41 protein-coding genes are annotated in these 44,494 nt (G+C 48.0%); 4 read left to right on the top strand and 37 right to left on the bottom strand.

Annotated elements, in window-relative coordinates; all coding sequences use genetic code 11:
• Window positions 1-460: 460 nt before the first annotated feature.
• From tuf to rpsL, 4 genes are all read right to left on the bottom strand, one after another.
• Entirely contained in the window at window positions 461-1,654 is a 1,194-nt protein-coding gene (tuf, locus tag ACLU9Q_RS18845; RefSeq protein WP_296907731.1) for an elongation factor Tu, read from the bottom strand.
• A gap of 104 nt (window positions 1,655-1,758) precedes the next feature.
• Entirely contained in the window at window positions 1,759-3,876 is a 2,118-nt protein-coding gene (gene fusA, locus ACLU9Q_RS18840; RefSeq protein WP_412625834.1) for an elongation factor G, read from the bottom strand.
• An 18-nt stretch (window positions 3,877-3,894) separates the two neighbouring features.
• Complete coding sequence (rpsG, locus tag ACLU9Q_RS18835) at window positions 3,895-4,365, bottom strand: 30S ribosomal protein S7 (protein WP_296835112.1); 471 nt, start codon at window positions 4,363-4,365, stop codon at window positions 3,895-3,897.
• Window positions 4,366-4,633: 268 nt separating this feature from the next.
• A complete protein-coding gene (gene rpsL / locus ACLU9Q_RS18830) occupies window positions 4,634-5,056 on the bottom strand; it encodes a 30S ribosomal protein S12 (protein WP_296835110.1) in 423 nt (140 codons plus the stop codon).
• 256 nt (window positions 5,057-5,312) lie between these two features.
• On the opposite strand from rpsL, the gene ACLU9Q_RS18825 reads away from it, so the two are divergent.
• Window positions 5,313-6,488 (top strand): VanZ family protein, encoded by a 1,176-nt coding sequence (locus ACLU9Q_RS18825; RefSeq protein ID WP_308593764.1) that lies wholly within the window; start codon window positions 5,313-5,315, stop codon window positions 6,486-6,488.
• A gap of 66 nt (window positions 6,489-6,554) precedes the next feature.
• Here ACLU9Q_RS18825 and ACLU9Q_RS18820 read toward each other — a convergent pair whose 3' ends face one another.
• The 20 genes from ACLU9Q_RS18820 to ACLU9Q_RS18725 all read right to left on the bottom strand — a co-directional run bounded on the left by ACLU9Q_RS18820 (window position 6,555) and on the right by ACLU9Q_RS18725 (window position 28,396).
• Entirely contained in the window at window positions 6,555-8,219 is a 1,665-nt protein-coding gene (locus ACLU9Q_RS18820; RefSeq protein WP_296835108.1) for a ribulokinase, read from the bottom strand.
• A gap of 79 nt (window positions 8,220-8,298) precedes the next feature.
• Window positions 8,299-8,724, bottom strand: coding sequence for an RbsD/FucU family protein (locus ACLU9Q_RS18815; RefSeq protein ID WP_296835106.1), 426 nt, complete (start codon window positions 8,722-8,724; stop codon window positions 8,299-8,301).
• 10 nt (window positions 8,725-8,734) lie between these two features.
• Complete coding sequence (locus ACLU9Q_RS18810; RefSeq protein ID WP_296835104.1) at window positions 8,735-9,910, bottom strand: iron-containing alcohol dehydrogenase; 1,176 nt, start codon at window positions 9,908-9,910, stop codon at window positions 8,735-8,737.
• 42 nt (window positions 9,911-9,952) lie between these two features.
• Window positions 9,953-10,891, bottom strand: coding sequence for a substrate-binding domain-containing protein (locus ACLU9Q_RS18805; RefSeq protein WP_296835102.1), 939 nt, complete (start codon window positions 10,889-10,891; stop codon window positions 9,953-9,955).
• A gap of 72 nt (window positions 10,892-10,963) precedes the next feature.
• On the bottom strand, window positions 10,964-11,920 hold the full coding sequence (locus ACLU9Q_RS18800; protein WP_296835101.1) for an ABC transporter permease: 957 nt from the start codon (window positions 11,918-11,920) through the stop codon (window positions 10,964-10,966).
• Entirely contained in the window at window positions 11,910-13,442 is a 1,533-nt protein-coding gene (locus ACLU9Q_RS18795; protein ID WP_296835099.1) for a sugar ABC transporter ATP-binding protein, read from the bottom strand. The genes ACLU9Q_RS18800 and ACLU9Q_RS18795 overlap by 11 nt, the downstream gene beginning before the upstream one ends.
• Window positions 13,443-13,456: 14 nt before the next feature.
• Window positions 13,457-14,482, bottom strand: a complete 1,026-nt coding sequence (locus ACLU9Q_RS18790) for a LacI family DNA-binding transcriptional regulator (RefSeq protein WP_296835096.1) — start codon at window positions 14,480-14,482, stop codon at window positions 13,457-13,459.
• A gap of 664 nt (window positions 14,483-15,146) precedes the next feature.
• Window positions 15,147-15,683, bottom strand: a complete 537-nt coding sequence (locus tag ACLU9Q_RS18785; RefSeq protein WP_296835094.1) for a bL17 family ribosomal protein — start codon at window positions 15,681-15,683, stop codon at window positions 15,147-15,149.
• Between the two features lie 109 nt (window positions 15,684-15,792).
• Window positions 15,793-16,752, bottom strand: coding sequence for a DNA-directed RNA polymerase subunit alpha (locus ACLU9Q_RS18780; RefSeq protein ID WP_296835092.1), 960 nt, complete (start codon window positions 16,750-16,752; stop codon window positions 15,793-15,795).
• A gap of 229 nt (window positions 16,753-16,981) precedes the next feature.
• On the bottom strand, window positions 16,982-17,575 hold the full coding sequence (gene rpsD, locus ACLU9Q_RS18775; RefSeq protein ID WP_296835090.1) for a 30S ribosomal protein S4: 594 nt from the start codon (window positions 17,573-17,575) through the stop codon (window positions 16,982-16,984).
• Window positions 17,576-17,592: 17 nt separating this feature from the next.
• A complete protein-coding gene (gene rpsK, locus ACLU9Q_RS18770; protein WP_296835088.1) occupies window positions 17,593-17,988 on the bottom strand; it encodes a 30S ribosomal protein S11 in 396 nt (131 codons plus the stop codon).
• Window positions 17,989-18,018: 30 nt separating this feature from the next.
• Complete coding sequence (rpsM, locus tag ACLU9Q_RS18765; RefSeq protein WP_296835086.1) at window positions 18,019-18,387, bottom strand: 30S ribosomal protein S13; 369 nt, start codon at window positions 18,385-18,387, stop codon at window positions 18,019-18,021.
• Window positions 18,388-18,809: 422 nt separating this feature from the next.
• The gene (rpmJ, locus tag ACLU9Q_RS18760; RefSeq protein ID WP_003497809.1) at window positions 18,810-18,923 is read right to left on the bottom strand and encodes a 50S ribosomal protein L36; all 114 of its coding nucleotides are present in this window, start codon (window positions 18,921-18,923) and stop codon (window positions 18,810-18,812) included.
• Between the two features lie 121 nt (window positions 18,924-19,044).
• Window positions 19,045-20,412: a sodium-dependent transporter gene (locus ACLU9Q_RS18755; RefSeq protein WP_296835084.1), complete on the bottom strand. Its 1,368-nt coding sequence runs from the start codon at window positions 20,410-20,412 to the stop codon at window positions 19,045-19,047.
• A 205-nt stretch (window positions 20,413-20,617) separates the two neighbouring features.
• Window positions 20,618-22,018, bottom strand: coding sequence for an ATP-binding protein (locus ACLU9Q_RS18750; RefSeq protein ID WP_296835081.1), 1,401 nt, complete (start codon window positions 22,016-22,018; stop codon window positions 20,618-20,620).
• 229 nt (window positions 22,019-22,247) lie between these two features.
• Window positions 22,248-23,843: a glycoside hydrolase family 32 protein gene (locus ACLU9Q_RS18745; protein WP_296835079.1), complete on the bottom strand. Its 1,596-nt coding sequence runs from the start codon at window positions 23,841-23,843 to the stop codon at window positions 22,248-22,250.
• Window positions 23,833-25,230, bottom strand: a complete 1,398-nt coding sequence (locus tag ACLU9Q_RS18740; protein WP_296835077.1) for a glycoside hydrolase family 32 protein — start codon at window positions 25,228-25,230, stop codon at window positions 23,833-23,835. The genes ACLU9Q_RS18745 and ACLU9Q_RS18740 overlap by 11 nt, the downstream gene beginning before the upstream one ends.
• Before the next feature lie 46 nt (window positions 25,231-25,276).
• Window positions 25,277-26,140 (bottom strand): carbohydrate ABC transporter permease, encoded by an 864-nt coding sequence (locus tag ACLU9Q_RS18735; protein WP_296835075.1) that lies wholly within the window; start codon window positions 26,138-26,140, stop codon window positions 25,277-25,279.
• A 23-nt stretch (window positions 26,141-26,163) separates the two neighbouring features.
• Window positions 26,164-27,051, bottom strand: coding sequence for a carbohydrate ABC transporter permease (locus ACLU9Q_RS18730; protein WP_296835073.1), 888 nt, complete (start codon window positions 27,049-27,051; stop codon window positions 26,164-26,166).
• A 61-nt stretch (window positions 27,052-27,112) separates the two neighbouring features.
• Entirely contained in the window at window positions 27,113-28,396 is a 1,284-nt protein-coding gene (locus ACLU9Q_RS18725) for an ABC transporter substrate-binding protein (protein WP_296835071.1), read from the bottom strand.
• A 128-nt stretch (window positions 28,397-28,524) separates the two neighbouring features.
• On the opposite strand from ACLU9Q_RS18725, the gene ACLU9Q_RS18720 reads away from it, so the two are divergent.
• Window positions 28,525-29,487 carry a LysR family transcriptional regulator gene (locus ACLU9Q_RS18720; RefSeq protein ID WP_296907726.1) on the top strand — a complete coding sequence of 321 codons (963 nt, stop codon included), beginning with the start codon at window positions 28,525-28,527 and terminating at the stop codon, window positions 29,485-29,487.
• 116 nt (window positions 29,488-29,603) lie between these two features.
• On the opposite strand, the gene yihA is transcribed toward ACLU9Q_RS18720, so the two are convergent.
• From yihA to ACLU9Q_RS18690, 6 genes are all read right to left on the bottom strand, one after another.
• Window positions 29,604-30,206 (bottom strand): ribosome biogenesis GTP-binding protein YihA/YsxC, encoded by a 603-nt coding sequence (gene yihA / locus ACLU9Q_RS18715; protein WP_296839380.1) that lies wholly within the window; start codon window positions 30,204-30,206, stop codon window positions 29,604-29,606.
• Between the two features lie 9 nt (window positions 30,207-30,215).
• On the bottom strand, window positions 30,216-32,564 hold the full coding sequence (gene lon / locus ACLU9Q_RS18710; protein ID WP_296839377.1) for an endopeptidase La: 2,349 nt from the start codon (window positions 32,562-32,564) through the stop codon (window positions 30,216-30,218).
• Window positions 32,565-32,599: 35 nt separating this feature from the next.
• A complete protein-coding gene (clpX, locus tag ACLU9Q_RS18705; RefSeq protein ID WP_296839375.1) occupies window positions 32,600-33,898 on the bottom strand; it encodes an ATP-dependent Clp protease ATP-binding subunit ClpX in 1,299 nt (432 codons plus the stop codon).
• A gap of 83 nt (window positions 33,899-33,981) precedes the next feature.
• Entirely contained in the window at window positions 33,982-34,566 is a 585-nt protein-coding gene (gene clpP, locus ACLU9Q_RS18700; RefSeq protein ID WP_296839372.1) for an ATP-dependent Clp endopeptidase proteolytic subunit ClpP, read from the bottom strand.
• Window positions 34,567-34,646: 80 nt separating this feature from the next.
• Window positions 34,647-35,933 (bottom strand): trigger factor, encoded by a 1,287-nt coding sequence (gene tig, locus ACLU9Q_RS18695; RefSeq protein WP_296839370.1) that lies wholly within the window; start codon window positions 35,931-35,933, stop codon window positions 34,647-34,649.
• Window positions 35,934-36,046: 113 nt separating this feature from the next.
• Complete coding sequence (locus ACLU9Q_RS18690) at window positions 36,047-36,595, bottom strand: DJ-1 family glyoxalase III (protein ID WP_296839366.1); 549 nt, start codon at window positions 36,593-36,595, stop codon at window positions 36,047-36,049.
• A gap of 117 nt (window positions 36,596-36,712) precedes the next feature.
• Here ACLU9Q_RS18690 and ACLU9Q_RS18685 point away from each other — a divergent pair, with 117 nt between their 5' ends.
• Complete coding sequence (locus ACLU9Q_RS18685) at window positions 36,713-37,162, top strand: CYTH domain-containing protein (RefSeq protein ID WP_296839363.1); 450 nt, start codon at window positions 36,713-36,715, stop codon at window positions 37,160-37,162.
• 196 nt (window positions 37,163-37,358) lie between these two features.
• Window positions 37,359-37,694 carry a helix-turn-helix domain-containing protein gene (locus tag ACLU9Q_RS18680; protein WP_296839361.1) on the top strand — a complete coding sequence of 112 codons (336 nt, stop codon included), beginning with the start codon at window positions 37,359-37,361 and terminating at the stop codon, window positions 37,692-37,694.
• On the opposite strand, the gene truA is transcribed toward ACLU9Q_RS18680, so the two are convergent.
• From truA to ACLU9Q_RS18645, 7 genes are all read right to left on the bottom strand, one after another.
• Entirely contained in the window at window positions 37,691-38,428 is a 738-nt protein-coding gene (gene truA / locus ACLU9Q_RS18675; RefSeq protein ID WP_296839359.1) for a tRNA pseudouridine(38-40) synthase TruA, read from the bottom strand. The two genes, ACLU9Q_RS18680 and truA, sit on opposite strands and share 4 nt — an antisense overlap.
• A gap of 3 nt (window positions 38,429-38,431) precedes the next feature.
• The gene (locus tag ACLU9Q_RS18670; protein WP_296839353.1) at window positions 38,432-39,238 is read right to left on the bottom strand and encodes an energy-coupling factor transporter transmembrane component T family protein; all 807 of its coding nucleotides are present in this window, start codon (window positions 39,236-39,238) and stop codon (window positions 38,432-38,434) included.
• Entirely contained in the window at window positions 39,235-40,092 is an 858-nt protein-coding gene (locus ACLU9Q_RS18665; RefSeq protein ID WP_296928319.1) for an energy-coupling factor transporter ATPase, read from the bottom strand. Before ACLU9Q_RS18665 ends, ACLU9Q_RS18670 begins: the two co-directional genes overlap by 4 nt.
• Entirely contained in the window at window positions 40,083-40,946 is an 864-nt protein-coding gene (locus ACLU9Q_RS18660) for an energy-coupling factor transporter ATPase (RefSeq protein WP_296839788.1), read from the bottom strand. Before ACLU9Q_RS18660 ends, ACLU9Q_RS18665 begins: the two co-directional genes overlap by 10 nt.
• Before the next feature lie 86 nt (window positions 40,947-41,032).
• Window positions 41,033-42,517, bottom strand: coding sequence for a 4-alpha-glucanotransferase (gene malQ / locus ACLU9Q_RS18655; protein ID WP_296839785.1), 1,485 nt, complete (start codon window positions 42,515-42,517; stop codon window positions 41,033-41,035).
• A gap of 94 nt (window positions 42,518-42,611) precedes the next feature.
• Window positions 42,612-43,277 carry a methionine ABC transporter permease gene (locus ACLU9Q_RS18650; RefSeq protein WP_006864139.1) on the bottom strand — a complete coding sequence of 222 codons (666 nt, stop codon included), beginning with the start codon at window positions 43,275-43,277 and terminating at the stop codon, window positions 42,612-42,614.
• Window positions 43,267-44,277 carry a methionine ABC transporter ATP-binding protein gene (locus tag ACLU9Q_RS18645; protein ID WP_040785220.1) on the bottom strand — a complete coding sequence of 337 codons (1,011 nt, stop codon included), beginning with the start codon at window positions 44,275-44,277 and terminating at the stop codon, window positions 43,267-43,269. The genes ACLU9Q_RS18650 and ACLU9Q_RS18645 overlap by 11 nt, the downstream gene beginning before the upstream one ends.
• Between the last annotated feature and the right edge of the window lie 217 nt (window positions 44,278-44,494).

Raw genomic sequence — 44,494 nt, 5'->3', positions numbered from 1 at the left:
TGACGAAAGGCAACAAGATCTATAAAATGTTATTTTAAAGGAGCATCAACAATTATGGAATAAGTGTGGTGCATATGGCACAAGGTAATTTATGTATTTAGGATTGACTTCATATAATTCTATTGCCAATTCTTCATCCTCCATATATAAAATGGGGCGGATTAACCGCCCCACTGTTAGGTTCGCACTTCGAGTGGCGAAACACTCACTTCTAACTGTCTCGCTTAGGGCTGAGATACGCCCACTCATAACTTTCTCAGTTGAAGGTCGAGATATACCTGCTGTTAAATCTTTAAAGACTTATCCTAAGAATAGTATACTCACAATTCAGTAAAATAGCAACTATTTTTTTTGTTTACTTCTTCTAATTTCATAGCATTTTTTTCATATGCTTTTTCTTATGCAAAACCCCGGAAAGCCTAAGCCATCCGGGGTAATTTTACAATATAAGTGTCCGAGATTACTCGATGATAGAAGCAACACGGCCTGATCCAACAGTACGTCCACCTTCGCGGATAGCGAATGTAAGACCCTGCTCCATAGCGATCGGGTGGATCAGCTCGATGGTCATTTCTACGTTGTCACCCGGCATGCACATTTCTGTGCCAGCCGGCAGCTCGATAACGCCGGTAACGTCAGTTGTACGGAAGTAGAACTGCGGTCTGTAGTTGTTGAAGAACGGAGTATGACGTCCACCTTCATCTTTTGTCAGAACGTATACCTGAGCGGTAAACTTTGTGTGGCACTTAACGCTGCCCGGTTTTGCAAGAACCTGACCACGAACGATCTCAGTTCTCTGAACACCACGAAGCAGTGCGCCAATGTTGTCACCTGCCTGAGCTTCGTCAAGCAGCTTACGGAACATTTCGATACCGGTAACAACAGTCTTCTTTGTAGCTTCCTTAACACCGATGATCTCAACTTCATCGTTCAGATGAAGAGTACCACGCTCTACACGGCCGGTAGCAACAGTACCACGACCTGTGATTGTGAATACGTCCTCAACCGGCATAAGGAACGGCTTATCTGTATCACGCTCCGGATTCGGAACCCATGTATCAACAGCATCCATCAGCTCCATGATCTTGTCGCCCCATTCGCTGGACGGATCTTCCAGAGCCTTCAGAGCGGAACCCTGGATGATCGGTGTGTCATCGCCCGGGAAGTCATACTCTGTGAGCAGCTCACGGATCTCCATGTCAACCAGCTCAAGAAGCTCTTCATCGTCAACCATATCGCACTTATTCATGAATACTACGATATACGGAACGCCTACCTGACGGGACAGAAGGATGTGCTCCTTTGTCTGAGCCATAACACCATCGGTAGCAGCAACTACAAGGATAGCACCGTCCATCTGAGCAGCACCGGTGATCATGTTCTTTACATAGTCAGCGTGACCCGGGCAGTCAACGTGTGCATAGTGTCTCTTCTCTGTCTCATACTCAACGTGAGCGGTAGAAATTGTGATACCACGCTCTCTCTCTTCCGGAGCCTTATCGATGTTCTCGAAATCTGTAGCTGTGTTACCAGCAACTCTCTCAGAAAGCACCTTTGTGATAGCTGCTGTAAGAGTTGTTTTACCATGGTCTACGTGACCGATGGTACCGATATTACAATGCGGTTTCGTTCTTTCAAATTTAGCTTTTGCCATTTTGAATGTCCTCCTTAAAAAAATCAGATTTTTCGTTTTTAATTTTTTAACAGGCTATCTATGATTATATTTCAAATCATAGACATTTTCAAGCCTTTTTTCATTTATTTACCTTTATTGCTCAGTACTTTTTCCTGTACAGACTTTGGAACCGGCTCATATCTCTCAAAGAACATGGAATAGTTGCCGCGTCCCTGTGTCTTGGAACGAAGGTCGGTGGAATAACCGAACATCTCAGCAAGCGGTACATAGCCGCGCACCATCTTGCCGCCTCCGATATCCTCCATACCCTCGATACGTCCACGACGGGAGTTGATATCACCGATAACGTCGCCCATGTATTCCTCCGGCATCGTTACCTCTACCTTCATGATCGGCTCAAGCAGGATCGCATCACCCTTCTTCATAGCGTCCTTGAATGCCATGGAACCGGCAATGTGGAATGCCATTTCAGAGGAGTCGACCTCATGGTAGGAACCGTCGTATACATTTGCGTGAACACCGAGTACCGGGAATCCGCCAAGGATACCTGCCTTTGCAGCTTCCTCTATACCTTCGCCAACTGCCGGGATATATTCCTTCGGAATAGCACCGCCGACAACCGTAGACTCGAATTTGAAGGTTTCTTCACCGTTCGGATCCATCGGGGTGAAGATAACTTTACAGTGACCATACTGTCCGCGTCCACCGGACTGCTTCGCATATTTGCTGTCCACGGTAACTTCTTTGGTGAAGGTTTCTTTGTAAGCAACCTGCGGTGCACCTACATTTGCCTCAACCTTGAACTCACGCAGCAGACGGTCTACGATGATCTCCAGATGGAGCTCGCCCATACCTGCGATGATGGTCTGTCCTGTTTCCTGATTTGTATGAGCACGGAAGGTCGGGTCCTCCTCTGCAAGCTTTGCAAGAGCTTCGCCCATTTTGCCCTGTCCTGCTTTTGTCTTCGGCTCGATAGCCAGCTCGATAACCGGTTCCGGGAATTCCATGGATTCCAGAATAACCGGATGCTGCTCGTCGCAGATGGTGTCGCCGGTACCTGTTACCTTAAATCCAACTGCTGCAGCGATATCACCGGAGTAAACCTTGTCAAGCTCGGCTCTCTTGTTTGCATGCATCTGAAGGATACGTCCTACACGCTCCTTCTTGCCCTTCGTGGAGTTCAGCACGTAAGAACCGGAGTTCATCGTACCGGAATACACACGGAAGAATGCCAGCTTACCAACAAACGGGTCTGCCATGATCTTGAATGCCAGAGCGGAGAACGGCTCTTCATCAGAAGAATGTCTCTCTACTTCATTTCCATCCAGATCAGTACCCTTAATAGCCGGGATATCGAGCGGTGACGGCATATATTCAATGATCGCATCCAGAAGCTTCTGAACGCCTTTGTTTCTGTATGCAGTACCACAGCAAACCGGGACTGCTGTACACTCGCAGGTAGCTTTTCTCAGAACTGCTTTCAGTTCGTCCACAGACGGCTCTTCCCCTTCCAGGTAAGCCATCATCAGATCGTCGTCCAGCTCACAGATCTTCTCGATAAGCTCTGTGCGGTACAGCTCTGCTTCTTCCTGCATATCCTCCGGAATATCAACAACAGAAATATCGTCGCCCTTTTCATCGTTGTAGATGTAGGCTTTCATTTCAAAGAGGTCGATGATTCCTTTGAAATCGTCTTCTTTACCAATCGGGAGCTGAATGCAGATCGCATTCTTACCCAGTCTGGTCTTGATCTGTTCTACGGCGCCGTAGAAGTTCGCACCAAGGATATCCATCTTGTTGATGAATGCCATTCTCGGTACGTTGTAGGTGTCAGCCTGACGCCATACGTTTTCTGACTGAGGCTCTACACCACCCTTTGCACAGAATACGCCGACAGCGCCATCCAGTACACGAAGGGAACGCTCAACCTCTACCGTGAAGTCAACGTGACCCGGCGTATCGATGATGTTGATACGATGCTCCAGAGCACCCGGCTTCGGCTTGCAGTTTTCCTGCAGCGTCCAGTGACAGGTTGTAGCGGCTGAAGTGATGGTAATACCTCTTTCCTGCTCCTGCTCCATCCAGTCCATGGTAGCAGTACCCTCGTGAGTATCACCAATCTTGTAGTTAACACCGGTATAGTAAAGGATACGCTCTGTCGTGGTAGTTTTACCAGCATCGATGTGCGCCATAATACCAATGTTTCTGGTTCTCTCTAACGGATATTCTCTTCCAGCCAAGGTAGTTTTTCCTCCTAATTAGAATCTGTAATGAGCGAAAGCCTTGTTAGCTTCTGCCATCTTATGCATATCTTCTTTTCTCTTCACAGATGCGCCAGTGTTGTTTGCTGCATCCAGAATCTCGTTTGCCAGTCTCTCTTCCATGGTCTTCTCGCCTCTCTTGCGGGAGAACATGGTCAGCCAGCGAAGAGCCAGCGCCTGGCGTCTGTCTGCTCTTACCTCGATCGGTACCTGGTAGGTAGCACCACCGATACGTCTCGCCTTTACTTCCAGAACAGGCATGATGTTGTTCATAGCTTCTTCAAATACTTCGATAGCCGGCTTGTCGGATTTTGCAGCCACTCTATCGAACGCACCGTATACAATCTTCTGTGCGATACCCTTCTTACCATCTAACATAATGTTATTGATAAGCTTCGTAACCACTTTGTTATTGTACAGCGGATCTGCCAATACGTCTCTTTTTTGAGTATGTCCTTTACGCGGCACGTTACTTCCCTCCTTAATATTGTTTTCTGAATCGGGACAGCAGATAAACAAGAAAAACACGCTGTCCTTTACAGAGGATACTTAATTCATCGGTACTCACATGTGTCGTTCTAATGTGTTTCGCGCCCATAGCTTCTATTTTCAACCTGCAACCACCTGGTAATAGAATCCCGGCACAAATACTAGTTCTGTTTGTGATTTCCTGTAAAAAGCCCGTTCAAAAACAAATGCCCGCTTTGCTTGCGTTTGTTTTTGTTCCCCGCTTTTTTTATTTCTTAGCGTCTTTCGGTCTCTTTGCTCCGTATTTGGAACGAGCCTGTCTTCTCTTTGCAACGCCTGCGGTATCAAGTGTACCACGTACGATGTGGTATCTGGTACCCGGAAGGTCCTTTACACGTCCGCCGCGGATCAGGACAACGCTATGCTCCTGCAGGTTGTGTCCTTCGCCCGGAATGTAGCTGGTAACCTCGATGTTGTTGGACAGACGTACTCTGGCGATCTTTCTAAGAGCTGAGTTCGGCTTCTTAGGAGTCGTTGTCTTAACCGCTGTGCAAACACCTCTCTTCTGCGGTGCAGATACATCGGTGCTCTTTTTCTTCAGAGAGTTGAAACCCTTCTGGAGAGCCGGTGCAGTAGACTTCTTTGTAGATGTCTCTCTGCCTTTTCTTACTAACTGGTTAAATGTTGGCATTCCTTTTACCTCCTGTATTATTCCCTGTGGGTTGTGGTTGCCGGTTATCCTGTCTCGAATAACGCTCAATTTTGCGCACCAAAAGACATACGTCCTTCCGCGCACGAAATTAGTATACATAGTTCTGTTTCCGATGTCAAGGAGATTTTTCTTATATTTATTTTTCTTCTTATATTTTTATTAAAATGATGGACATTCGAAAACAGGCGTGGTATTATGACAATCATTCAAGAAACAAATTACAGGAGGTACTTCAATGATAAGAACTTTACTGAAACCCTTTTCGTTTGTACCCGCCCTGCTTCTGATGTATATGATTTACAGTTTTTCAGCTCAGCCTGGCGAGGTATCCTCACAGCTCAGCTATAAGGTCAGTTATAAAATAGTAGAAACCGTGGATCAGACGCTGAACGCAGACATGGCGGACTGGGAGATTGATACCTGGGTTTACCGGATACACGGTCTGGTGCGGAAACTGGCGCATATGACAGAATATTTCGCACTGGCAGTCGCGGTATCGTTTCCTTTATATGTATACGGAGTACACGGCATCTGGCTGATGCTTCTGGCCGGGATCATCTGTGTGGGCTTTGCCTGCGGGGATGAATATCATCAGTCGTTCGTGGAGGGGCGCGGTCCTTCCGTGCGTGATGTTGCGATCGACAGCTTTGGCGTTTTCTGGGGAATCATACTGGTGAGAATCGTTGGGTGGACCGGCAGAAAGACCATCTTCCGCCCACGCAAAAAGAAAAAGCAGAAGGAGACGCGGAAACAAACACATTCCGAACAGACGTGGCAGGAACCGCAGCGACATGCATATTCCGGGCAGACGTGGCAGGAACCGCAGCGACATGCGTATTCCGATCAGGCATGGCAGGAACCTCCCATCCCGCCGGTGCGGCAGCAGACAACTGTTCCGCCATCATGGCAGCCCCGGCAGAGTTATACAGCCCCCATGCCGCCAGACGGACGTACGCAGGCAGCGCAGGGCTGGCAGCAGGTCCAGGGATATGCTGAACCAGCTCCGCAAAGCGGGCATACACAGAGAGCACAGAGCTGGCAGCAAACGCAGGAATATACCGCTTTCTCTCCGCAGGATATGCAGACGCAGGCAGCTCCGGACTGGCAGCCGTCTCAGTGCTCTGCGGAACCTGTTCTGCAGAATGAATATACGCAGCAGCAAGCGCAGGATTTGCAGTCTGATGTAGTGCGCAGACCTCATCCGCAGGCACACAGGCAGCAGGAACCGCCCGCACAGATATCCCCGTCAGAGGCTCCGTATACGCAGCGCCCGAATCCGTCTTTCGAACACGGGACCGGCCAGATCCCGGATTCCTCCCAGGAGCAGAATTCACCGGAAAACATTCCTTACCGACCATACACACAGTCATATCAATATAGCCAGGTCTCTGCTCAAAAAAAGACTCCTTAACGGCCATAATGCTTTTTCTGTCCTGCAAATTGCAGGACAGATATTTTTATAATTTATTTCATCTTTTTACCTATAATCCCCATCCATATCCGCCAGGGTCCGATACTTTTCATACTGTTGTCTATATATATTACATTTTTCAGCGTCCGGTGTAAACTCTCTGAAAGGCTTCGCCGCCATATATCTTAACGCTGTCTCTATATCCGGATACTGTCCGGCAGCAACTGCAGCATTAATTGCGGCCCCCAATGCACAAATCTGGTCTGTATCCGGAATCTTCACATTCTTTTCGAGCACACTTGCCATCATCTGCATTATATAAGAAGACTTTCTGGCAATTCCCCCCACTGCTATGATTTCCCTGATTTCTAATCCGGCTTTTTCAAAACCATCAACCAGTCTCCTGAGACCACATACTGCTCCAAAGACAAGTCCCCGATAAACATGAGGAGCATTTGCCCCCAGAGACAATTGTGAAATTGACCCCATCTGATAGTCATCCGTGTCGGGATATCTGCGTCCGTTAAACCAGTCAAGCGCTATCGGAAAGGGTTCTTCCGGAAGTTTTTCAGCCTCTTCCTGGAGCCATTCCAACAATTGATTTTCCATGTTCTCCGCAAGCTCATCACATAAACATTTCTTTTCTCCGGATAACTTTTTAGAAGCCTGTTTCAACGGCCAAAGCAATATTTTTTTATACCACGCAAAAATATCTCCAAATGCAGCCTGTCCTGTTTCTATTCCCGTATACCCTTCAATAATAGAATTTTCCGCCTGTCCGCATAATGATACCAGATTTTTACCAAAAAGATTTTCCGGTTTTTCTATAAGTAAATCCACTGCCGATGTTCCCAGTATGCAAACCATTGTTCCCCGTCTGATTCCTGCACCTATTGCTCCGGCATGTGCGTCAAAAGAACTCCCGGAAACTATCACCTGCCCCGATAGTCCCAGACGCTTTGCCCATTCATCATTAAGATTCCCGGTATTGGTTGTTGCCGGCAGCGGTGTTCTTCCATATCTCTCTGCCACCTCAGCAAGATACGTATCCGCCATTGCCAGACATTCAGAAGATGGAAGCCCATTCCACGCACTGTGCCATAATGCCTTATGCCCCGCTGCACAGGTACTGTGATACATTGTCTGCGGAGCACTTTTCCCGGTCAGCAAACCAACAATCCAATCGCAATGTTCTATCCAGGTATATGCTTTCTGCTTTATTTTCGGATTTCTGCGAATAGTATGCAATATTTTTGCCCAATACCACTCCGAACAGTATTGTCCCTGATATCTTGTATAGTTTTCTTTCGTGCCAGACATAAAAATATGATTCAGTTCCTCTGCTTCCCGCGCAGCCGAATGGTCTTTCCACAAATGAAACATCGCGTCTTCGCATTCTGCAAATTCCTTCAGCAATGCCAGCGGCGTTCCATGTATATCAACAGGAACCGGCGTAGAACCGGTTGTATCAATCCCAATACCGCAGATTTTGCTGACTATTTCTTTATCCAGCGACCCAAGCGCTTCTTTTATACATTCTTCCAGCGATTCCACGTAATCCAGTGGATGCTGTCTGAAAATATTTTTTTCCGGATGCTGATATAATCCCATCTTCCATCTCCGGTAAAAAGACACTCCCCGGCTAATTATCTTTCCATTTGTACAAACGACCGCTGCTCTTACCGAATCACTGCCAAAATCAACACCTATAACATACCTGTTATTATCCATATCCGTATTTCCTGTTCCTTTCATTGTATTGATTTTAAAAAACAGATGCCCAAACTGCACCGGGCATCTGTTTTCTTTTTTACAGTAAACCTTTTTTCAAGATAATATTGGCGGCTAATGATTTTTCACTTGTAGCTACCAGACAATACGCGTTTCGCACTCTTCCCATAAATTCTGGGTCTTTAAGCATATTAAAGCCGTTCCGGAATTTGTCCGCCTCCTCGCTTTCCAAAATTATTTTCTTATACGCATCCCATATATCCGGTCTTGGACCTGTCCAGTCACAAAGCGTTACTGGCTTTTCTGTTTTCGCATCAAGTGGAAAATATTCCAGCACCGCTTCCAGGATTTCCGGCACCCCATGTCCATCTAAACGGACTACGTTTTTCCCTACAGTATAAACCGGCATGTTTCCATCACATATTACAATTTCATCTGTATGCCCCATTTCCGCCAAAATTTTCAGCAATTCCGGACTAATTATCGGATTGATTTTCTTAAGCATGTTTTCCTCCTTAAAATGCCTCATTCAAAATATTAATGAAATCCTGTTTTTTTAACGGATAAAATCCTCCCAGAGTGCCATTTTCATCCGGATATGCTTTGTCAGCCATCACCAGAATATCTTTCCTGCTGTTTACTCCCACTTCTCTAAGCGTTGTCGGAAGACCTATCTCTTTAATAAACAGTTCCAGTCTTTTAATACCTTCCAAAACAGTCTCTTCCTCATCCCAAGGATTTACCGGTACATCCATAACCCTGTTTGCAAACCGTACAAAACGCGGGATGTTATGCTTATACACATACCTCATCCACTTCGGTGTAATCACCGCCAGTCCTGCGCCATGAGATGACTCAAATGCAATTGAACCGATATCGCGTTGGAGAAGATGGCTTGACCATGCCTGCTCCCGTCCCACACCGATACAACCATCCTGCGCAACCTTGCATCCCCACATCAGCTCCGCTCTTACATCATAATTATCCGGTTCTTTTATCACACGTTTCATATACTTCATCAACGCTTTCATAATTCCTTCAGCCATGCCGTCAGAAACCTCGACAAATGTCGTATCTGTAAAGTAGCGTTCCATAGCATGAGAAATCCCATCGAAAGCTCCTGCCAGCGTATGATACATCGGCGCTGTATAAGTAAGCTCCGGGTTCATAATCGAAAACACCGGTCTGGCAAGGTCTGTGTCACAAGACCTTTTTAATCCCAGCTTTTCATCTGTTATCACAGAGCCATTACTTGACTCGCTGCCAGCTCCGGGAATTGTAAGGATTGTACCAATCCCCAGACAGCTTTCCGGTTCTGCTTTTCCAAGATATAAGTCCATAAAATCGCCAGCATATGGCACACCGTATCCAATCGCTTTTGCTGTATCAATTACGCTTCCTCCACCAATTGCGAGAAGAAATGAAATTCCCTCTTTCCGGCAGATTTCTATCCCCTGATATACCAGTCCGGAACGCGGATTTGATTTCACGCCGCCAAGCGCCTCATACTCAACGCCTGCTGACTTCAGAGAAGCTATCACCTTATCATAAAGTCCATTCTTTTTAATTCTTTCCGAGCCATAGACAATCAGCACCTTATCGGCATGCTTTGCCGTTTCTTCCCCGACTTTTTCCTCCATTCCTCTCCCAAAAAGTATTTTGGTCGGATTATAATAAATATCATTTATCATATTACATTCCTCATTTCCAGTCAGTTTCAAAACTATTATTTCTTACTCAAACATGGCCAGATACTCATCCACATTCTCCTGCGTTACCATCTGAAACGGAACGTACGTCGTTTTTTCAAACTCCTCGCCATTCAACGCTTTTAGCGCAGTAGCTATCGCCTCATCCGCCTGTCCATATACATCCTGGAATACCGTTGCGCACATTTCGCCTTTTTTTACAGCCTGCAACGCATCATAAATTGCATCAATGCCGATTACTTCTATATTATTTTCAAGACCAGCTCCCTGGATTGCCTGCAGAGCGCCCATTCCCATATCATCAGAATGGCACACAATCGCATCAATTTCATCGCCCGATTTTTCCAGCCAGTTTTCTGTTAATTCCATTGCTTCTGTTCTGTCCCAATTTGCCGTATCATTATAAAGCATTGTAATATCCGGATAGTTTTTGAGCGTCTCTTCAATCCCCTCCATTCTTGCAATTTGTGCAGAATGACCATAAGGTCCTTCTATTACGCAAATAGTTCCTTCGCCCCCAAGAAGCTCTGCAATGTATTCCATTTCCATAATTCCCGCGTCAACATCATTTGCACCGACATATGCGGTAGCCTCATCCACATTATCTGTCGGATTATTACAGCCTATCACAGGAATACCAGCCTCATTACAATTTTCAATAATAGGAGCACAGCCGCTTTTATCTACCGGAATAAACATCAACGCATCCACACCCTGCTGAATCGCGTTTTCACATTGATCGAGCTGTTTGTCTACCGCACCCTGTCCATCAAATTCTACCAGTGTAACACCCAGTTCCTCTGCCTGCTTTTGAAGCTCCCCCTGGAAATAAATATTAAATTGCCCCGATAAATCCTGATAAATCATGGCAATTTTATATCCGCCGTCTTCCGCAAATGAAACTGTTCCCATACTTGCCGCCATCACTGCTGCTGTCATCCCGATAACTAAAGATTTCTTCATGTCTTTTACCTTCCCTTTCTCTTATAATATTAGTTTCTATCTTTCAAGCCTGCGCACAGCTTAAAATTCAAATTAATGATTTCTATTTACGTTATTACGATCAATAATAACCGCAAGTACAACAACCACACCCGTTACAATTTTCTGATAATACCCGGAAATATTAAGAAGATCCATACCATTATTCAGCACACCAATTATCAATACACCGATTATTGTCTGAATAATGCCTCCAGTACCTCCCTGATTGCTGGTTCCTCCGATAACGACCGCTTCTATCGCATAAAAATCGTACATTTCACCAGAATTTGGCGTTCCAGCCGCAATTCTTGCTGAAAGAATGATTCCCGCAAGAGCTGCCATAGCACCACCCACAACATACGTGCTCGCCTTTAAAAATTTCACTCTCAACCCGGCTACAATTGCCGCTTCTTCATTTCCTCCAATAGCATACAGATATCTTCCATACTTTGTCCGCGACAGGAAAAACCACGCTGCCGCTGCAAGAATGATAAAGATAATAGCCGGAATCGGAATTCCAAAAACGTAAGATTTTCCCACATTTGTATAGGTTTCCGTAAGTGCGTTAATCGGTTTTCCCGATGTAAAAACCAGTGCCACACCACGTACAACAGACTGCATACCCAATGTTGCTATAAATGGTACAATGCCAAGGTAGGCAACCACATAACCATTAATAAGTCCTACTATAATGCCAACGGCAACCCCTGCCAGAACCGCAACAGGATATGGAAGCACAATACCCATTTCTGTAGACAGACTTGCAGCCACACACGCCGCAAGTGCCATCGTAGACCCAACAGATAAATCAATTCCGCCGGCAATCATAATATACGTCATCCCCAGTGCTACAATTCCAACAAAAGAACTCTGCCGCAGAATATTTCTGAAATTATTAAGGCTGAGAAACGAATCCGAAAAAATACTCAGTCCAATCAACATAACAATAAATACAATATAAATAACGTTACTTTTCAAAAAATCTCTGGATAAAACTTTAGTTTTCATACCTGTCCGCCGCCTCCTTTGTTTCTCCAGCCGCACACGCCATCAATTTAAACTGGTTAAATTCACTGCGTTCAAAAATTCCCGTCTGTTTTCCCGCGCACATGACAACAATTCTGTCACACATTCCCATCAATTCCTGCATCTCCGATGAAATCATCAAAATACTTTTCCCCGATTCTGCCATTCCGGTCATTATCGCATATATCTCTGATTTTGCTCCCACATCAATTCCTCTGGTCGGCTCATCCATAATCAGAATATCCGGTTCCGTCAGCAACCATTTTCCAACAACAACCTTTTGCTGATTCCCACCGCTCAGATTTCCCACTTTAAACTTCTGATCCGGAGTTTTTATATTCAGCATTCTTATCATTTCATCTGTTGCTCTTTTCTCTTTTTTTACCGAAACCACCTTCAAAAAGTTTTCCGCATATTTTCCAAGACTGGCAAGTACAATATTTTGTCTTACGGAATGTATTCTACTGATTCCGAATCGTTTTCTGTCCTCTGTAATAAACGCAATTCCGGCATTTATAGCGCGCCACGGTTTACGTATGTCCACCTTCCGCCCGGACACATAAATTTGTCCGGATTCCAGGTTGCGAAGCCCGAAAATCGTTTCCGCCACTTCACTCCTCCCCGCGCCGACCAATCCCATCAATCCGACAATTTCACCCGCGCGTATCGAAAAATTAATATTCTGAAAATGTTTTCCACTTGTAAGCCCTTCCACGCGCAATCTTTCTTCCCCAAAAGGAATCCGCTTTTTATTGTAAATATCCTCAAGTTCTCGCCCTACCATCATTTTGATGATTTTTACCTTATCCAGTTTTTCAACCGGCACTGTATCAATTGTCCTTCCATCTCTGATGACCGTCACCATATCTGCAATTTCAAAAATCTCATCCATTCTATGACTAATATAAATCACAGATTTTCCTTCTGCTACCAGTTTACGAATCATAGAAAACAGTGTCTGTATTTCTACTTCTGTCAGAGAAGAAGTCGGCTCATCCATAATAATAATCTTTGCATTGAAAGCAATAGCACGCACAATTTCAATCATCTGCTGATTCGCAATTGTCAGCTCTCTCATCCGCTGGCGCGGATTAATATCAATATCATATTCCTTTAATATCGCATTTACCTCTTTTAAATTCTGCTGCTTATTGATAACACCACCCGGATACAGATTTTCCCTGCCAATGTATAGATTCGCTTCAACCGTCATCTGCGGAAATAAATTCAATTCCTGATGAATCATTGAAATTCCCTTATCCATCGCATCCCTTGGATTGGCAATTTCAACCTCGCGCCCCTCAATCAAAATCTTTCCGGAGTCCTGCCTGTAAATGCCAGCCAACACTTTCATCAAAGTGGATTTTCCTGCACCATTTTCCCCGCAAAGCGCATGGACCGTCCCCTTTTTTACCTGCAGGGTAACATTATCAAGCGCTTTTACGCCGGGAAATTCTTTTGTTACCCCCAGCATCTCAAATAGATAACTGCTGTTTTCCGACATGCTTCACTCCTCCTTTAATCATCAAAGTTTTCCGCAATCTGAACAATATTATCCATAAGAATACACTCCTGTTTTACAGAGCTGGCATCTGCGAACCATGCAAACACTGTTTTCACAATTTCGTATCCCTGATTAAACGCCTGTTGGCAGATCGTTGCTGTAATCCTTCCTTCCTTAAGCTTATTTTTAATGTAATCCATAGAATCAAAACAAAAAATTTTTACCTTTCGTTCCTTAAAAAGTTCTACAGCTTCACAAACACCTTTAATTCCGCCTGCGATAATAAAAACAGAATCAATTTCCGGATTCTCCTTTAATTCTTCTTTTACGGTGTCATACGCCACAAAATCTGCATTATTACACTCAACATAATCTACTACTTTCACTCCTGGAAATTTTCTGTTAATTGTCTCGGTAAATCCCTGATATCTCAACCTGTGTGACAAAATCTTTGAAGAACCAGTAATGATTAACACATGTGATACCGGATTGATCAACCCCAGAAGTCCCGCCGCTATTCTTCCGCTCTTTCTGAAATCAGTTCCCACATAAAAATTACGTTTTGAGTTTTCAATATCCGAATTAATTGTTACTACCGGGATCCCGCTTTCTACGATCTCGTCAATCTTCTGCGCGATCCTATTATCCACTAATGGTAAAAAGCCAAAAGCCGTTATCCCCTCTTTCAACATTTCATCAATCTCTTTTAATTGCTTTTCAACATCATAACCGCTCGTCTGATGTAAAATTGTTTCAAACCCGTAGTCTTTCAACTCTTCATTTGCCGCTTCAATTCCCTGGATTACTTCATCAAAAAAATCATCGCCAATGCTTGGAAGAAGAATCCCAAAGCGCATTTTTTTCTTTAATGTAGAAAATGTTTTTGCCGCTCCATTGGGTTTATATCCCAATGATTCTGCAACCTGCCTGACTCTTACCTCAACTTCCGGTTTTACTCTCCCTCTGTTATTTAATACCCTGTCTACGGTTCCCCTCGAAACTTTTGCTATATCAGCAATATCCTTTATTGTAGCTGCCATACTCAACCTCTCCCATCATGTGCTCGTGCACACATTTCTCTTTTTTATATATGAATATGTCGGCTATAAAGCTGGTTTTTAGCATTTTTGTTGATATTCATTTTTCCCATCCTTTTATTTTGTATCGTGTGCTCGTGCACATCTTTTCTTTATATTACACAATGTATACGTTTCTGTCAATAATTTTCTTTCTGTTTTTTTATTTTTGGATATTATCAACAAATTTCTTCCTGCGTTTTTGTGCGTATTTACGTGCTCGTGCACATTTTTTTAGCAAGCTTAATCGCTATTTATAACGCGCTAATTATTTTATCGCATTTATATGTACGAATGCACCCCTTCTACAATCCAGGACACAAAATTCAAAAGCACCTTCTCGGCTCATTATCAACATATTAAAAATACAAAAAAGCAGTGTTACGCTGCTTTTCCCACCCTGACTGACGGATACACAAAAAATATACAGAGAGCATACCTGCCGTATCCGTTCCGGAATGAGCCGAACACCGCAGTTTCATCCACAGTCCATACGGTATGCAGATATCCTGACTTAAGTTCTGCGCGGCATATGCCTTCTCAGACTGCTTCAATGACACCTGTAGAAACACAATTTCTGATGTAAAAAACGGCACCGCATACGCGGTGCCGCATCTTTATATCCGTTCTATACAAGCTCCAGCAATACTTCCATTGCTGCATCGCCCTTACGAAGACCGATCTTAACGATTCTTGTGTAACCGCCGTTACGGTCTGCGTACTTCGGAGCGTACTCGGTAAACAGTTTGTCTACCAGGTCAACCTGCTTCGTATTTTTCTTTTTGCCAGCAGCCTCTTTCGGAACCTCCGTTACCGGATAGAGAACCTTCATCATCTGTCTTCTTGCATGAAGTCTGCTCGGAGCATCCTTTCTGATCTCCTTCTGCACTTCGTCATAAACCGTTACTTTCTTTCCGTCTACAACTTCTTTCACTCTCTTACCGTCTTTGTCCTTGCGGGCAACCTTTGCGGTAACAGTAACTGTCTCGTAGTTATCTTTCTCTTTTACAGCAAGCGCAATCAGACCCTCCGCAATCTTGCGAACCTCTTTTGCCTTTGCCTCTGTGGTAACGATTTTTCCATGCTGCAGCAGCGCTGTAACCTGGTTTCTGAGTAATGCTTTTCTCTGATCAGATGTTCTGCTCAGTTTTCTGTAACCTGCCATTTTATTTTCCTCCATTTTCGGAGCACGCGAGAACGCTCTTCGGGCTTACTCCCCGTGCCAAACTAATCTGTGATACACCGCACCGGTGTATTCGCGCTATATGTGCGCTCTATTCTTCACTCGGATTAAGCTGCAGTCCCAGCTCCTTAAGTTTTGCAAGGACCTCTTCCAGAGACTTGCGTCCCAGATTCCGAACCTTCATCATGTCCTCCGGAGTTCTGTTGCACAGCTCTTCCACTGTGTTGATGCCAGCCCTCTTCAGGCAATTATAGGAACGAACAGAGAGCTCCAGCTCGTCGATGTTCATCTCCAGCACCTTTTCTTTTTCATTGTCCTCTTTTTCAATCATAATTTCCGCTGTTTTAGCGCTTTCGGACAAATCAATAAACAGACTCAGATGCTCGCTGAGTACCTTTGCCGCAAGGCTGACTGCCTCGTCCGGTCCAAGCGTACCGTTTGTATATACATCCAGGGTCAGTTTGTCAAAGTCTGTAGCCTGTGCAACACGGGTATTCTCAACCGTCATGTTCACACGCTCTACCGGGGTATAAATAGAATCAACCGCAATCACACCGATCGGCATATCCGGCGTCTTTCCTTCATCTGCACTGATGTAACCCCTGCCCTTGGTAATCGTAATCTCCATGTAGAGCTTACTGTCAGCGCCGCCGCTTAACGTAGCAATTACCTGATCCTTGTTGAGGATCTCGATGTCCTGATCTACCTGGATATCCCCGGCAGTCACAACACCCTCTCCGTCATACTCGATATATGCCGTCTTCGGTTCATTTGTCTTACTGGTATTCTTGATCGCCAGCGATTTCAGATTCATGATAATCTCGCTGACATCCTCTTTTACGCCCGGAATCGAACTGAATTCGTGCAATACGCCCTCAATTTTCACCTGGCTTACCGCTGCACCCGGCAGGGAGGAAAGCATAATTCTGCGAAGGGAATTCCCAAGCGTCGTGCCATAACCTCTCTCCAGCGGCTCTACGACAAATCTTCCATATTTACGGTCTTCTGAGATTTCTGCAATCTCAATTCTCGGTTTGTTAAAATCGAACACTACTAAGGTCCCTCCTTCTGGGTTTGTTGTTGTGAGGGTTTATATTACGCCGTGCGCGGGCTTGCGCCTTATGCACCGCACGACATCTTTAAGCCGTGCTGCACATCTCGCAGCTTACGCTGCTCGTGCGAGGGCCTGCGCCCTATACATCCTCATAAAGATGTTTGCGCTTATGCAAGCATAGCGCAAACATCTTTCTTCGTCTGCGCACGGCTTAATGCTTTCGCGACTATTTCGAGTACAGCTCGACGATAAGCATTTCGTCTACCGGAACATCGATCGCTTCTCTTGCCGGAAGCTCCTTAACGGTTGCTTTCAGATTTTCTGCATCTGCATCCAGCCAGTCCGGAACCAGTCTGCCGCCGGTCGTCTCCAGGATATCTTTGTATCTCTGGGAGCTCTTGCATTTTTCTTTGATCTCAACGGTGTCGCCTGCTTTTACAAGGTAGGACGGAATATTTACCTGCTTGCCGTTTACCAGCACCTGCTTATGGTCTACGATCTGTCTTGCCTCTTTACGTGTTCTTGCAAAACCGAGTCTGAAAATAACGTTGTCGAGTCTGCACTCCAGCATGGTCATAAGGTTTGCACCTGTCATGCCCGGCATTCTCTCCGCTTTCTTGTAGTAGTTGCGGAACGGTTTCTCCAGTACGCCATAGATGAATTTTGCTTTCTGCTTCTCGCGCAGCTGCAGTGCATACTCGCTCATCTTACGGTTTGCTCTCTTTAATTCTCTGTTAGACTTTTTGTCAATTCCTAAATATACCGGATCAAGGCCGAGGGAACGGCATCTTTTCAAGACCGGAGTTCTATCTACTGCCATCTTCACTTACCTCCTAATTAGACTCTTCTGCGTTTCGGCGGGCGGCATCCGTTATGCGGCACCGGGGTAACATCTGTGATGCTGGTAACATCCAGACCGCATGCACTGAGTGCACGGATTGCTGCTTCACGTCCTGAGCCTGGTCCCTTTACGAAAACATCAACGGTCTTCAAACCGTGAACTAACGCTGCTTTTGTTGCAGTCTCTGCTGCCATCTGTGCTGCATAGGGAGTAGATTTCCTTGAACCTTTAAATCCCAGACCACCGGCACTTGCCCATGATAATGCGTTTCCAGCAGCATCTGTCAGTGTAACAATGGTATTGTTGAAAGATGACTGGATATGTGCCTGTCCGCGTTCAACGTTTTTCTTAACGCGCTTTTTTGTCACTTTTTTTGTAACTTTTTTAGCCATGATAAACTAACCTACTTTCTTCCTATTCTATTATTTCTTCTTATTAGCTACAGTCTTTCTCGGTCCCTTGCGTGTTCTCGCGTTGGTCTTTGTCTTCTGACCGCGAACCGGAAGTCCTTTACGATGACGGATACCTCTGTAGCATCCGATCTCCTGCAGTCTCTTGATGTTCAGAGCGATCTCTCTTCTCAGATCACCTTCCACCGTGTAATGCTCATCCATCACGTCACGGATTCTGGAAACCTCTTCGTCTGTCAGATCTCTGACACGGGTATCCGGGTTTACACCCGCCGCCTCAAGAATTTTGTCTGCACTTGTTCTGCCGATTCCGTAGATGTAAGTCAGACCGATCTCGATTCTTTTCTCTCTTGGTAAGTCTACACCAGCAATACGAGCCATGTAATTTTTCCTCCATTTTCTCTAAGCTCCCGTCATCGCGCAGCCCGTCCATAGCAAGACGTCTGAAATGTTGTGCGCAGCCCGGTGCTTTGCTATATTGTCTTTAATTGGGGTTTTGGAAATCTTTTCCACCACCCAGCCGCAAAAAATGACTGCCGTCTGAAAAGCAAACGGCAATGCAACGACCTTTCCGCAGATCCGCCGGTACCCGGGAAATGCGGTATTAGAAGCAATATATGTGAGACATCCTGCCCAAAGACCTGCATCGCTCTCGTATTTATGCGCTGCACAGTCCACACCAGGCCCCAGGCCTGGCTTTCCGCCGCGGATTGGGATGTCCCTTTCGTATATTGTCACCAGCACGCGTGTGGATTTCACATCATGCTGAAGCCGTAATCAAGCCACATAAGAGCAAGGATCAATTAACCCTGGCGCTGTTTATGCTTCGGGTTTTCGCAGATTACTCTGATACTGCCCTTTCTCTTGATGATTTTGCATTTTTCGCAGATAGGTTTTACCGATGATCTAACCTTCATGTTAAATCCTCCTTTCCTATTTACTCGCCCTGTTTTGGGCATAATAACCCCTTCTAACAAAAGGTACGCTAATGAGTATATCATCAGCGTACCGGAAAATCAAGCATAAATTTTATAAATATCATAAAAACTTCGAAATATAACCCTCCACGAAAATAAACAGGACGATCAGCGGCAGAATATAAGAAACATACACACGCACCCACGCCGGGAATTTCATACCGCTGCCCGTGTTTGCTTCCTTCATGAAGTTTTTAAAGCCCCATCCATAACGGCTTGTGCAGAACAAAAGATACACAAGGCTGCCAAGCGGAAGCAGGTTATTGCTCACGATAAAATCCTCCAGGTCGAGCACATTGGTTCCTTCCCCGAACGGCATGAAACCGCTCCAGAGATTGAAACCGAGCACACACGGCATCGACAGGACGATAATTGCGATCAGATTGATAATAACCGCTTTCCTGCGGCTGCAGCCGGTCAGATCCATTGCAAAAGAGATAATATTTTCAAACACCGCAATAATGGTAGACATTGCCGCGAAGGTCATAAAGAGGAAGAACAGGCTTCCCCAGATGCGTCCGCCCGCCATCGACTGAAATACATTCGGCAGCGTGATAAAAATCAAACTCGGACCGCTGTCCGGCTGCACATTGTAGGCAAAGCATGCCGGAAAAATAATCAGTCCCGCCATCAGCGCCACGCCGGTGTCGAGCAGGGTAACGCTCACCGCCTCGCCTGTGAGCGCGCGTTCCTTGCCGATGTAGCTTCCGAAAATAGCGATCGCACCGATTCCAAGACTCAATGTAAAGAATGCCTGCCCCATCGCGGCAAATACAACCTCACCGACGCCGGTCTCCACCAGCTTGCCAAAATCCGGCTTCAGATAAAATTCCAGTCCCTCCGCTCCGCCTTCCAGAAATACGGAATGCACGGCAAGGATAATCATCAGAAACAGCAGGCAGAGCATCATCACCTTCGTGATACGCTCCACACCTTTTTGCAGACCGCCTGCGCAGATAAGGAAGCAGACAACAACCACTAGGATCATGCAGAACGCCATCAGCCCCGGCTGTCCCATCAGACCGACGAATTCCGCCGCCACGCCCTCCGCGTCAAGCCCCGCAAAGCTGCCGGATGCCATTTTGGCAAAGTAAAGAATCATCCAGCCGCCGATCGTTGTGTAGAACATCATCAGCAGATAATTGCCCGCCATCGCTCCCCACTTGTACCAGTGCCACTTTGTGCCCTTCGGCTCCAGTACGTCAAACGAAAGCGCCGCGCTCTTCTGGCTTGCACGCCCGACCGCAAACTCCATTACCATGATCGGAAGTCCGAGTATTACCAGGAAAAACAGGTAGATCAGCACGAATGCCGCCCCGCCGTACTTTCCGGTAATATACGGAAACCGCCACACATTTCCCAGACCGATCGCACATCCCGCAGAGATCAGAATGAACCCCAGTCTGGATGAGAATTTTTCTCTCTCCATTTCACATATCCTCCAGATGTTTCATTCGGGAATGCCGCGCATTCCCCGCCGCTGCCAGCTTCGCCCGCGCAACAGTCCGGCCAAACTGCCCTGTCACCCGCCCGCAGCAGTTACCAATGAACCTATTTTACACGAAATGAAACTATAATGGAAGAAATATCTTTGTATTTTCAAAAGTTTGGCAGTGCTTTAAAGCTGTGAAGTGCTATTCCGTTAGCTTCCCTAAAAGTTCCCCATATGTCACCAATGTGACATTTCCCAGTTTGGCAGCATCCTCCATACATCCCTTTGTAAAACCGCTTCTCGCAAACAGATATAAATGCACATTTCTATAATGGAATATCCTGCTGCGCATTACCAATGTTTCCAGAACGCCCACATCCACCTTTTCCTTTGTCCACTTGCATTCGCCAAATAACGCCGTATCTTTATCCTGTTCCCCCATAATATCAATTTCCGTCTGGCTGCGGGTGACCGGGTCTGTCCCCCACCAGCGTCCCAGATTTCTGAATTCCACAGGAGAATCCCCATCCAGCAGCAGTTTCCAGAGATACTGCTGGCATATATCCTCGAATACTTTTCCCATATAATCCGGCAGAAACGGTTCAATCCGTTTATATGCCAGATCAGCTGCTCCACGCCCAATAACGGAGCTGTTCTCCGGGACAAAACGATACCAGAACCGAAACAGATTGTCCTCAATGGCGTAAATGGTCTTCCGGGATGTCTTTTCACCATAAGGCGTTTCTTTCCTGACCAGCCCCAGCATCATCAGATTTTTCAGATAGGTACTGCAGACACTGGTATTCTCGCCGACTTTTGTCGAAATCTCCGCCATGCGGGAAGCGCCGGTCGCCATAGCTGTAATAATGGCATTGTAAAGAGCAGGTTCCCGTACCTCCTGCTTCAGCAGATTTTCCGGTTCCTCAAAGAGTACAGACGTCGGATTCAGGAAGGTATTCTTAATATTCTCCTCAACGCTCAGCCTGTCATCCATCTGAAGTAAATACTGCGGTGTTCCTCCCACCATGCCATATATCATCGCTTTATCCTCATCAGAAAACTTTTGGAAATACCGGCATGTATCTGCAAAATCAAACGGAAGGATTTTCATCTGCGCTGTCCTTCTGCCGTAAAGCGGCGCTTTATACGCCAGTACGTGGTCCTCCATATAGGACATCGAAGACCCGCATAAAATCAGCATCATTTTAGAAGAATCCTTATATCTGTCGATCAGAAGCTGTAATGTAGAGGCAAGACTTCTGGATGCGCGGGCGACATACGGGTACTCGTCAATCACAAAAACCAGACGTTCTTTTTCTGCCATCTGAAAAACATACTCTAATGCAGCCTGAAACGACGCAAACGCAGTATCCGCCCGAATCCCCGTTCCAAATTCCATAATATTTTTGCTGAAATTCTCCAGATTTTGTTTGGCATTGCTTTCTACTCCCATAATGTAGATTGCCTTTTTATCGCTGATAAATTTGTTGATAAGCGCAGTTTTCCCCACCCTGCGGCGACCATAGATAACTACAAATTCAAATTTCCCAGACGCATATAATTTATCAAGGGATGTCAGTTCCCGTTCTCTTCCGATAAACATATTTTAGCCTCCATTCCATATAGCTCAACTATACCATTCCGCCGCATTTTAGTCAATTATACTTTAGTAATTTATACTTTACTAATTTTTAACATCGCATTGTATAAAAAACCGCTGCTTCGTATATAGAAGTAACGGTTTTAAAACAATATTTTATTTATACTGCTCTTTATTCTTCTGCCAGTGTCCTGTCGGGCAAAAATCGCCCTTTTCCGGCATGATATTTACTTCAAATGGAAGAAATATTTTTTATTCTGCGGAACACAGCCCTGCAGCCCTCGCCAAAATCCGCATCTACTTCATAATTCGTCTCATACCGTTCATATCTTCTGGTAAATGCGCGCATTCCACCATTGATAAAAATTTCAAAAAGAGCGTTATCTGTATAAATATCCAGCCTCTCTACAGTTATATCTGCATTCCATTTTTCCTTATCTGTCATAATTATAATCTGACCAGGACATACTGTTACCGTCACTTGCCCGGCCTCAGATTCCGCCAGCACAATGCGGCCGGAAGCATTTTCCCGCAAACCAATCTGTAAGTGTCCGCGTCCATCCTTTATGTGAAAGATATTTTCAAAGTGTTCTTCCGATGTTTCCAGACGCTCCACCTCTTCCACCGGATAAGAATATAATTCCCCCTTTTCGATCCACAGCTTTCTTGGCAGGCTCATGACACCGTTCGACCTGCACAGCTTTTCGATATGATACTCATACCGGTCATTTACCCAGGCAATGGCAACCGTTCTTTTTAAATTTGCAAAAATCTGTGCTGCATAAAAATCCTTTCCATGATCGACCAGCCCCTTATGTTCTACCCGAAAACGGTAATTTTTTATACTTCCAATATAGTATACCGTATCACGTCGGATTTGTGTCTCGTCCCTGTTGTGATAGCCAGCGATCAAAACATACTTATCCGCCATCTTTCTGATCGATGGACATTCTGCTCTGAGATATCGCTTATCTTTTTCCTTTAAAAAAATTCCTTTATACTGCCATTGAATCAAATCTTTAGAACAATGAACCGCAATTGCTGCTGTATCTGCCGTTTCGCTCCCCGTCAGCATAAGCCATTCATCGCCCTCCCGCCAGACCTTGGGATCTCTGAAATTTTCTCCAAGTTCTGCCGGCAAATCGTTCACTGCAATTCTTTCTGCAGAAAAAGAAAATCCATTTTCACTATACACGGCCGCCGTATATTCCATGCAATGCTCTTTTTGCAGATCCCCGACATGTCTTGTAAAAAACAGATGCATTTTATTTTGCTCCACCAGAGCTGTCCCGCTGAAAGCGCCTCCCCGCACATCAGGATTGCAGACAAGCTCCGGCTGAGGGCTTAGAACGACCGGATGCTCACGCCAGTGAAGCAGATCGCTGCTCGTCACATGTCCCCAGTGAGCGTCTCCCCACTTCTGCGACGATGGATTAAACTGATAGAACATATGATACAGCCCGCGGTAAAAGCATAGACCTACCGGGTCATTCAGCCAGCCTACCGGCGGAGAATAGTGGAATGTATTCTGGTTTTTATACGCTGCTGATACGCCGGATTTCTCCGGACAGATCTGCTTTACCGGATCCGCACAGTCTCTTCTAAATAAATAGGCATAGTGTACCTTTACATCCTGCATACAGATACGGCACGATTTTTCCTTTGGAAGCTCTGCCGTAAACAGCTCGCACTTGCTGTACCTGAATTGCTTATCCGTCATAGCCTTCCCGGAGCATATACGGATATACCCCGGGCTGCTCTTTGCGGCCGAAGCAATTACTGTTATGTAATCATAGCCCTCACTATTAACCAACCGTTCACTTTTCATACAGCTTTATATTTCTCCATTCGACCTTTCCGTTATGTACATATAATTTTATTTCAGCTCCCGGCTTCTCTGCCATCCGCACATTAAGCGCAACATCATTTACGTATACAACTGCGATATCATGGTCTACGATCAGGGAAAGATGCACTTTTTCCTCCGGCTGCGCTGTAAAGGGCCTGAACAGTCCGCGGTTCATGCACCGGAACCACGGATAATTGGGTGTTTTGTCAAACAAAAAACGTCTTTCACCGGGCACAAAGTGAAAATCATACCCCAGATCTTCCTTGCTGTTTTCACAGATTTTGATTCCAAACCCGAACGTTTCCGCCTGATAGCTCACATCTGCCTCCAGTCGGAAAACATCGGCCGAATACTCTTTTATTACTGTCTCCGCGCCGCCGTCAAGGCGCGAAAGAGTAAGGCTCTCCTGCATCTGTACATCTTTTTTGCCGATGATCCCCGAAAGCTGCTCCGGCATTCTGACGCCCAGTGTCCCATCCCTGCGCTGGTACACTTCATGCTGAACTGCATTTCCGCCCCAGATCCACATTCCCAGATCGTCATCCCTTTCCCTGGTGGGATTCCATCCAAAAATAATCCGTTTTTGTTCTGTCTGCACTGTTCTTGCAGCATAAAAGCAGCGCCCATCCAGACAGTCATCCGCTGGCGTCTGCCAGGGTCCGAAGAGACTTTTGCTCATACGATAGCGGGTCCGTCTCATATCGTCAAGCTCAGAAAACAAAAGATACCACCATTCTCCGATCCGGAACATATCCGGCATCTGAAGCAGGAAATACATATCCGGGCTGAAAAAAACGCCTTCATAATTCCAGTTTTCAAGATCTGCGCTGGTATAATATAAAAGAACCCCTCTTCGCTTCCGAAAGCCGTCTTTTTTCTGTGCGCAAACAAGCATAAGCCATTTTCCAAACTCCTCCGAAAAACATACAAAAGGATCTCTGAAGTAATCCTTCTCAAAGCCCTCCGGCGCAGAAAAACACAGCTTATCCTGTTTCCTCCAGCTGATTCCGTCATCGCTGATGGCAAGCATCAGCACCTCTTTCGGCGGCATCTCCGGGTGGTTCAGAAAATACTTGCACTCCCCGGTATAAAAAGCTCGGAATTTTCCCAAAGCATATATAACAGAACCCGCATAAAGACAATGCTCCCTTGAACCATGTTTGCCCTTATGAAGCACTTCCCCGTAATCCTTAAAATCAACAAGATTCTGAGATACGGCAAGCGACCACCCGAAAGGCTCTCCATCGGGAAACGGTCTGGGATCCCTTCTGTCAGACTGATAGTACATATAGAACTTTCCCTTATGATAACAGGGCATACAGTCTCCTACCCATGCATTTTCCGGTCTGAAAAATATCTCGTTCATCTCTCTTTTCCTCTCCGCTGTTTAAACTGCAGCTTCTGTAATTTCGTCACCCTTTAACTGCCCCTTCACTAAGTCCCGACTGCATATATTTTCCAAGAAACATATACACGATCAGCGTTGGGATCACGGTCACGGCAATCGCTGCAAATGTAGGTCCCCAGTCTACCAGACCTTCTTCTCCCACAAAAGCATTCAGTCCGAGTACCACCGTCATCATTTTTTTAGAGCTGATAAAGGTATATGAGAAAATATATTCATTCCATGAGAAAATCGCCCGCAGTGTAGCTACCGTAATAATAATATTTCTGCACACAGGAGCCACGATACTTATAAAAGTCCTTCCTATGCTGCTGCCGTCAATAACAGCCGCTTCGATCAGGTCTCCGTCAAAATCCTTAAAAAATGCCAGGAACAGCTGGATCGCCATCGGCATTCCAAACGCAACCTGCGGTAAGATCAGCGAAAAATACGTGTCGAGCAGTTTAAATTTTGCATACGTAAGATATAGCGGAATCAGGATGACCTGGTAAGGTATCATCAGTCCCAGCAGAAAATACATCTCCGCAACCTTCTTCCCGCGAAAACGGAATTCCGAAATCGCAAATGCTGCCGTTGCCGATAATATAACCGTAAAAACCACCACAAGCACGGCAATCACCACGCTGTTTAAAAAATACTGTGCAAAGTTACTTTGAAAAACCTTAACAAAATTGCCCAGATACACTTTGACAGGCAAAGCATATTGCGGATGCGATATAAAATCATCATAGGTTTTCAGCGAATTTATCACAGTGTAAATAAGCGGATACACAAGCAGCAGAAATACCACTGCCGATAAAATCGTGACAATTATATTCTTCACACGCTGTTTTGCCGTTTTTCCTGCTATATTCTTGTGAAAATGTTTCATACCCTCATTCCTTTCCGGCTATTTTATCTTCCGCCCAGTTTTTTTGACGACTGCATCCATCTTATAAGGATTGCAAGAATAAGCGACTCGGCCACAATAAACATTGCAATAGCACTTCCATATCCATATTTCTGACTGCTGAAAGCCTGTTTATACATATACATGGCCTGCAGCTGGGATGAATTGATCGGTCCTCCCGCCGTCAGAAGCTTTGCTATATCAAACCCTCTGAGGGACCCGTTTAAAACAAGCAGTATGTTTGCAAAAATGGTCGGGCGAATATGAGTAAGCTTTATTTTTGTAAATATTTGAAAAGAATTTGCCCCGTCTATCTTCGCCGCCTCGACAAGCGAATTCGGAACCGTCAGAAAAGCCGAATAAAAAATCAGCATATACACCGGCATGTTTTTATATCCGGCAACCGCTGTAACCATAGCAAGCGAGCTTTTAACATTTGTCAGCCATTCAATGCGTCCCCATTCCGGATTAAAATTTGCAAGTATCTGATTGACAAGGCCCGCCGGAACCACTCCAAACATCTTTTTAAACATCTGACAGAGTGCAACCGTAGATATGATTACCGGGAGATAATACATTACCTGCAGCGGTTTCCTGAATACAACTATGTTGCAAAGGAGCACCGCCAGCAGCAGACCTCCTCCAACCTGCAGGATAATCTGACCCACGGCGTAAATCAGCGTGTGCATCACACTGTCCCAAAATTCCGTGTCTGCCAGCAGCTTTCGAAAATTTTCAAACCCTACATAAGTCATCTCGCCATAGCCGTTCCACTGCTGCAAACTGTAATATGCCGACCATATGATAGGAATAATCACCGAAATTGTATAGACGATCAGCCCAGGCAGCAGAAAACTCAAAATGGTTCGTTTGTTTCTAAGCAATTTATCCATAAATACCTCCCGCCGGGTCCTGCTTTATCAGCAGGACCCTCCTGCATTGACTCTGCCATCTTCAGCCCCCATTTTCCACAAGCGCCTCATCAAAAATCTTCATATACTCTTCCGGCGTGATCGTTCCATACACCAGCTGCGCTGCTGCATCTCCGACTGTCGTTGTTGTGGCCGCCGTCAGCTTGTCATCCCACGATACCCAGGATACCGTCTGTTTCTTCATCTCGGTTCCGATATCTGTCATCATCGCATTCAATTTGCCCTCAGGGATATCCGAATTGTACCAGGACAGCGCCCCGCAGTCATACGAAATCTCATCAATATGATCAAAATAAAACTCTACAAAATCCTGAAGTACCGGATCGTTATCATAGGTATCCTTATTAAACGCCCAGGCCTTGCCGCCGTGCGTAGGGATCGTTGAGCCGGTTCCTTCTGTATTCTCAACAACCGGTATACCAAACCAGCCAATTTCTCCCGCATCATACAGGTCGCTTAATTGAGAAGTGTAGTTCGCATTCGTATACATGATCGTTCCGACTCCAGCCATAAAAGTATCTACCACATCGCTCAGCGTCATGTTGTCAAAGCCCGGCACAAAATAGTTTCCTGTTCCGAGCTTTTGCAGAAGCTCCGCCGCATACATGCCCAGTTCGCTCTCACTGTATGTGTACTCGCCATTTGTTAAACCTTTGATAAATTCCCTGCCTTCTGTCGTCCATGTCGGGAAAGAAGCAAATCTGAGATACTGTACGTAGTCTGCGCCGCGCATCACGTATGCATACTCTCCATTATCTGTCAGAGTCTGGCAGACATTTATAAAATCTTCCCAGGTCTCCGGTTCTTCCAGACCGTATTTTTCAAAGACAGGTTTGCGGTATACGAAAAATTCCCCGCTGAAGGTCGACGGTATCATGTACATATTGCCGTCCTCGGATGTATGATAATCCACCATAGAAGCCGCGACCTCCTCCATATGTCCATCCGCTTCCAGCACTTCCGTCAAATTAACAAGCTTATCATTGCTGATCATTTCTTCCGCCAGCGTCCCGTTGCTGATCGCAAAAATGTCCGGCAAAGTGTCTGCTGTATAATACATCTGCAATTTCTGCCATAGATCGGATGTCGCGCTGATCACCTCATACTCCACCTGAAAATCCGGATTAACCTCTTCCTGATATCTTGTCACAACAGCGTTAAACACGTCATAGGCTGCAACGCCCTCTCCGGAGCCGGAAAGAACCTTGTATGTTTTTTGCACCCCTTCCGCTTCTGCCTGCACTGCACCCCCGCATACCGCAAAAAGAACCCCCAACGTTACGATCGATGCGATTTTCTTTCTCATTTTGTTCCTCCTCCTTTTTTAAGTTTTTCATTATATATTTACAATAACAATATTTTATTATAAAATCAAATACATAGAAATTATAGATATATAAACTAAATTTATACTATAGGATACAGGAGTCTGTTATGCAGTTAGAAATGAAATATATCTATCAGATTTATCTTGACGGGAGCTTTTCAAAAGCCGCCAGATCTCTTTACATTACGCAGCCCGCTCTGAGCATAGCCGTGCAAAAAGTGGAAAGCGAGCTCGGTATGTCTATTTTCGATCGCTCGACCCGTCCGCTCACTCTGACGCACGCGGGGCATATTTATATCAATACCATCAAAGATATTATGCTGCTGGAAGACAACATGCATAAGCATATTGACGACATCCAGAACCTTAACTGCGGTTCTTTAATTCTGGGCGGCACTCATTATGTAAACGCTCATATTCTTCCGGATATCCTGCCCGGCTTTCATGCAAAATACCCCAATATCGATATCCGTATTCTGGAGCATGGTTCCTCCGTTCTGACAAACATGCTCGAAGAGCATCAGCTTGATTTTTATTTCAGCTGCGACCCCAAATTGGTTACCGCTTTCCCGGGGCGCAAAATCTTTACGGATCAGCTCCTGCTGGCAGTTCCGGAAGCATACGACATCAACAATGAGCTGGCCGACTACTCCTTTTCCGCCTCCGATATCTGCAGCTTTGCGCATCTTTCCCCTGAACATCCGGCTATTTCCTTAGCCATGTTTAAGGATACTCCCTTTCTGCTGCTTTTTGAGGGCAGTAATTTTTACGAACGCGCCGCCGGTATGTTCCAGGAAGCAGGTCTTACTCCCAATATTAAAATGCGTTTATCACAATCTGTAACCGCTTTCCGTTTCGCGGCTGCAGGACTTGGAGCAACCTTTGTTGTTGACAGGCTTGTAAAAAGCACAGATGACCGTCTTAAATACTACAAGCTTGATTCCGCTTATGTAAAAAGGCATAATTATCTTCTCCATCCAAAGCACAAATATGTAACTGCCGCCATGAATGCGTTTATCCAGTATACATCCCAGTGCTTTTCATCACTGGCCGCCCGGGAAGCCCCGTGATCAGTTTCGCCCCAGGCGGGGTATTTGCCCCCGCGGAAATAAAAAAGGTCTGCAACATCTCTGTTACAGACCGAAAACTTTTTATATTACTGTTCACTCCGTTCGCAGTAACCTTTTTATTCTTCTGTCGAATCTGCCTCCGCAACCCACACATCGATCATTTCCCAGATTTCGTCTCTTCCCTGCTTTGTTTCCGCAGAGAACGGAATCACGGTACCGCCTTTCATGCCAAGCCCCGTGCGGATCGCTTTCACCTGCTTCTGGAGCTGGCTGCGCTTGATCTTATCAAGCTTTGTGGCGATGATGATCGGCTCGTAGCCATTATAGAGGATCCAGTCGTACATCATTTTATCATTGGCGGAAGGATCGTGCCGGATATCAATGAGCAGGAATACGGCCTTTAGCATCTGCGATTTCTGCAGATAGCGCTCGATCAGCTTTCCCCACTTTTCCTTCTCCGACTGCGCAACCTTCGCGTAGCCGTAGCCCGGAAGGTCCACCAGATACATCGCGTCGTTGATGTTGTAAAAATTGATGGTCTGCGTCTTGCCAGGCTGGGAGCTGGTTCGCGCCAGCGACTTGCGGTTCATCAGCGCGTTGATGAGCGATGATTTTCCCACATTCGATTTCCCGGCAAACGCCACCTCGATCTTATCATTTGCCGGCAGCTTACTGGTAATGCCGCATACCGTTTCAAGAGCTACATTTTTTATAACCATATAGTATTCCTATGCTTTCTTTTTCTTCGAGGCCTTCTTCTCCGGCAGCGCCGTCACCAGCGCCCCCGGCAGAATATCCTCCATCGTATCCGCGAAGCGGATATCCAGCCCCTTCCTGATCTCTTTGGAGATTTCCTCCACGTCCGCCCTGTTCTTTGCCGGAACAAATACGGTTTTCATTCCCGCATTCTTGGCGGCGAGCAGCTTTTCTTTGAGCCCGCCGATCGGCAGCACACGTCCGCGCAGGGTGATCTCGCCGGTCATCGCGACGTCCGCGCGCACCGGAATGCCGGTAATTGCCGAGATCATTGCCGTCGCCATCGTCACGCCCGCGGAAGGTCCGTCCTTGGGAACCGCGCCCTCCGGGATGTGGATATGGATATCGTGCTTGCGGAAAAATTCCTCCGGGATATTATACTGCGCGCTGACGGAGCGTATGTAGCTGATACCCGCCTGCGCCGACTCCTTCATAACGTCGCCGATCTGTCCTGTCAGGCAGAAATCACCCTTCCCCGGCATGATATTTACTTCGATCTGCAGGGTGTCGCCGCCCACGCTCGTCCACGCAAGCCCGCGCACGATTCCGACCTCGTTGGTATCGTTCAGCTCCTGGATAGTGTAGCGCACCTTGCCGAGATATTTTTTCAGATTTTCCTCTGTCACCTTAACGGATTTTTTCTTCGTCTCCAGAATCTCGCGCGCCGCCTTCCGGCAGATATCGCCGAGCTTCCGCTCCAGATTTCGCACGCCGGCTTCCCGCGTATAGCCGGAAATCACCTTGCGCAGCGCCTGATCTGTAATAGAGATCTGCTCTGCTGTCAGTCCATTGTGCTCCATCTGCTTGCTCCAGAGGTGCTCTTTTGCAATGTGAAATTTCTCATTTTCCGTGTAGCTGGTGATCTCAATGACCTCCATGCGGTCCAGGAGCGGGCGCGGGATCGTCTGCACATCGTTTGCGGTGGCAATAAACAATACCTCCGACAGATCCAGCGGAATTTCCACATAATGATCGCGGAATTTACTGTTCTGCTCGGAATCCAGCACTTCCAGCATCGCCGAGGAGGTATCCCCCTTATAATCGCTGCTGAGCTTGTCGATCTCATCCAGCAGCATCAGCGGATTCTTCACTCCTGCCATTTTCAGACCGTTGGCGATGCGTCCGGGCATCGCTCCGATGTAGGTGCGGCGGTGTCCGCGGATCTCCGCCTCGTCGCGCACGCCGCCAAGGCTGATGCGCACATATTTTTTATCAAGCGCCCGCGCGATCGACTTTGCGATCGACGTCTTTCCTGTTCCGGGCGGTCCCACCAGGCAGAGGATCGGGCTGTCGCCCTTTTTCGTCAGCGTGCGGACTGCCAGAAACTCCAGCACACGCTCCTTCACCTTCTCAAGGCCGTAATGATCGGCTTCCAGGATCTCACGCGCCCGGACGATATCGCGATTGTCGCGCGAAACCTTGTCCCACGGCATCTCCAGAAGTGTCTCGATATAGCCGCGGATCACCGGACTTTCCCCGGAATTCATGCCGACGTTGCGGTATCGCTCGATTTCTTTTTTGATTTTTTCCTTCACCGACGCCGATGCCTTCAGCTTGGACAGCTCTTCCAGAAAGGTATCCGCCTCGTTTATATTATCCTCTTTTAATTCCTCGCGGATGAGCTTCATCTGCTCGCGCATAAAATATTCGCGCTGGTTTTTGTCGATGCGCTGCTTCACCTTCTCCTGCAGTTCCTGGCGGAGCTGCAGAATGTCAATTTCCTTGCCCATAATAGTAAGCAGCAGCTCGCAGCGCTCCTGCAGATCGGCAGCCTCCAGCACCCGCTGCTTCGTCTCATAATAAAGTGGCAAATTCATAGCAATCTGTCCGGCCGCCTTCTCCAGATCACGGATTTCGGAAATCTGATGGATCAGCTCCTTGCTCATCTTGCCATTGATGCGGCAGTAAACCTCAAACGATTCTTTCAGAGAGCGCAGCAGCGCCTCCCGCGTCGTCTCGTCCAGCGGCTCCTCGTCTGTATAAATCGCGACATCAGCCTCCAGAAAGCCCTCCTCTTCCATCAGATCGGTCAGCTCCCCGCGCTGCACGCCCTCTGCGAGCACCCGCAGGATATTTTTCGGCATCTTCACCACCTGCTTGATCTCCACGATCGTGCCCACGCGGTACAGATCCTCCATCACCGGATCCTCCGTCTCCACGCTCCGCTGTGCAACAACAAACAACCGCTGCTCCTTCAGCATCGCCTGTTCTACCGCTTTAATAGATTTCTTCCGGCTGATGTCGAAATGAACGATCATTGCCGGAAGAATCGTCATTCCCCGCAGCGCCACTGCGGGGATGTTCTTTATCATTTCTGTCATGCTTTTCTCCTATGCAAACGTATATGTTCCTTGCATCAGGCAGATTCCGGCGTCATAACCACTTTCTTCTTCGTATTATATACCGGAATCAGTCTCTCCTCACTGTGGATCAGCTTCGGTTCTCCTTTTCCTTCCACAAGGTCTTTCGTGATCGTACACTCTGTAATCGTCTCGTCGGACGGGATAGTGTACATCAGCTCCTGCATGGAACGCTCCATCACCGCACGCAGACCGCGCGCGCCCGTCTTGCGCTCCATAGAGAGCTTCGCGATCGCGTCAACCGCATCGTCCTCAAATTCAAGCTTCACGCCGTCCAGCTCAAACAGCTTCTTATACTGCTTGATGATAGAGTTTTTCGGCTCCTTTAAGATGCGCACCAGCGCTTCCTCATCCAGCGCGTCCAGCGAAACGACCACCGGCACACGTCCGATAAACTCCGGGATCATGCCATATTTCACAAAATCCTGCGGAACGACCTCCTTCAGGACCTCGCCCACATTCTTCTGTGCCTTGTCAGACAGGGTGCGTCCAAAGCCGATCGTCTTTGTGTTCATTCTCGTCTCGATGATCTTATCGATGCCTTCAAACGCGCCGCCGCAGATAAACAAAATATCCGTGGTGTCGATCTGGATCAGCTCCTGCTGCGGATGCTTTCTTCCGCCCTGCGGCGGAACGCTCGCGATCGTCCCCTCCAGTATTTTCAATAACGCCTGCTGCACACCCTCGCCCGATACATCCCTCGTGATGGAGGCATTCTCCGATTTGCGGGTGATCTTGTCGATCTCATCAATGTAGATGATGCCGTGCTGCGCACGCTCAATATCGTAATCGGCAGCCTGGATGATCTTCAGCAGAATGTTTTCCACGTCCTCACCCACGTACCCGGCTTCCGTCAGCGTCGTCGCATCCGCGATCGCAAACGGCACGTTCAAAAGGCGTGCCAGCGTCTGCGCCAGATACGTTTTTCCGGAGCCGGTCGGTCCAAGCATCAGAATGTTGCTTTTCTGCAGCTCCACGCCCAGATCCTTGCCTGCCAGTATTCTTTTATAATGATTGTAAACCGCTACCGCCAGCGCTTTTTTGGCATTGTCCTGTCCGATCACGTAATCGTCCAGCACCGCCTTGATTTCCTCCGGCTTCAGCAGATTGATTTCTTCCGTTCCCTCCTGCGCATATTCCTCCGCAAGCTCTTCCTCTATAATTTCACTGCAGATCTCCACGCAGTCGTCGCAGATAAAGACGCCGCCCGGCCCTGCAATTAATTTTCTTACCTGATCTTCACTCTTGTTGCAGAAAGAACATCTTACTTTCTGCTCCCCTAACCTTCCTGCCATATATTCCACCTCATATAAATCGTTATATACAATAAGACTCCCACAGGCTGCCGCCTGGCAGCCCGCTGCAGGAGTCTTGTTATTTACTGTCTGTTTGCGATCACCGCGTCGATCAGACCGTATGCCTTCGCTTCTTCGGCAGTCATATAATTATCGCGCTCAGTATCCGCCTCGATCACGTCGATCGGCTGCCCGGTATTGGCTGCCAGATACTCGTTCAAACGCTTTCTGCTCTTTAAAATCTCCTCCGCCACGATCTTGATATCACTGGCCTGCCCCTTGGCGCCGCCGGACGGCTGATGGATCATGATCTGCGCGTTCGGGAGCGCAAAGCGCTTGCCCTTGGCACCGCCCGCAAGCAGGAATGCTCCCATGCTCGCCGCCATGCCCATGCAGATCGTCGAGACATCGCATTTGATATACTGCATCGTGTCGTAAATTGCCCAGCCCGCACTCACAGAACCGCCCGGACTGTTGATATAGAGCTGGATATCCTTCCCGGGATCCTCCGACTCCAGGAACAGAAGCTGCGCAACGATCAGATTCGCGCTGACGTCCGTCACTTCCTCGCCGAGGAAGATGATGCGGTCCTTCAGCAGTCTGGAGTAAATATCGTAAGAACGCTCGCCCCTGCTGGTCTGCTCGATTACATAAGGTACAAAACTCATAGTCCTGCCTCCTTTACTTTTCAAAAAACTGATGCCTTCGGATTTTTCCGCGCTCATGCTCTCAAAATCCGGAAAAACACCTAGACCTCCACAGCAGAATCGCGAAGGAAGTTTACTGCCTCCTGGATGCCAAGGTCGTTCTTCATCTGAGCGACGCCCGCTTCTCCAAGCAGCTCTTTTACCTTGTCTGCTTCCATCTTGTAGGTCTCTGCCATCTTGTTGATTTCTTCTTCTACTTTTTCATCGCTGATCTCGAAGCTCTCTGCTTTTGCGATCGCTTCCAGAACCAGGCTGTTCTTAATGCGCTTTTCCGCTTCCGGACGCATCTGGTCAAGCAGCTTGTCGGCGGTCATACCGGTAAACTGCAGATACTGCTCCAGAGAGATGCCCTGTGACTGGATTCTTCTTGCAAAGTCGTCCGCCATCTGTCTTACCTGGTTGTCGATCATAGCAGCCGGGATATCCATCTGCGCATTTTCCACAGCCTTCTCCAATGCAGCCGTTTCCTTTGCGTTCTTAGCCTCTGTCTCCTTCTTCTCTGTCAGTCTCTTCTTAATATCTTCCTTATATTCTGCAAGCGTATCAAACTCGGAAACATCCTGTGCGAAATCGTCGTCCGCCTCCGGAAGCTCCTTCACCTTGATCTCATTCACCTTGCATTTGAACACAGCCGCCTTGCCAGCCAGCTCTTTTGCATGGTACTCCTCCGGGAAAGTTACATTTACATCCAGCTCCTTGCCGATCTCTGCGCCGACAAGCTGCTCCTCAAAGCCCGGAATAAAGCTGCCGCTGCCGATAACAAGATCATAGTTTTCCGCCTTGCCTCCCTCAAACGGAACGCCATCCACGGAGCCGTCGAAATCAAGCTTGATGCTGTCGCCGTTTGCAACCGCACGATCGTCCACGTCGATCATTCTGGAGTTTTTCTCGCGCTCTTTATCTACTTCTGCGTCAATCTCTTCGTCTGTTACTGTGAGGTCTGCCTTCGGCACCTCAAGTCCCTTGTACTCGCCAAGCGTTACCTCCGGCTTTACCGCTACCTCTGCAGTAAAAATGAACGGCTGTCCCTTTTCGATCTGTGTCACCTCGATCTTCGGCTGGGATACCAGCTCCAGATCGCACTCCGCCACTTCTCTGTCATATGCGGACGGAATGATCTCATTGGCCGCATCTTCGTAGAAAATAGCTGCGCCATACATTTTTTCAATCATCTGACGCGGCGCTTTGCCCCTGCGAAAGCCCGGAATGTTGATTCTTCCTTTGTTCTTTACATAAGCGCTCTGCATTGCCTTCTCAAATTCATCCGCGCTCACTTCGATGGTAAGCTTCACCATATTGTGCTCTAAGTTCTCTACTTTCAAACTCATCTTGGATAGTTCCTCCTTAATATACATTCATTCGATTGAAATGGGCGCACGTTCCCATATTCACAGTCATTGTATGATAATAGCACACATTTTCGAAAAAGGCTAGTATTTTTTTAACGATAAACAATCGCTTTTGCCAGATTTTCCGCTTTTTCCGCTCCGAAAAGCCGTTTTACCAGCTCCAGGGAGAAGTCGATTGCCGTCCCCATGCCGCGGCTGGTCGTCACGTTGCCGTCTGTGACAACGCTGCATGCCCGCACATCAGCACCCGCAAGACGCTCCTCAAAGCCCGGATAGCAGACTGCTTTTTTGCCCTTCAGGATCCTGAGGTCCCCAAGCACGCTCGGCGCCGCGCAGATCGCCGCAATACCGCCGCCCGCCTCATTCACTTTCAGCAGCAGCTCTGTCAGCCCTTTATGCGCTCCGAGATGCTTCGTCCCCGGCATACCGCCCGGCAGCACCAGAATCGCCGCATCTGAGTAATCCGTCTCCTCAAACAGCGCGTCCGCCTCCAGCCGGATATTATGCGAACCGCAAACCTTCTTTGTCCCGTTAATGGAAACCGTCGTCACCTCCGCACCCGCACGGCGCAGCAGATCCACCACTGTCAGTCCCTCGATTTCCTCAAATCCATCCGCAAGAAACACATATACTTTAGTCATAATCGGACACTCCTTTCACCTTGACACCATTTTTTTCCTTTGCTAAAATTATTTCAAAGATATTGTATATCATCTGCTGTTTATCGTCAAGATATAGTAGAACATAAGGAGGATGAAATGGAAATCGAACGAAAATTTCTGATAAAGGAGCTGCCGGGCGACCTTGCACAATACCCCTTTCACATCATCGAGCAGGGGTATCTCTGCACCGAACCGGTGATGCGCATCCGCCGGCAGGATAACGACTATATATTCACCTACAAGGGCGCGGGTATGATGTGCCGCGAGGAGTACAATCTGCCGCTGAATGAGACGGCATACCTTCATTTAAAAGAAAAGGTGGATGGAAATTTCATCTCCAAAAAACGCTATGTGATTCCTGTCGAAAACGGTCTCAAAATTGAGCTTGACATTTTTGAAGCGCCGTTTGCGCCGCTCGTTCTTGCCGAGGTGGAGTTTCCGGATGAGGAAACCGCGAACGCTTTTCTGCCGCCCGCCTGGTTCGGCGAGGACGTCACCTTCGACGGAAGATATCATAATAGCTATCTAAGTACAATGCAACTGTAACATACCCCGCAGCAGTAACGCAAAATCCGTTACTGTTCACGTCGTTCACAGTAACATTCGCAAATCCATTTAAAATTCGCTCCGCGAATGGGATTTGCTCACACCTGTGTCACTTTCTTACGGACTTTGCAGTGAATGCAAAGTCCTGACCTGAACAGTAACCAAAACCCACTGTCTGCGGAAGGGGGAACGAGTTATGAATGAAAGTTTAGGAACAAAGCTGCACCTTTTACGTGATGACCGTCATCTGACGCAGGAACAGTTCAGCGCTCTGCTCCACATCGAACGTGCCGCTTACTCAAATTATGAAACGGACAGGCGCATTCCGTCTTTCGAAACACTTCTGCTGATCGCTGATTTCTACCGGGTGCCCGTGGAATATCTGATCCGCCCGGATTACGCAGAAATAACACACCCGATCCAACACCCTCCGGAATGGTTATTTCAGAATTTCGGTCTGATGGATGAGGCGATCCAGGAAACTATGATCGCATTTGCAGGATTTCATCTGGCGGCAAAAGGGATCTACTAAACATATTTGATTTCAAGCAGCGTCAGCCCCTGCGGCGGCGCTGTTTCGCCTGCTGCCTGCCTGTCCTTTGCCGCGAGCAGCTCCTGCATATATTCCGGCTCGTAGTAGCCGCTTCCCACACGCAAAACCGTTCCCACGATGATGCGCACCATGTTGTACAGAAATCCGTTTCCGCAGATGCGGATGGTGATCATATCGCCGTCCTTTTCTATATCCGCCGAGTAAATAGTGCGGACAGTGTTTTCCACCTCTTCCTTGTGCGTACAGAGACTCTTAAAATCATGCTCTCCGACCAAAAAGCCAAGCGCCCGGCGCATTTTTTCCACATCCAGCGGATAATAATAAAACAATGAGTAAAGCCGTCTGGTCGGGTCAGGGAATCTGCGGTTTAAAATGCGATACTCATAGGTTTTCACCGTATTGCAGAAGCGCGGATGAAAATCAGCCGCCACCTCGCAGGAATCCTGGATGCGGATGTCCTGCGGCAGTCTTGTATTCATCGCGTAGGAAATCTTCTCCGCCGGCATCCTCGCCGATGTATCAAACACCGCCACGTTTCCGAGCGCATGGACCCCTGCGTCTGTCCGGCTTGCTCCGATCACTTTGATCGGCTCTTTTAAAAGCTCCGACAGATGCCGATTCAGCACACTCTCTATAGTGACGGCGTTTGGCTGGATCTGCCAGCCGCTGTAATTGGTTCCATCGTATGCAACGATCAGCTTTACTCTCTTCATTTTCTAAAACCCTGCAATCCTCTTCGCCGCGTACATCGCCAGAAGATACAGCACCATCGCAAGATAAGCCATATGGTCGCGCTTCTGGTACTTCAGCGGTTTCATTTTTGTGCGTCCCTCGCCGCCGTGATAGCCGCGCGCCTCCATCGCCATCGCCAGATCGTTTGCACGGCGAAAGGCGGAAATAAACAGCGGCACCAGAAGCGGCACCATGCTTTTTGCCTTCTGGATCAGCCCGCCGCTCTCAAAATCCGCACCGCGCGCCATCTGTGCCTTCATGATCTTGTCCGTCTCCTCCAGAAGGATCGGGATAAAGCGCAGTGCGATCGACATCATCATCGCCACCTCATGCACCGGCACATGCAGCTTATTTAAGGGGCGCAGTCCTTTTTCCATGCCGTCCGTAAGCTGGTTCGGCGTCGTGGTAAGCGTCATCACCGAGGAGCCGATGATAAGGTACGTAAGACGGATCGCCATAAACGCCGCCTGCTTCACACCCTCCTGCGTGATCGTCAGCCTCCATATTTTAACAAGCGGTGTGCCCGGCGTCAGGAACATATTAAAGACCACTGTGATCATCAGCAGGATCATAATGGACTTTAAGCCCTTTACCATAAACCCAAAGGGTACCTTCGAAGCCCTGATGACAGCCGCCAGGCAGATCGTCGCCACCACGTAAGCCGCAAAGGAGCGGAACAGGAACAGTGAGAAGATAAAGACCAGCGTACCCACCAGCTTCGTGCGCGGGTCGAGCCGGTGGATCACGGAATCCGCCGGATAATATTGCCCGATTGTAATATCTCTGATCATAATTTCACCTGCCCCATGCACGCCAGAATGGACGCGCGCGCCTCCTCAACGGTCATCGCGCCCGTATCCACCTGCATTCCGCGTTTTTTCAGCTCCTGCATCACATATGTCACCTGCGGCGCTGCCAGACCGATCTGCTCCAGCTCCTGATAATGTTCAAACACCTTTCGCGGCTCGTCGTCGAAGCGCACATGCCCTTTTTGCATAACAATAATGCGCTCCACATATTTCGCGATATCCTCCATGCTGTGCGAGACAAGCACAACCGTAATGCCCCGCTCCTCGTGAAGCTGTGCGATCTGGTCGAGAATGTTGTCGCGCCCGCGCGGGTCAAGCCCCGCCGTCGGCTCGTCGAGGATCAGCACCTCCGGCTTCATCGCCAGGATACCGGCGATCGCCGCGCGCCGCTTCTGCCCGCCCGACAGCTCAAACGGGGACTTCTTATAGTATTTCTCTTTTAAGCCAACCTGCCGCAGCGCCTCGTACGCACGCGCCTCCACCTCGTCTTTGGGCAGACCAAGGTTCTTCGGGCCAAAGCACACGTCAGTGAACACGTCCACCTCGAAAAGCTGATATTCCGGGTACTGGAACACCAGACCGACCTTGCTGCGCAGCTCCTTCATGGAAAAGCCTTCGGCATAAATGTTCTCTCCATTATAATAGATCGTACCGCTCGTCGCCCGCACAAGTCCGTTCAGATGCTGGATGAGCGTTGATTTTCCGGAGCCGGTGTGCCCGATGATGCCAATAAACTGTCCGGCCGGCAGCTCCAGATTGATATCAGTGAGCGCCTGCTTTTCGTAGGCGGTTCCCTGGCTGTATATATAATTCAAATGCTCTATCTTTATCGACATTCCTGCCCCGCCTTTCCAAGCGCGTCCGCAAGCTCCGTAATCGTCAGAATCCCCTCCGGGATGTTAAGACCGCTCTTTCGCAATTCATGTGCGAGCATTGTCACCTGCGGCACATCCAGCCGGTGCTCCTTCAGCTCCTCTACTCTGGAAAACACCTCGCGCGGCGTCCCCTGCATCAGGATTTTTCCCTGATCCATCACGATCACGCGATCTGCCTCGACCACCTCTTCCATATAATGTGTGATAAGAATGATCGTGATGCCCTTTTCACGGTTAAGCTTTTGCGCCGCCCTGATAACTTCCTTTCTTCCGACCGGATCGAGCATAGCAGTCGGCTCGTCAAGCACGATGCATTTCGGCTCCATCGCCACTACGCCGGCGATCGCCACGCGCTGCTTCTGTCCGCCCGACAGGCGATTCGGCGAGTGAGCGCGGTACTCCCACATGCCGACGGTCTTCAGGCTGTTTTCCACACGTTCGATGATCTCCTCTGTCGGAACGCCCATATTTTCCGGTCCAAAGGCAACATCCTCATCCACCACAGTGCCGATGATCTGGTTGTCCGGGTTCTGGAACACCATTCCCGCCGTCTGGCGTATCTCCTCCAGCTTGTCCATATCCTTCGTATCCATGCCGTCCACAAAGACCGAACCCTCGCTCGGCAATAGAATCGCGTTTAAATGCTTCGCCAGCGTGGATTTCCCGGAGCCGTTGTGCCCCAGGATCGCGATAAACTGCCCCGGCGCCACGTCAAGGTCAACGCCGTCCACCGCCCGGTAGACGGATTCCACGCTGCCGTCCTCCCCGATCTTCTGATAATCATGCGAAAGCTTTTTTGCCTCGATAATTCCCATTTTCCGTCTTTATTCCCTTCCCGCTGTTCACTGCGTTCACAGCGCTCTCGCAAATCCATTTAAAATTCGCTTCGCGAATGGGTTTTCTACAGTCTGCAGCTCAGTTTTGTTATGTGATAAATTTCCTTTGTCAGCGCTTTTGTGATATCGCCTTTTTTCAGACGCCACTTCCAGTTTTCGCCCAGTGTGGACGGGAAATTCATGCGCGCTTCTTTTCCAAAGCCAAGATAGTCCTGGATCGGGATGATGCAGGTATCCGCAACGCTCAGCATCGCAAGGCGGATGAAATCCCAGCGCACCTCCTCGTGCGGCGTGCGTTTATTGTTCATGTAATCCTGCACAAAGGCAAGCTCCTTGCCCTTCAGGCCGTCGTACCACTGCATCAGTGTTTCGTTGTCGTGCGTGCCGGTGTATACCACACAGTTTTTGTCATAGTTGTGGGGCAGATGATCGCTGAGCCCGTCAACATCAAATGCGAAGCCAAGCACCTTCATATTCGGATAGCCGCTCTCCTTCACCAGCTTACGCACGGAATCCGTCATGAGCCCAAGGTCCTCCGCAATGACATCCTTTTTGCCCAGCTTCCTCTCCAGCGTGCGGAACAGATCCATGCCCGGTCCCTTCTCCCACTTGCCGTCGGTGGCGTCCTTCGCGCCATAGGGGATGGAGAAGTATTCGTCAAAGCCTCTGAAATGGTCGATACGCACCACGTCATAAAGCTCGTAGCAGTGCTTCATGCGGCGCGTCCACCAGTCATAGTCCTGGTTCTTGTGAACATCCCAGCGGTACAGCGGATTGCCCCAGAGCTGTCCCGTCTCGGAGAATGCATCGGGTGGGCAGCCTGCCACTGCCTTCGGCTTGCCGGTCTCATCCATCTGAAACAGTCCCGGATGCGCCCACACATCGGCGCTGTCCAGCGCCACATAGATCGGAATATCCCCGATGATGCGGATGCCCTGCTCGTTGGCGTATTTTTTCAGTTTTTTCCAGTGCTGCATGAATTTATACTGAAGATACTCATAAAATTCGATTTCTTCCGCATATTCCCTGTAATAATAGTCCAGAGCATTTCCCCAGCGCAGACGGATATCCTCCGCCCATTCCAGCCAGGAAGCGCCGTCAAAGCACTTTTTCACTGCCATGAATAATGCATAGTCTTTCAGCCATGATTGATTTTCATCCACAAATTTCAGGAAATCCGCGTCCTTGCCGATCTCACTGCGCTCATACGCCTTTCTCAGCAGCGCAAGGCGCTTGTCGTAGAGCTGACCGTAATCGACATAGCGCGGCTCCTGCCCGCAATCCGCCTTTCTGCACTCCGCTTTCGTGAGCACGCCCTCCTCGATCAGCGCCTCCAGGTCGATAAAATAAGGATTCCCCGCGAACGTGGAAAACGACTGGTAGGGCGAGTCCCCGTAGCTGGTCGGTCCCAGCGGCAGGATCTGCCAGTAGGTCTGCCCCGCCTCTACCAGAAAATCAACAAAATCATATGCGCTCTTTGAAAACATTCCGATCCCGTAGGGGGACGGAAGACTGCTCACCGGCAGTAAAATTCCACTTGCTCTCTTCACTTTTCTCTTTCTCACTTTCTTAACGTTCGTAAATTTATATTCCTGCCCAAACCGATACTATGTCTTCCTTCGCAGACACGCTGCCCTTTGCTGCTCATTCCACCCGTCTGCGGTCGACTGCTCTCGAAATGGACATTCCGACCATCTGGAATACCTGCGCCAGCACGACCAGGAGCACAACTGTGATAAGAAGGATGTTCGGTCTCCAGCGGTTGTAGCCGTAACGGACGGCAATGTCTCCAAGTCCGCCGCCTCCGCAGGCGCCCGCCATCGCGGAGTATCCCAGGATCGTATTTGTGGCGATGGTAGCGTTGACGATCAGCGAGGTGCGCGCCTCTGTCAGCAGCACCTTGAAAATAATCGTCCAGGTGCTCGCGCCCATGCTCTGCGCCGCCTCGATCACACCGTGATCCACCTCTTTTAAGGATGATTCCACCATTCTTGCGATGTACGGTCCTGCTGCGATCGTCAGCGGAACGATGGTTGCCGTCGCTCCGTAGCTCTTTCCGAGCAGAAATCTTGTGAACGGCTGCACAAGGATCAGCAGGATCAGGAACGGGATGCTGCGGAATATATTTGAGATCACGTCCAGGACCTTATAGACAGCCGCATTCGGGCGAATGCCGTCCCTGCCCGTGACCGTCAGTGCGATCCCCATCGGCAGTCCGATCAGATAGCCGAAAAATACGGAAGCCAGCACCATCCAGAGTGTTCCGCCGATTCCTTCAACAATCATCATAATTTCTTTTTCAGTCAACATAACCTTCCAGCTCCTCCACCGTTAATCTTGCGCTCTTTAAATATGCGATCATCTTGCGCCCAAGCTCCTCGTCCTCCGGAAGCTGCAGAACCATCTCGCCCTTTGCCACGCCATCCAGATCCCTTGTGTTGGCATAGAGAATGTTCACCGGCGACTTAAACGCCAGCACCATATTACCGATCACCGGCTCGAAGGACGAATTTTCCGAGAATACAATGCGCACGCAGCGTTTGCCCTTCATCTCCGCTACCTTCTCATAGCCCTGGTAGATCAGGCGCTTCGCCTCGCGCGATTTCGGCGCAAGGAAGATTTCCTCCACTGTGCCGTGCTCCGCCAGATTTCCCTGGTCGATGATAGCGACGTGCGTACAGATTTCCTGTACGACCGCCATCTCATGCGTGATGACAACGATCGTAATTCCGTACTTCTGATTGATCTCCTTCAAAAGCTGCAGAATAGATTTTGTGGTCTGCGGGTCGAGCGCGCTGGTCGCCTCGTCGCAGAGCAAAATCTTCGGATCAGAGGCGAGCACGCGGGCGATCGCCACACGCTGCTTCTGTCCGCCGGAAAGCTGCACCGGGTATGCCTTCGCCTTTTCCGCAAGCCCGACGATTTCCAGATACTCCATCGCCTTTTTGCGCGCCTGCGCCCTGCTCATCCCGGCGATCTCCAGCGGAAAGCAGACATTATCAATGACGCTGCGCTGCATGAGCAGATTGAAATGCTGGAAGATCATTCCGATATCCTTGCGCGCCTCACGCAGTTCTTTTTCTGAGAGCTTTGCAAGATCTTTTCCATTTACCGTCACCGTCCCGGCTGTCGGACGCTCCAGGAAATTTAAACACCGCACAAGCGTGCTCTTTCCCGCGCCGGACATGCCGATGATGCCGTAAATGTCGCCTTTATAGATATCCAGGCTGACGTCCCGCAGAGCGTGAACGTCCATCTCCTTCAGCTTAAATTCTTTTTCCAGATGTTCGATTTTGATAATCGGTTCCATATGTTCCTCCATCCCTCTCCCCATGATACCGGATTGCTGCGCACTCCACAAATATGTTTGAGTATAGCGCAAAAACAGGGCTGATGCAAGATAGAATTCCTGCTCAGCCCCATAAATCATCTTCTGCCTGTTATGATAGCGTCGCCGCGTTACTGTTCACGTCCAATGTCATTTAGTTAAACAAGACATGTTAGAGAATCCCTGCCATAAAACAGCC

The sequence above is a fragment of the Marvinbryantia sp. genome, assembly GCF_047017445.1.
Lineage (GTDB): Bacteria > Bacillota > Clostridia > Lachnospirales > Lachnospiraceae > Marvinbryantia.
Note: the sequence above shows the minus strand (reverse complement) of the source record. Positions and strands in the feature narration are given on the sequence as shown.

Coding starts and splice junctions, on each gene's coding strand:
- tuf (WP_296907731.1), bottom strand. CDS start 1,654: ATGGCAAAAGCTAAATTTGAAAGAACGAAACCGCATTGTAATATCGGT.
- rpsL (WP_296835110.1), bottom strand. CDS start 5,056: ATGCCAACATTTAACCAGTTAGTAAGAAAAGGCAGAGAGACATCTACA.
- ACLU9Q_RS18825 (WP_308593764.1), top strand. CDS start 5,313: ATGATAAGAACTTTACTGAAACCCTTTTCGTTTGTACCCGCCCTGCTT.
- ACLU9Q_RS18820 (WP_296835108.1), bottom strand. CDS start 8,219: ATGGATAATAACAGGTATGTTATAGGTGTTGATTTTGGCAGTGATTCG.
- ACLU9Q_RS18815 (WP_296835106.1), bottom strand. CDS start 8,724: ATGCTTAAGAAAATCAATCCGATAATTAGTCCGGAATTGCTGAAAATT.
- ACLU9Q_RS18810 (WP_296835104.1), bottom strand. CDS start 9,910: ATGATAAATGATATTTATTATAATCCGACCAAAATACTTTTTGGGAGA.
- ACLU9Q_RS18805 (WP_296835102.1), bottom strand. CDS start 10,891: ATGAAGAAATCTTTAGTTATCGGGATGACAGCAGCAGTGATGGCGGCA.
- ACLU9Q_RS18800 (WP_296835101.1), bottom strand. CDS start 11,920: ATGAAAACTAAAGTTTTATCCAGAGATTTTTTGAAAAGTAACGTTATT.
- ACLU9Q_RS18795 (WP_296835099.1), bottom strand. CDS start 13,442: ATGTCGGAAAACAGCAGTTATCTATTTGAGATGCTGGGGGTAACAAAA.
- ACLU9Q_RS18790 (WP_296835096.1), bottom strand. CDS start 14,482: ATGGCAGCTACAATAAAGGATATTGCTGATATAGCAAAAGTTTCGAGG.
- ACLU9Q_RS18785 (WP_296835094.1), bottom strand. CDS start 15,683: ATGGCAGGTTACAGAAAACTGAGCAGAACATCTGATCAGAGAAAAGCA.
- rpsD (WP_296835090.1), bottom strand. CDS start 17,575: ATGGCAGTAGATAGAACTCCGGTCTTGAAAAGATGCCGTTCCCTCGGC.
- rpsK (WP_296835088.1), bottom strand. CDS start 17,988: ATGGCTAAAAAAGTTACAAAAAAAGTGACAAAAAAGCGCGTTAAGAAA.
- rpsM (WP_296835086.1), bottom strand. CDS start 18,387: ATGGCTCGTATTGCTGGTGTAGACTTACCAAGAGAGAAAAGAATCGAG.
- rpmJ (WP_003497809.1), bottom strand. CDS start 18,923: ATGAAGGTTAGATCATCGGTAAAACCTATCTGCGAAAAATGCAAAATC.
- ACLU9Q_RS18755 (WP_296835084.1), bottom strand. CDS start 20,412: ATGGAGAGAGAAAAATTCTCATCCAGACTGGGGTTCATTCTGATCTCT.
- ACLU9Q_RS18750 (WP_296835081.1), bottom strand. CDS start 22,018: ATGTTTATCGGAAGAGAACGGGAACTGACATCCCTTGATAAATTATAT.
- ACLU9Q_RS18745 (WP_296835079.1), bottom strand. CDS start 23,843: ATGAAAAGTGAACGGTTGGTTAATAGTGAGGGCTATGATTACATAACA.
- ACLU9Q_RS18740 (WP_296835077.1), bottom strand. CDS start 25,230: ATGAACGAGATATTTTTCAGACCGGAAAATGCATGGGTAGGAGACTGT.
- ACLU9Q_RS18735 (WP_296835075.1), bottom strand. CDS start 26,140: ATGAAACATTTTCACAAGAATATAGCAGGAAAAACGGCAAAACAGCGT.
- ACLU9Q_RS18730 (WP_296835073.1), bottom strand. CDS start 27,051: ATGGATAAATTGCTTAGAAACAAACGAACCATTTTGAGTTTTCTGCTG.
- ACLU9Q_RS18725 (WP_296835071.1), bottom strand. CDS start 28,396: ATGAGAAAGAAAATCGCATCGATCGTAACGTTGGGGGTTCTTTTTGCG.
- ACLU9Q_RS18720 (WP_296907726.1), top strand. CDS start 28,525: ATGCAGTTAGAAATGAAATATATCTATCAGATTTATCTTGACGGGAGC.
- yihA (WP_296839380.1), bottom strand. CDS start 30,206: ATGGTTATAAAAAATGTAGCTCTTGAAACGGTATGCGGCATTACCAGT.
- lon (WP_296839377.1), bottom strand. CDS start 32,564: ATGACAGAAATGATAAAGAACATCCCCGCAGTGGCGCTGCGGGGAATG.
- clpX (WP_296839375.1), bottom strand. CDS start 33,898: ATGGCAGGAAGGTTAGGGGAGCAGAAAGTAAGATGTTCTTTCTGCAAC.
- clpP (WP_296839372.1), bottom strand. CDS start 34,566: ATGAGTTTTGTACCTTATGTAATCGAGCAGACCAGCAGGGGCGAGCGT.
- tig (WP_296839370.1), bottom strand. CDS start 35,933: ATGAGTTTGAAAGTAGAGAACTTAGAGCACAATATGGTGAAGCTTACC.
- ACLU9Q_RS18690 (WP_296839366.1), bottom strand. CDS start 36,595: ATGACTAAAGTATATGTGTTTCTTGCGGATGGATTTGAGGAAATCGAG.
- ACLU9Q_RS18685 (WP_296839363.1), top strand. CDS start 36,713: ATGGAAATCGAACGAAAATTTCTGATAAAGGAGCTGCCGGGCGACCTT.
- ACLU9Q_RS18680 (WP_296839361.1), top strand. CDS start 37,359: ATGAATGAAAGTTTAGGAACAAAGCTGCACCTTTTACGTGATGACCGT.
- truA (WP_296839359.1), bottom strand. CDS start 38,428: ATGAAGAGAGTAAAGCTGATCGTTGCATACGATGGAACCAATTACAGC.
- ACLU9Q_RS18670 (WP_296839353.1), bottom strand. CDS start 39,238: ATGATCAGAGATATTACAATCGGGCAATATTATCCGGCGGATTCCGTG.
- ACLU9Q_RS18665 (WP_296928319.1), bottom strand. CDS start 40,092: ATGTCGATAAAGATAGAGCATTTGAATTATATATACAGCCAGGGAACC.
- ACLU9Q_RS18660 (WP_296839788.1), bottom strand. CDS start 40,946: ATGGGAATTATCGAGGCAAAAAAGCTTTCGCATGATTATCAGAAGATC.
- ACLU9Q_RS18650 (WP_006864139.1), bottom strand. CDS start 43,277: ATGTTGACTGAAAAAGAAATTATGATGATTGTTGAAGGAATCGGCGGA.
- ACLU9Q_RS18645 (WP_040785220.1), bottom strand. CDS start 44,277: ATGGAACCGATTATCAAAATCGAACATCTGGAAAAAGAATTTAAGCTG.